This is a genomic window from Hymenobacter ruber (assembly GCF_054783255.1).
Window position 1 is genome coordinate 1,262,860 of sequence record NZ_BAAGQX010000002.1, and the last position, 54,860, is coordinate 1,317,719.

Here is a 54,860-nt window from a genome sequence, read left to right on the forward strand (position 1 = left end):
AGCCGGAAACAATGGCACCTGACGCCGGGCCGGCTGGGCCAGGTCGTGTACCATGCGGGCACCTCCCATAACAAATAATACCGTGAGCACCCAGCCCAGCAGGTTGGGAATATTGCGCAGAAAATGGCTCCACTCGCCGTGCCCGTACACCGACACCGTGCCGTACGGATTGTGCCCAAACACCCAACCTAGCTCGCCAAATGCCAGCGCGCCAATGGCGGTATATAGTGCGTAGCCCAGTACCAGCAGCGGCAAGCTGCGCCATTGCCGCTGCCACGCCAGGTATACCACCCACAGGCCAATCAGCATAAACCCTTCGGAGCGCGCAAACGGCAGAAATGAAACCACCGCCGCCGACCAACCCGGCCGGCCGGCCACGGCCAGCCACACCGCCCCCACCAGCACCAGCCCAAACAACGGCTCGGTGAGACCGGAAAACTGAATCAGGAAATAATCGGGAGCCGCGTAGGCAAATAGAATAGCCAGCTCCGGCACGGGCAGGCGCAAGGCCTGTGCAATACGGAAAGCGCACCAGGCCGAAGCGGCCACCACCACGCATTGAAACGCCTTCATTCCCATGAACCCAGCCTGCGCCGGCCCCGCCGCCAGCAGCGTAAGCAACGGTTTCGCCCACGAATCCAGAAAATTGAGCGGGTGTGCGAATGCGTAGCGGGCAAACAGGTAATGATTGATGCTGTCGCCGGAATCATGCGTGCCTTTGGTGAAAAAGGCCACGACGAGGGACAAGGCGAATAACCCGGCCAGCAACAGCCGGGCACGGCGGGCAGCAACAGCAGAAACCGGCACAGCGGCAGTGGAAAGCATAGGCAATGACAAACCGTAAAAGTACGCCTACGCCCCATGAACCCCTACTTACTTCATTACATGCCCCCCGGCCAGCAGTGTTAAATATAAATTCCGACTCCTGCGGAACTGCTTGCCACAAGCTTTCCCAGAAAAACTACTGCGCCACGTTTGCCTATTTCCCGATAAATCAGTACCTTTGTGTCCGTTTTTCCCGAAGCCCTAGCGGCTCCGTACTCTTATTCAATAGTTTAGCATACCTTTTTTTCGACTCATGGACCACCTGAGCTTCAAGACGACCCACGTCAATAAGGCCAACGCCCAGAAGAGCTGGGTTATCGTAGACGCCAGCGTCGCCCCTCTGGGCCGCGTTGCCAGCCAGATTGCCAACATTCTGCGCGGCAAGCACAAGCCTTCGTTTACGCCCAACGCTGATTGCGGCGACAACGTCATCGTTATCAACGCCGACAACCTGCGCGTAACGGGCAAGAAAATGACCGAGAAGGTCTACATCACGCACTCGGGCTACCCCGGCGGCCAGAAACGTCGCACCGTGCGCGAGCAGATGAACCGCGATTCGCGTCGTGTAATTGAGCACGCTGTGAAAGGCATGCTGCAAGGCAACAAACTCGGCTCGGCCCAGTACCGCAACCTGTACGTGTACGCCGGCAACGAGCATCCCCACGAGGCACAGCAGCCTGTGGCAATCGAACTGAAAAACCTGTAAGCCACAAAGGCTTACGCTCTTTAATTTTTCCACTAATGGCAATTACCAACACCTCTGGTAGAAGAAAAACCTCGGTGGCCCGCATCTACATGCAGGCCGGGCAAGGGAATATCACTATCAATGACCGGGACATGAAGTCGTATTTCAGCAACGAGTTGCTGGAAAACGTAGTGAACCAACCCCTGGCAATTCTTGAGCAAGTCGGCCAGTACGACATCAAGGTGAACGTGAAAGGCGGCGGCATTTCGGCTCAGGCCGAGGCTATCCGTCTGGCAATCACCAAGGCTCTGGTTAGCGATAACGAAGAAGTTCGTCCTGCTTTAAAGAAGGAAGGCTTCATGACCCGCGACCCGCGCATGGTGGAACGCAAGAAATTCGGCAAGCGCAAAGCTCGTCGCTCGTTCCAGTTCTCGAAACGCTAATACCAGGAGGATACTATCATGGCTCAGACGACTTATAAGGACCTGCTCGACGCAGGTGCCCACTTTGGTCACCTCACCCGCAAGTGGGACCCCAAAATGGCGCCGTATATCTTCATGGAGAAGAACGGCATCCACATCATCGACCTCAACAAAACGTTGGTTTCGCTTGATTACGCAGCCCAGGCTATTCGCAACATCGCGAAGAGCGGCCGCAAAATCATGTTCGTAGCCACGAAAAAGCAGGCACAGGAAATCGTTACGACGGAAGCCGAGCGTCTGAAGATGCCTTTCGTGACCGACCGGTGGTTGGGCGGCATGCTCACCAACTTCGCCACGGTTCGCAAGAGCCTGAAGAAGATGGCCACCATCGACAAGATGGTGAAAGAGAACACCGCTTACGCGGCATTGGCTAAGCGCGAGAAGCTGATGATGCAGCGCGAGCGCGAGAAGCTCGACCGCGTACTCGGCGGTATCGCCGACCTCGGCCGTCTGCCCGCTGCCCTGTTTGTAGTGGACGTGAAGCGCGAGCACATCGCCGTGAAAGAGGCGCACAAACTGGGTATCCCAGTTTTCGCTATCTGCGATACCAACTCGAACCCCGAGCTGGTGCAGTTCCCGATTCCTGCTAACGACGATGCCTCGAAGTCGATTCAGCTCATCGTGAGCGTGATTGGCAAGGCCATCGAAGACGGCCTGTCGGAGCGCAAAGTTGACAAAGAAGACGCCGACCGCAAGGAAGCCGACGAGGCTGCCATTGCTGAAAAGACGGCTGCTGACGAAGAATAGTCTCTTCTTAGCTCTTTGAAAAAAGGGAACCTTCGAGTAGTCTAGGCTCCGGAGGTTCCCTTTTTTATTTTGCTCCCTTCCTTACCAAGGAGGGGATGTTCGAACCGAAGGTTCGGACGGGGGTGGTTATGGCGTTGCGCTTGCTAGAACAGTTTCGCAGCAACGATGCGACCGCCCACAACCACCCCAGCTGACGCTTCGCGCCAGCGTCCCCTCCTTGGTAAGGAGGGGAGTTTGAAGTTCTTTCAATCTCAACCCAACAAACACAACATCTAATGGCCGCTATTACCGCCGCAGACGTAAACAAGCTCCGCACCATGACCGGTGCCGGCATGATGGATTGCAAAAAAGCCCTGACCGAAGCCGATGGCGACTTCGAAGCTGCGCGCGACATTCTGCGCAAAGCCGGTCAGAAAATCGCTGACAAGCGCGCCGAGAACACGACGTCGGAAGGCTTCGTGACCGTGGCCGTGAGCGAGGATGGCACCAACGGCAAGCTGGTGGCCCTGGCCTGCGAAACGGAGTCGGTAGCTAAAGTGGCTAACTTCCGCGAGTTGGTGCAGCGCATTCTGGATGCTGCTGTGCGCACCAACGCCGCTACCAAAGAAGACCTGCTGGCTGTGAAGGAGGACGATGGCCTGACTATTCAGGAGCACATCACCGACCTGACCGGCAAAATCGGCGAGAAGCTGGACCTGACCTACGTGACCCTGACCGGCGAGAAAGTAGCTTCGTACATCCACTCCGACAGCAAGAAAGGCGTGCTTGTAGCCCTGAAGAACGTGGGCTCGGCCGACGCTGCTGCCGTGGGCCGCGACGTGGCCATGCAAATTGTGGCCATGAAGCCCGTTGCCGTTGACAAAGACGGTGTGGACTCGGCTACGGTGGAGCGCGAAATCGAAATCGGCAAAGAGCAGGCGCGTGCCGAAGGCAAGCCCGAGGCGATGCTGGAGAAAATCGCCCAAGGCAAGCTGAACAAATTCTACAAAGAGCAGACCCTGCTGAACCAAGAGTTCGTGAAAGACGGCTCGATGACCATCGCTCAGCTGCTTGACAGCAAGTCGAAAGGTATGACCGTGACGGACTTCAAGCGCGTGGCTATCGGCGCTTAATTGCCGCTTTTAGCTAAATTGAAAGCCCCGCTGGCATTGTGTCGGCGGGGCTTTTCTTTATTCTATTCACTAAGCAAATCGAGGTTTCGTAATCCTAGCACAACATCTGGTATATCATCATCTATAACCATACCGTCAATATATATGCTAGTTTCATCGGCTCGCATCAGTTGCCACTTTTGAAGCACCTCCTCTGCTTCCTCACCTGCGCTCATATTTAAATGGGTTCGAGGGGGCGGGCAATATTGATTCCACATACTTGATAAAGCACCCAATGCTTCAAACAGGTCTTGATTGCGCCTCTTAATCTGGTGCTTTAATTCCTCATTCTCGGCTTTCAGCTTTGCCATTGTTGCTTCCGAATCCATGGTGCAAATTATTTATTCCTTCTGTTTCTGCCACGCCCGCACCCGCGCTTTGGCATTTTCGCGGATGTTCATGTAAAACAGTGCGTAGTCGGCGATGTGGCGAGAGTAGCGCAGCTTCTTCTTGCCGGAGGGCGGGAAGTGCGGAAAGCCTTTGAAGCGCGGCGCGTGCACCCAGAGCTGGCCGTGGTGTATCTGGGCGTCGGTGAAGTTGGGGTGGACGTGCTTGAAGCGGATGCTGACCGCGCCGCGGTTGAGGCTGGCCGGGGCCAGGGTGGAGTCGAGCGTCCAGGTGAGGGGGTTGACGGCGATGCTGGGTTGGAACATGGATGATTCGTGGCCGGCGTCGGAGGTGTTGTAGGCGATGAAGCAGTCGGTAGCCAGCGAATCGGTGCAGGGCTTGATGGTCAGGAATTCGTTGGGCTTCACCTGGAAGCCGATGAGGTAGGCGGCCACGAGCTGGCCGCGCAGTGGGGTGGCTTTATCGAAAAACTCGTGGAGCAGGCGCGTGGCGTGGTCGGTACCCTGGCTGTGGCCGGCGATGATGAACGGGCGGCCCTGGTTGTAGTGCGCGAGGTAGTACTGGAAGGCGGCCCGCACGTCGGAATAGGCCAGTTCCAGCGCTTGCTGGCCGTTGGGCTCTTTGTCGAGGAAGGAGAAAAGCGTGGCCTGCCGGTAGCGCGGCGCGTAGATGCGGCCCGTGGCGTTGAACACGCTGGCCTGCTGCTTGATGGTGGTGCGGTCGGTGTATTTGTTCAACCACTTTTTGCGCACGTCGCCGTTCCAGTTTCGGGGCGAGTAGTAGGTGGTGGGGTGAATGAAAAATACATCGACAGGGGCCGTGGCCTGCTCATTGCGCAACATGGAATGCCGAGGCACGGCATCGGCTGAATCTTTCTTGGTGGGCAGGGCGGCCCAGTTGCTGGCTTGGGCGTAGTCGGGCGCGGGTGGGGACGTGTATTTCTCGAAATTTCGGCCCGGCTTGAGCAGCAGCCGGATGCAGCCGTTCAACGGCAGGAGCAGCAGTAGAAGCAGGGCGGTGCGGAGACAGGATGATAAAACAGACATATTCAACAGGACGCCATGCTGAACGAAGTCGAAGCATCTCGCGTGCAGCCATAATCCAAACATCTGGATTTACTACCACACGCGAGATGCTTCGACTTCGCTCTGCATGACGTCCTTTTTTAATTCGATACAACAGGCCAATGCTTCAACTCGCGCGGGGTGCCGTCGGGTTTGTAAAGCAGTGTCAGCGGCTCAGCGGGTTTAGCTACTACATCAGCGAGAGTGATGTTCCAGCGCAGCCACATTTCGGCCAGGGTTTGGGTGTAGGCGCTGTTTTCCCAGGGGTTGAAGATGGCTCCGGTCACGTCGTCGATGAGGGCATCGAAGACTATTTGGGTGTCGCCGGGGCGCGGGTGACGCGGGTAGATATCGGGGACGACGTGCAGCAAGTGCGCGGCGTAGTACACGCGGGCCTTGAACTCGGCAATCTGCACGGGGTGCAGGGGGCGCTGGGCATCGGCGTAGACCTTGCGCATGGCCTGGCCCACGAGGCCGATATCGACCAGACAGGCGACCAGCACGGTTTTATCGAGCTTGATACTGAATACGAGCGTGTTCAAGTCGTCATCATACTCGAAAGGCGTCACGTCTTCGGACGAGTCGGCTTCGAGCACGAACACGGAGCCGGGCACGAAATCGGCATACTCGGTAGGCACGCGCAGGCCCTGCAATAGCTGAAAAAACGCTTGGAAGCGGCGCACCAAGGCGGCGTTTTCGGCCAGCGGGTACTTGGGCTTTATCAGCGGCTCGAACTCGTTCAGCAGCTCGGTGATGAAGATGCCGTAGAACATTTTGCCCATCCAGAGGAAGAGTGTGTCGTCGCCGAGGGCGCGCAGGGCGGCGGGGCCTTGCGTGGCGGCGGCCTCTACCCTACTCTCCAGTTCTTCGATGCGCTGGCGGGCGGCGGGGGCGGCGGGCAGGCGCAGGTCCTTGATGAGGACGGTGCGCTGGTCGAGCAACTGAATCGGGCGCTCGCTAAGGTTGTAACGGGCCTGCAGCCACTCGGCGAACACGGGCACGGTATCATCGGGGCCGACGGGCTGGCCGCTGAGGAAGCAGGTTTCGGGACCGAAGCGCATGCCGTCGAACGGGTCGTAGGGCAGCAGGTCGGTAGGAGATAATGGAGCCATAAAAAGCAGTAGCGCGAACTTTGTAGTTCGCGTCACCACGCGGCCAGCCGGAATTTTCCGGGCAGCGCGGTGACGCGAACTACAAAGTTCGCGCTACAATGGTTACGGCGGAGCGGCTGCCGGTTTACTTCGAGAGCGTGTTGCCAGCTTTGATGAGCTGCTTGCTCAGGTTGGCGAGGGGCGCAGCGTAGTCGCCGCCGGCTTCTTCGGCTACTTTGGCGGTTTCGGCACCCAGGCTGGCGAGAATTTCGGCGATATCGTGGGCAGGCGTTTTACTATCCGATAGCATGTCGCTGAGCTGGCTTAGTTCCTGCTTGATTTTGGCCAGGCCGGGCCGGTCGGAAGCAGCCAGCACGGCAGCCCAGCGCTCGACTTCGGTGCGGCCTTGCGGGCCGGAATTGGTGGGCGTGCTGGCCGTGAGGAACGTGAGGGTGTCGTCGAGCAGCGCAGTGTTTTGCTGGTCGCTTACAGCCATGGGCACGGCGGGCGTGGCGGGCGTTTGCGGAGTGGCGGCGGTGGAATCCATGGGAATGCGAGAATGAAAAGATGCGTGAGGGCTATACTGATGCAGGCCGATAAAAGTTAGCTGGGCGGTTTGCGCGGGCCTGGTCGGCGGTCAGGCCTTGCCGGGCACGGCCCGCGCATGGGTTACCTTTTTCCTCCCCGTTGATTAATCATCAAATCTCACTCTCTAATTCAACGACCATGAAAATCTCCGTTAAAGCCCTCTTCGTTGCCGCCGCCGTCGCTTTCACCGCCACTGCCTGCGAGCAAACCAAAACCACCGAAACCACGACCACTACGCCCGAAGGCACCACTGCTACCGTAACCACCGATACCACCGCCACGATGTCGACCGAAGAAGCTGGCGCTAAAATGGATGCTGCCGGCAACAAGATGGAAGGCAAAATGGAGGAAGCCGGCGCGAAAATGGATGCCGCTGGCGAAAAAATGGGCGCTAAGATGGACGCCGCCGGTGCCAAGATGGACGCCAAAATGGACGCCGCCGGCCGCAAGATGGACGCCATGGGCGACGCTGCCGCCAAATCGGCCCAGCAGACCAAGGAGAACATGAAAGAAGCCGCCAAGAAGTAATTCCGGCCGGTTTTAATTTCCTGAAAAGCCCCGCGCAAGCAATTGCGCGGGGCTTTTTTATGCATTTCGCTCAGGCATTGGCAATTTCCAGGAGCACGTCGTAATACGGGCGGCCCAGGGTGCGGGCGCGCAGCCAGGAGTAAAAACTGATGACTTGCAGGTCTTCGCGCTCTTCGGAAATAAACGGGGGCAGGTGCGTCACGCGGTTGCCGAAATCGTGGTCGTGCGCGGCAGCAGGGTTTTCGATGAGCTCGCGCACCAAGCTGAGGTAGGTAAGCACGGGGCGATAGGGGCCGCCGGCGGGCGCGGCCTCGGTGGCAGTGGCCGCGTCGGCGGGCACGGCGGGAAACAGGTCGCGAATGGTGCGCTCGATGGCGCGCAAACGGGTCAGGGCCTGCTCGGCGTTGTCGAGCTCAATCTGGATAAGCACTTCGCCGATGTTGCGGTTCAGCAGCCATTCCAGGCCCAGGTGCTGTTCGAGCCAATGGTCGGTGCGGGCCAGGCTGAGCAGGGCCTGGTTGGCTTTGGCAAACTTGCCTTCGGCGAAGTAGTGAAACGTGAGCTGAAAGCGGGCCGTGAGGTCGTCGGCGGTAGTAAGGGTTTTGGGACCGCGCAAAGTGGCTTCGAGCAGGCCGATGCTTTCGGCATTGCGACGCAGAAAGGCATAGTTGGCAGCCAGCAGGAAGGTGAAGCGCGGCGCAAATTCGCTGAACTGGCGGCCCGGCCCGGCGCTCATTAGGGCAGTACCTTTTTCCAGGTACGCCACCGACTCGGCAAAGCGGCGCGAGCGGTACAGGGCGTGGGCCAGCATGTAGAGCAGCTTGAGCTGGTGCCCGCGCTGGGCCGGCGCAAAGCCGTGGCGGCGCTCCATGAGATTATAGCAACGCTCGATGAACACGGCAAACGACGTGAAATCGCGCCGCACCAGCATGGCGCTGCGCGTGATGGACATGAGCCGGCTCAGCAGCGAGGGCGAGCGGGCGAAGGCTTCCTGCAAGTCGTACTCGGTGAGAATCTGCTGCAAAATGGCATCAACGGCCACGGCGGCCCGGCCGCGCACCCGCGATTCGCGCAGGCGCTGGCGCAGCAGGCTGTCGGCAATGTTGGCGCGCTCCTGCTCATCGGCGGCTTTTTTGTTGGCCCGGTAGCGGGGCAGGATTTCGTCGAGTGGTGCGGCGTGGGGCGATTCGGCGTGCTGAATCTGGAGGTTGTACACGGCGTTCAGCTGCTCGTGCTGCTCGGTTTCGCGGCCCAGCTTTTCAGCCTTACGCAGGGTGGCCCAGGCCAGGCGCGGAATACCGGCCTCGAAGAGGTATTGGGCCAGGGTGAGGTGGCCGCGCACGGTGGCAGCGGCCGTGGTATCGAGCTGGCGTTGGCGCAGCAGCAGGTAGTCGGTAAGGTGGCGCATGAGGCGCTTGCGCAGCGCGTAGTAGGCCACGGGGTTGGGCTCGTCGGGGTATAGCTGGGCAATCAGCTGCTCGGTTTTGAGCTCCCTGGCCCGCACCAGCAGCTCGTAAAGGCTCGAATCGAGACGCCCGGTGGTTTTGCGTCGCTGCCGCTGAATGAAGCGGCCGAAATCGCGCCGGTCGTCGGGGCTGAGGGTGAGGAGCGTGGTGCGCAGGTCGTCCATTGGTGATGGTAGATAGTGGTTTTCGATTATTTAGGATACAAATTAATATCCTTTTACAACAGCCCTAAATATTGATTTTCAAATAATTGCTTTGTCAAAAGCTCATTGCCTAAGGTCTAACAATGTGCAAAATACGGTTGAAACACGGGTAGTAAATGCGCCACCTTTAGCCATGTTTTCACCCTTAGCCCCTCGCGCCATGTTTGCACGCCTACTCTTCTTGTTTTCCCTGTTGGTGCTGCTGGTCGGCCCGGCCCACGCCCAGGACTTTCTCACCAAGCGCAACGGCGAAGAAGTTGCGGTGAAGGTGATTGAAATAACGCCGGCCGAAGTCAAATACCGCCGCGCCGACAACCCCGACGGCCCGCTCATCAGCATCTGGCGCACCGACGTGTTCATGATTCGCTACGCCAACGGCACGAAGGAAGTGCTCAACGCGGCCCCGGCAGCGGCTACTGGGGCCGGAGCCGGCGTGCCCGTATCGGCCGCGGCGGCGCGCACGGCTTTTCCGGCCGAAGTGCCCACGCTCAGCAATGCGTCGCCCGACGATGCCATTCTCGACGAGCCCATTCGGCTCGATGGCCCGCGCATTGGCTTTACCGTGCTTTCGGCCGGCGTGCTGGACAAAGCCCGCGAAAGCGTGCCCGACCTCAACCCTTTTCTGACGCAGTTTGGCTGGCAGTTTGAGAGCCGCCTGTTTCGGATGCCTAACGGGGTGAGCGGGCTGGCCGAATTCGTGCCGCTGGTGGGCGGGCTCGAACAGGGCAAATTCTTACCCAGCATCAGCGGGTTGCTGGGCATCCGCGGGGCCAAAGGATTCGAGTTCGGCGTGGGGCCGAACCTGACGCCATTAGGGGCCAATCTGGTGTTGGCTATGGGCACTTCGTTTCGCTCCAACGGCATCAACTTTCCCGTGAACGTGGCCGTGGTGCCGGGCAACGGCGGCGCCCGCGTCAGCTTGATGTTGGGGTTCAACGCCCGGCATCGGTAGGCCATGCATGCTTACCACCGCCACGGCTACGGGCAAGGTATAAAATTCCGGCATTCGGCCCACGGCCTCAACGCGCCCAAATTGCCTTGCGTACAAGCCCAACAATTTCACCTCTCCCCACCCTCATTTTCTTACTAAACGCTCTTTCAACCATGGACCTCAACAGCAATAACGTTAGCGACAACACCGAACTGCAAGCCCGCGGCAACTGGAACCAACTGAAAGGGGCCGCCAAGCAGAAATGGGCCAACCTGACCGACGACGACCTGACCTACAACGAAGGCAAACAGGACGAATGGCTGGGCAACCTGCAGGCCAAAACCGGCGAAACCATCGACAACATCAAGAACTGGTTCAACAACATTGGCAATGATGCCAGCGCTACTGCCACCGGCAACAGCACCGAACTGAAAGCCCGCGGCGACTGGAACCAGATTAAGGGCCATGCCAAGCAGAAGTGGGGCAACCTCACCGATGACGACCTCGACTACGAAGACGGCAAACAGGACGAGTGGTACGGCCGCCTACAAGAGAAGACCGGCCACGCCATTGATGACATCAAAGGCTGGTTTCAGCGCACGTTCTAAGGCATTCTTTCCCCAATGAAGTAACGCGGCTTCCAATCCATACCGCACTGCTTCATCACCCAAAAAGCCCCTTCTGGAACCAGAAGGGGCTTTTTATTTGAATCATGGCTACACTACGCGCTGGTCGTTTCGGCCACGTAGTCGCTCAAATACTGGTACCGTTCCGTGAGCTGGCCGCCCTTGGCGATGGTGGCGCGGGCAATGACGCCCTCGGCATCGGGGCCCAGCAGGTGGGGCAGCACTTTGTCGATGAGCTGGCGGCCGAAGTCACGGCTGGCGTTGCGGGGCAGTTCGCAGGGCAGGTTATCCACCGCCATTTCGGTGATGTTTTCGGGCTGCGAATAAGCCGGTTCCAGCTCGCCGGTGGCGGGATTGTAGTCGAAGGCCGGTTCGGCGATGGTGCTGCTGCGCTTGGTGGTGGGCACCGAGCCGTTCACGTCGCAGGTCACGTCGGCAATGGTGTTGATGCGGAAATCGGGCCGGCGCGTGTCGGCTTCGGTGAAGAGCAGCGGCGCGGCCGGGTGCCAGTAGGCGCAGGCAATGAGCAGGTCGGTCACGGGCAGGAAGTTGCCAAACGTGGACTCGTATTCCTCGGGGTGCTGGTGGAAATTCTGGGTATCCCACACACGGCCGTCGCGGCGGCGGTTGTAGTCGGAGCTGCGCAACTGCGTGTACACCGGTTCGTTGAAATCGAGGTACAGGTAATCGTACACGCTCACCCGCCGGATGCCCATGCGGTCGAGTACTTCCAGCGCGCCCTGAGCCACGCGGCCGCTGCCGGTAATGGCCATTTTGATGGGCGGCAGCTTCTTCACCTTGAAAAATTCCTCCTGCATGTCGTCCATGTCCACGCACTGCCAGGCGGGTTTCAGGTCGTATAATCCGTGTTTGCGGCCGTAGGTGAGCAGGCCATTATACGCCCCCACGATGCCGGCGTAGCGCCCGAACGCCACGATGCGCTCGCCGTGCTCGTTGGTCAGCAGCTCGTAGTCAATCAGGGTGATGTTCTTCTGGAGCACGGCTTGCAGCAGCTTGCGGTTGGCCGGCTGCTTCTTCACGGTGTGCGAGAAGAAGAGGTAGGTTTTGTTGGGAATGAGCTGGTCGACGGGCACTTCCTTCACGCCCATCAGCACATCGCAGGTGCTCACGTCGTCGCGTACCTCCAGGCCCAGGTCGCGGTATTCCTGGTCGGCGTAGCTGCGAATGGAGCTGCTTTGCACCACGATTTGCAGGCCGGGGAAGCTGGTCTGCGCTTCCATACACTTCTTGGGAGTGAGGGGCACGCGCTTATCGGGCGGGGTTTTGCCTTCGCGAATGAGGCCGATGGTGAGGGACATGGGATGGGGTGGGAATTGGGGAGTGACAGGCGGATTCGATGGCACCACGGCGCGCCATCAAACCAGATAACCGACCAAAATTACGGTTTTGCCCGCAGTTCGCCGGGACGTTTCGGGCGTACCTTTGTTAAGGAATCTGAATCCGTAACCCCACCCGCCTAACCGGCTTCCCACCAACCCATTCCCGTCTTTATGTCGTTGAAATTCTCGCCAGTCGACGTTTTTGAAGCCCGCCACAACGCGCCCGGCACCGATGCCCAGGCGGCGATGCTCCGCACCATCGGCGTGGACAGCATCGAGCAGCTCATCGCCGAAACCGTGCCGCCCGCCATCCGCCTGAAACGCGCCCTCGACCTGCCCGCCGCCCTCAGCGAACGGGCTTTTTTGGCGAAATTCAAGCAGATTGCCGGCCAGAATCAGGTCTTCAAATCCTACATTGGCCTCGGCTACCACGACACCACCCTGCCCCCGGTTATCCAGCGCAACATTCTGGAAAACCCGGGCTGGTACACCGCCTACACGCCCTACCAGGCCGAAATTGCCCAGGGCCGCCTCGAAGCCCTCATCAATTACCAGACCGTGGTAATTGACCTCACCGGCCTCGAAATCGCCAACGCCAGCCTCCTCGACGAAGGCACCGCCGCCGCCGAAGCCATGCACATGCTGCACTCGCAGACCAAGAAAAAGGGTGCCAACCAGTACTTCGTGTCGGAGCAGGTGCTGCCCCAGACCATCGACCTGCTGCGCACCCGTGCCACGCCGGTCGGCATTGAGCTGGTTATCGGCGACCACCGGCAGGTGGACCTCAGCAACGAGGGCTTCTTCGGCGCAATGGTGCAGTACCCTGCCGCCGACGGCGAAGTATTCGACTACAAAGACTTCATCGCCCAGGCGCAGAAAAACAACGTTTTTGTGGTAATGGCGGCTGATTTGCTGGCCCTCACGCTGCTCACTTCGCCCGGCGAGCTGGGTGCTGATGTCTGCGTGGGCAACTCGCAGCGCTTCGGTGTGCCGATGGGTTACGGCGGCCCGCACGCCGGCTTCTTCTCCTGCAAAGACCAGTTCAAGCGCGTGATTCCCGGCCGCCTCATCGGCCAGAGCGTGGATGCAGCCGGCAACAAAGCCTACCGCATGGCCCTGCAAACCCGCGAGCAGCACATCCGCCGCGAAAAAGCTACTTCGAACATTTGCACCGCGCAGGTGCTGCTGAGCGTGCTGGCTGGCATGTACGCCGTGTACCACGGCCCGCAGCGCCTCCAGCAGTTCGCCACCAACACCCACCTGCTGGCCCAGACCCTGGAAGCCGGTCTGAAAAAGCTGGGCGTGGAGCAAACCAACGCGCACTACTTCGATACCCTGAACCTGCGCCTGGAAAGCGCCGAACTGGCGCAAGCGCTGAAAAAAGAAGCCGAAGCCGCCCGCCTCAACTTCCGTTATTTCGAGGAGCAGCGCGTGGGCATTTCGCTGAACCAGAACACCGAGCTGCACGATGTGGCCGATATTCTGGACGTGTTTGCCAAGGTACTGGGCAAGGAAGCCGACCAGTTGGCCGAAGCTGTGGAAGCCGCTGAGTTGCACGTTCCCGCCAGCTTAGTGCGCAGCAGCGAGTACCTCACGCACCCTGTGTTCAACACGCACCACGCCGAGCACGAGATGCTGCGCTACATGAAGCAGCTCGAAAACAAGGACTTGAGCCTGGCGCATTCCATGATTGCGCTCGGCTCCTGCACCATGAAGCTGAACGCCACCGCCGAGATGATTCCGGTGACCTGGCCCGAAATCAGTGGCCTCCACCCCTTCGCGCCTGTGGAACAAGCCAAAGGCTACGAGCAGATTTTCTCGGACCTGCAAGCCTGGCTCTGTGAAATCACCGGCTTCGCGGCCGTCAGCCTGCAGCCCAACTCGGGTGCGCAGGGCGAGTACGCCGGCCTGCTGGCCATCAAAGGCTACCACGATGCCCGCGGCGACCACCACCGCACGGTGGCCCTCATTCCGGCCTCGGCCCACGGCACCAACCCTGCTTCGGCCGTGATGGCCGGCATGCAGGTGGTCGTAGTGAAAAGCACCGAAGACGGCAATATCGACGTGGCCGACCTCAAGGCCAAAGCCGAGCAGCACGCCGCCAATCTGAGCTGCCTGATGGTGACCTACCCCAGCACGCACGGCGTGTACGAGGAAACCATCATCGACATCTGCGAAACCATTCACGCTCACGGCGGCCGCGTGTACATGGACGGCGCCAACATGAACGCGCAGGTGGGCCTCACCTCCCCCGCCACCATCGGGGCCGACGTGTGCCACCTCAACCTGCACAAAACCTTCTGCATTCCGCACGGCGGCGGCGGCCCCGGCATCGGCCCCATTGGCGTCGTGGCCGACCTCATTCCCTACCTGCCCGGCCACGCCGTGGTGCCAGTGGAAGGCCGCGCCAGCGGCTCGGTTTCGGCCGCGCCGTGGGGTTCGGCCAGCATCCTGCCCATCAGCTACGCCTACATTTCGATGATGGGCGGCGACGGCTTGCAGCGCGCCACCGAAACGGCCATTCTGAACGCTAACTACATCAAGGCCCGTCTGGAACCGCACTACCCGGTGCTCTACACCGGCAGCCACGGCCGCTGCGCCCACGAGATGATTCTGGAATGCCGCCACTTCAAAAAGGCCGGCATCGAAGTAGAAGATATTGCCAAGCGCCTGATGGACTACGGTTTCCACGCGCCCACGGTATCGTTCCCCGTAGCCGGCACGCTCATGATTGAGCCCACCGAAAGCGAAAGCAAAGCCGAGCTCGACCGTTTCTGCGACGCCATGATTTCCATCCGCAAGGAAATTGCCGAGGTAGAATCGGGCAAGGCTGACGCCAAGGAGAACGTGTTGAAGCACGCCCCGCACACCGCCGCCACCGTGCTGGTGCACGAGTGGACCCGCCCATATACCCGCGAGCAGGCCGTGTACCCCATGGAGTACGTGCGTGCCAACAAGTTCTGGCCCGCCGTGGCCCGCATCGACTCGGCCTACGGCGACCGCAACCTGATTTGCAGCTGCACCCCGATGGAGGAATATGCCGACCAGCAGGAAGAGCTGGTGCAGGCCGACAAAGGCCCCTCGTACTAACGGTAATTGCGTAAATGAGTAAAGTAAAAAGCCCGCCTGACGATTCAGGCGGGCTTTTTACTTTACTCATTTACGCAATTGCTTATTTGCGATTGCCCCGCTCGTTGCCGCGCTCGCCGAAACAACGGCGGTCCATGTAGCCCACTTTGGTCTGGCCGTCTTTATCGAGCCGGACGCGCACGAAATACGCGTTGATGGTGTCGGTCACCTGCACCTCGTTGCCGGTGGTGGTTTGGGCCAGGATGGCGGACGTTTTTTTCATGCCATCGTACACCGGGCAGTCCACGATGGTATTGTGCGCTACGGGGGTACGGTCGGCGGCCGCTTTACCCATTTCGTCGCGCGTGGAGGTACAGGCGGCAAACAGACTGGAAACAGCCAAAAAGAGTAGGGCAGTTCTTTTCATCAACGAGGAAAAAGCAAGGGTGGGGATTTTGGAGGTAAGGTAGGACAAATTACGGTGATGTCAATATTTTGTCTTCTTATTTGCATCCGCTTCCCCACGGCCCAAGCCCATAAAAATGGAACGCCGCAACCCTCTTTTCCGTTAATATCACAGCCTCCAGAAACACCCCGTTTATCCTCACAAACGGCTTTTTAGGGGCATTATTCCACCCTGTCTTCCTTTCTTATTTTTATGAATCGCATCACCCGTTTTCTGGCCCACCCGGTGGCCTTGGTTGCCGCCAGCTTAGTGCTGTTGCTGGGCCCCAGCGGCTGCACCACGGCTTCCCGCGTAGGCGTAACCAATGACTTCGACCATGCTGTAAATTTCCGGGCTTTCAAAACCTGGGCCTGGTACCCGCAACAGCCCCGCGACGCCGAGGGCGGCCCGGCCAAGGGCTACGAGTCGTTTCTCGACAAGCGCATGCGCGCTTCGGTGGCTTCGGAGATGGCAGCTAAAGGCCTCACCGAAGTAACGACCGCGCCCGATATCTACGTGGCCTACAGTGCTCGCGTAGAAGACAAACAGCAGGTTTCGCCCTACTACAACGGCCTCGGCTACCCATATGGCTACGGCTATGGATACTACGGTCGCGGCTACTCACCCGTGACGCAGTATAAGGCTGGCACTGTGGTTATTGACATCATCGACGCCCGCCGCAAAGAACTGGCGTGGCGTGGTACCGGCCAAGCCCAGGTCAATCAGAATACCATCGACGAAGCCGAAACCCACCGCATCGTGAACGGCATTCTGAGCACCTACCCGCCGCAGGATAACAACGCCCGCCGCTAATAAGCGTCAGCCGTCTAATGCTAAAAAAGCCCGCTCAAATTGAGCGGGCTTTTTGTTTAGGATTTCACATCAGCTTCCGGAGGTAGCGTAGCAATTGGCACGGCTGCTGGTCGCAATAAAGGCCGCTTGGGGTCGAGGCCGAAACGGTTGGGGCCGATGGTACCCTGCACAAACTGCATTCCAGCACCCAACACGTAGCTTACCAAGGGCAGTAAAGCCACCAGAAACCACCACGCCCGCAGGTCTAAATCGTGGAGCCGCCGCAGTGCCTGCACTATTACCAGATAGAATAAACCGATGATAACTACCAATGCCGACAACTTCATCCAGATAGGGATTTCGGCGGGGTAAACCAAGCCGGGAATAGCGTAAATGCCAACTATTGCGGCATATAGGCACAGTACTCGCACAAAATAAGCCCGTCGGCGCAAGCGGCCAGCAGCAGTAAAAAAGGCCATAAATTAGATTTTTGGCCTAAGCTACACCGGTTCGCTTAAATGGTCTTACACCGGCACGTTCACGTGGCGCTCGGCGTGGTAGGAGCTGCGCACCAGCGGGCCGCTTTCCACGTACTTCAGGCCGCGGCGCAGGCCTTCTTCCTTGTAATGAGCAAATTGGTCGGGGGTGATGAACTCGGCTACTTCGAGGTGGCGCTTGGTGGGCTGCAGGTACTGGCCGAGGGTGAGGATGTCGAGGCCGTTGGCCACGAGGTCGTCCATGGCCTGGTACAGCTCATCGGGCTTCTCGCCCAAGCCCAGCATGATGCCGGATTTGGTGCGGTGGCCGGCCTGCTTGGTGCGACGGATTTGCTCCAGGCTGCGGTCGTAGCGGGCCTGGGGGCGCACGAGGCGGTAGAGGCTGCCCACGGTTTCGACGTTGTGCGAAATCACTTCCTGGCCGCCCGAAATCATCACGTCGAGCGCGTCCCAGTTGGCTTTCACGTCGGGAATCAGGGTTTCGATGGTGGTCTCGGGGCTGAGCTGCTTGGTGAGCACCACGGTTTCGCGCCACACGCTGGCGCCGCGGTCCTTCAGCTCGTCGCGGTTCACAGAGGTCAGCACGGCGTGCTTCACCTTCATGAGTTTGATGGCTTCGGCTACGCGGCGGGGCTCGTCGAGGTCGTACTCGGTGGGGCGGCCGGTTGCCACGGCGCAAAACGAGCACGAGCGGGTACAGATGTTGCCCAGAATCATGAACGTGGCCGTGCCCGCGCCCCAGCACTCGCCCATGTTGGGGCAGTTACCGCTCTCGCAGATGGTGTGCAGCTTGTGCTCGTCGACGAGGCGGCGCACGGCGGCGTATTCTTCGCCCACGGGCAGCTTCACGCGCAGCCAGTCGGGCTTGCGGGGGCGGGCAGGGGCAGCCGTTTCGGGCTGGATAACGGGCAAATCAATCATTGTTTCAATGAGGAATGAGGAATGAAGAAGGAGGAATTACCCTCGGCCCATTCGATACTAAGCACTAACAAATTTACGGCGCAATTGATGCGCCTCGCCTATCCGGCGATGTCCCGGCCTGAATTCTCCCGGCTTCTTCCTCAATCCTTCGGTGAGCGCAGCGTTACGAGCGGTGCCCGAAATACAGCGTCAGGTACACCGAGGGGAAGAACTTGCGGTTCAGCGCGTCGGTGTCGGACAGGGTGCTGGGGCTGAGGATGAGCAGGCGCTTGGTGAAGCCTTCGACCAGGAAGCCCACTTCCAGCCCCGTTACGGCGTCGCGGTAGCGGCCGTACTCGAAGCTGAGGCCGCCGCGCAGGTGGAAACCTGGCACCACCTGCGTCTGGCCAATGCCGCTGAACAAGGGGCCGTGGTCGAGAATGGCGCCCGTAATGGTGTGCTTGTACGGGTCATACTGCTCGTTCACGATTTCATCGGTCGAGAGGTTGATGACGTTCGTGCGCGTGGCCGTGCGGTCGTAGCTGATGTAATAAGGCATCAGCAAGCCGAAGGACGGGCCCACGCTAAGCAAGCCGTTTACCTGCACGCCGGCATCGGCGGCCTTGCGAAACAGGATGCGCTGGAGGCCCACCGACGGCCGCAACACAAAGGCGTAGTTGGTTTTGCGGTTGATGTAGGTGCCGCCAATGAGGGAGTTGATGCGCTCTTCCTTGGCGTTTTTCAGCATCACACCCTCCAGGCTCCAGAAGCGCAGCAGGCGGTCGTCCATCACCCGGGTGGAGCGAATGGACGCGCCGCCCAGCAGGCCGCCCTGGGTGTTGAAGTTCACCCCGAAAACAAACTCCTTCTGGTACGACTGCTCATCGGAGGGCGCATCGGAAATCATATCGGAACGCAACGGGGCCGATGAGGGGCGGGAAGAAGGAGCCGGAGCAGGCGCGGCCGATGCCGGTGTGGTGGCCGGCGCAGGACGGTCCTGGGCTTGCGCACCAGCAGCCGTGAGCAGGCCGGCAGCCAGCAGGCCCCAGCAGTAGGTAGGTGCAGGGAAAAAACGCATAATCATCAACCGAAATGGGGCCCGAACCGACGCCGAAAACGCGGCGTACCAAGTAATACGTAAATTAGCGAAAGAACAAACAACTTCGTAAAGGTAACTTCCTGATTTGATGAGCACCGCTACCGCCCGCTACGCCGGCAACCTCCGCACCGAAGCCACGCACGTTGCCTCGGGCAATGTTATTCAGACCGATGCCCCCGTGGACAACCACGGCCGGGGCGAGGCCTTCTCCCCCACCGACCTCGTGAGCACGGCCCTGGGTTCGTGCATGATGACGGTGATGGGCATTGTGGCCGAGCGCCACCAGTGGGATTTGGTGGGCAGCAGCTTCGCCGTACAGAAGCACATGAGCCCGGAAGCTCCGCGCCGCATTGCCCAAATCGACGTGACGTTTACGCTGCCCGCCACCCTGGCCCCTACTGAGCGTGCCCTGCTGGAGCGCTCGGCCCACACCTGCCCGGTGGGGCTGAGCCTGCACCCAGACGTGCGGCAAAACATTGTGTTCGAATACAAATAGCACGGGGTCAGAAGAAAGGAACGGCTGCCTGTTTCAACGCATGAAACCGGGCAGCCGTTCACTTATTTAGTACTGGTTGCTAGCCTTGTACGGCCTGCTTCACATCGGCAAGGCGGATGCCCATGTGCGAGGCATCGTAGGTGCATTCGCCAGCCTGAATGAGCAGGAGCTGCGGAGACTCGTGGCGGATGCCGAACTGCTCGGCCACCTGGGCCGACAGGGGCCGGAAGCGCAGCAAGTCAAGGTAATAGATGGGCAGGTCGAGGCCGCTGTCGGCCCATTGGCGCTCAATCTTGCTCTTGGCCGCCGCGCTGATGGAACAGGTGGTGCTGTGCTTGAAAATGAGCACCGGCTGCTCGTGCGAGGCCTGGGCCAGCTGGGTGATTTCGTCGGGTTGGGTGAGTGGAAGCCAGGGAGTGGACATTGCGATATGAGGGATTGGATGAAGGACTGGGGCCGGATGAATGGCGCCGGGCCGGCGCGCGGGTACACTACAACAACTTACGGCCAGTAGATTCCCGCCGGGTGGCTCATTCTTTTTCGTTGGCCTTTTCCTTTCGGTTACCGGATTGGGCGGGCGGGCGTTGCAGGTTGTTCTTTTTGCGGCGCAGGCCCAGAAAGCCGGGCGGCTTCACGTTGGGCGCGGTGCCAGATTTGTAGTTAAGGTCTTTACGGGTTTCGGGCACGGGCTGAGTGCTCTGGCCGCGCTTGAGTTGCCCACGGGTCACGTCGAGGTGGCTGTCTTTGTAGGGCGAGTCGGTGCTGCGGTCTTCGCGCAGGGCGCGACGGTTGGCGGCTTTTATTTTGCCGGGCTTCACGCGCTCAATCTGGGCCCGGGCGGGCATGGCATTCAGCAGCAAAACAGCCACGGCCAGCAGGCCCAGCAGCCGGCTAAGGCTTGCCAGTGGGCGCAGGGCTTGGCGCGGGTTCCGCAGCAGGCTCCGACTTGGGAGTAGGCATGGCTTCGTCGGGCAGTTCCTGTTCGGGCGTCGTGCTGGGCTGCTTGGGCGCCGGCCGGTGGTCGGGGCTGTAGTTGGGTTTTGCATGGAAGCCGTATTTGAAGAAGTTGCGGATAGACTCGATGGGGTGGAAACCCTTGCTCACTTTGTGACGCTTGCGGCGGTTCAGCTTGGGCTTTTTCATGAGCCCGTGCTTGTCGTACCGCACCGTGGAGCGCTCGGGGTACACGCTGCCTTTGGCGGCGGCGGTGCTGGCGCTGGCCGTGGCCCCGTCGTTGCTGGGCGTGGAAACATCGGTGGCGGCTTCCGGCGCATTGGCCCCTGCTTTCTTCTTAGCCGAGGCGGCCGATTTGGCCAGGTCGTTCTGCAGTTTTTCGTGCTCCTTCTTTTCTTTCTGCTGCGCAATGAACTCCGGCGACGGCTTGGGCGTGGGCAGCCGGTACGGGTGAAACACCTTATGGTAAAGCGTGCAGCCACCCAGCGCACTCAGCAGCAGCACGCCCAGCAAAGACCGGAATACGACGGAGGGTAAACAGTATTTCACCGCAAAGCAGGCAGAACCAATTAAATCAGAAACAGAAAGATACGCTGAGCCCGCGCGAAAACCGCGCCAACCCGGCGGCTAGTAGTTGCGCAGGGCTTGTACCTGCTCGCGCAGGCGCTGCTGGGGCAGGAAGGCCGCCTCCAGCGGCGGCGCAAACGGAATGGCCGTATCCAGCGAAGCCACGCGGCGCACGGGCGCATCGAGATGCTCGAAGCAGTTTTCGCCAATCCAGGCCGCGATTTCGCCACCGATGCCGCCGGTCATCGTGTCTTCGTGCAGAATAAGGACGCGGCCGTTTTTCTCCACGGTTTTGCGCACTGCCTCCTGGTCCCAGGGCAGCAGGGTGCGCAGGTCGAGGATATCGGCTGATACGCCCAGGTCCTGGCAGGTTTGCAGGGCCCAGCGCACGCCCATGCCGTAGGTAATGATGCTCATCTCGTTGCCTTCAGCCGCCAGTGCGGCCTGGCCGATGGGCGTGGTGTAATAGGCTTCCGGCACGGGACCGGACAGGCTGCGGTACAGCATCTTGTGCTCGAAATACAGCACCGGATTGGGGTCCTCAAAGGCGGCGCAGAGCAGGCCCTTGGCGTCGTGCGGGTTACTGGGGTACACCACTTTCAGGCCGGGCACGTGCGTGAACCACGCCTCGTTGCTCTGCGAGTGAAACGGGCCGGCGGCCGAGCCCGCGCCGGTGGGCATGCGCACCACCACGTCGGCATTCTGGCCCCAGCGGTAGTGGCTCTTGGCCAAGTTATTCACAATCTGGTTGAAGCCGCAAGTCACAAAATCGGCAAACTGCATCTCGACCATGCTTTTCTTGCGCTTGATGCTCAAACCCAGGCCGATGCCCACAATGGCCGACTCGCACAGCGGCGTATTGCGCACCCGCGCCTTGCCAAATTCGGCCGCGAAGCCTTCCGTGATTTTGAACACGCCGCCGTAATCGGCAATGTCCTGGCCCATGAGCACGAGTTCGGGGTAGCGCGTCATGCTCTGCTTCATGCCCTCAGAAATAGCATCGATGAAGCGGATTTCGCGGGCCGTGCCGTCTTTCGGCGCATCCGTGGCGGGCGCGTCGAAGGGCTGGTACATGTCAGCAATTTCCTCCTGAATGTCGGCCGTGGGCATCGGCTCGGCGTCGGCTTCCTGTAGGCCGGCCTCGATAGCGGCCTTGATTTTTTCGCGGATGCCGTGCTTGGCCGTTTCGGTGAGAATGCCTTCGTCGAGCAGCCATTTCTCGAAGTTTTCGACCGGGTCTTTGGCGGCCCACTCTTCCATCAGACTCTGGGGCACGTACTTAGTGCCGCTGGCTTCCTCGTGGCCGCGCATCCGGAACGTGAGGGCTTCCACCAGCACGGGACGCGGGTTCTGGCGCAGGTCTTCGGCCAGGCGCTTCACGGTGGTGTACACTTCGAGTACGTTGTTGCCGTCTACCTGCACGGCTTCCATACCGTAGGCCGGGCCTTTGTCCACGAAGGATTTAAAGCGGAACTGCTCGTTGCTGGGCGTGCTCAGGCCGTAGCCGTTGTTTTCAATCATGAAAATGACCGGGAGCTGCCACACGGCGGCTACGTTCAGGGCCTCGTGGAAGTCGCCTTCCGAAGCGCCGCCGTCGCCGCTGTAAGTCAGGGTCACTTTAGGGTTTTTATCCAGCAAATCGGCCAAAGCAATGCCGCCAGCCACGGCCAGCTGCGGACCGAGGTGCGAAATCATGCCCACGATGTGGTGCTCGTTGGTGCCGAAGTGGAAACTGCGGTCGCGGCCTTTGGTGTAGCCGGTGCGCTTGCCCTGCCACTGCGCAAACAGGCGACCCAGCGGCACCTCGCGCCCCGTGAATACGCCCAGGTTGCGGTGCAGCGGCAGAATGTACTCGTCGGCCTCCAGGGCCAGCGTGCTGCCCACCGAAATGGCCTCCTGTCCAATGCCCGAAAACCACTTGCTCACCTTGCCCTGACGCAGCAGAATCAACATTTTTTCCTCAATCAGCCGGGGGCGCAGCAGGTGCTGATAAAGGTGCAGGAGGGTTTCGTTGGTGAGGTCGTGGCGGTCAAAAGTCATGACAAGGTGGGTGGGTTTGGGTGGGCAAAGGTAGGAAAGCAGGGCGCGCACCGGGCTACTTTCCGCACCGGCATCTGCACAGTTCCTTTCCTTGCTCATCTTCTCCTCAGAACTCCGTCCGAATTTTACCCGGCAGGTCCATTACAGCTTTCCCACTCATCACCTAAAAAACCTCGGCGGGCCGGCAGCTACGGAGAATTACGCATCGGTGGTTGAAAACGGGAGAGAGCAAAAAGCATAGGAATCTTAAGAGAAAATCAGCACCTTGAGCCCCATCTGTCATTCATCCTGCTTTCAAGCCTCTACAGTTGTGCTTATTAAGCAGTATTTACACTGCTAATCAAGCACCTACAGCTCATCTACTCGCCACCAGTGGCGTATCTATTACCCTGGCAGCTCTTTCCCTGCCCGTATTTTATGGCCGACCTGCTTCCGCTTACCTGCGTCATCGTCGACGACAACGAGATGAGCCGCCTGGCCCTGGAGCATTTTGTGGCCCTTACACCCGGCCTGGAGTTGGCCGCGACGCTCCCCGACGGCCTCACCGCCCTGCAATTCCTGCAAACGCACCCGCCGATTGACTTGCTGCTGCTCGACATCGAGATGCCCCACCTCACCGGCCTGGAGCTGATTCGGATATTGTCGCTGCCGCTGCCGGCCATTGTGCTGGTCACCTCGCACCACAGCTTTGCCGCCGAGGCCTTCGAGCTCCCCGTGGCCGACTATCTGGTGAAGCCTGTGGACTACGCCCGCTTTCTACAGGCTGTGAAGCAGGTGCGCGCCCTGCGGCCCCAGCCCGTTACAGCCCCACCCCCCGCACCGGAGAATCCCAATGTATTTGCCAAAGTCAATGGCCGGCTGGTGCGCATCAATTTTGACGACGTTTATTACATCGAGGCCCTGTCCACGTACTCGGTGCTGGTCACGGCCACGCAAAAACACATTGTACACGTCACGCTCAAGAATTTAGAGGAGCGGCTACCGTTCAGCCATTTCGTGCGGGTGCATCGGTCCTACATTGTGAACACCCGCCGCATTGATGCCATCGATGACCACCAGCTCACACTCGGCCCCTACACTGTGCCCGTGGGCAAGCTCCACAAAGCCGAGCTGATGCGGCGGCTGGCCCCGCTTTAGGCGGCGGCTTCCAGCGCGGCCAACTCGGCCGGCATGGCGGCCAGCACCCGGCTCACCACGGCGGCCAATTGCTCGACGGCTTCCGTCAGTACCTCCGGCGCAGGCAGCGTGCCCGGCGTGGCCTTAGGGTGGGCCAGGCCCAGGATTTCCAGCGGCGCAGCCGCGGCCACCACGCCCAGAGCCAGCAAATTGGGCTTGATGTGGTGCGCGATTTCGGCAGCCTGGGGCCAGTGCCGGGCAGCGGCAGCGGCGCGCAGCTGCGTCAGACTCAGCGGCATATTGGCCTGGAAGGAGCGCAGTATCTGCCCCACAAACGCGGTGTGGCCCTGCGACTGCTGGCGCAGGCGCGCCAGGTCGTAGAGCGGCTCCGCGGGAGCGTCGAGCAAGGCCACCATCTTATGGTACAGCTCTTCTTCATCGAAGGGCTTGGCCAGGTAATCGTTCATGCCCGCCGCGAGATACTGCTCTACATCCGAACGAAAAGCGTTGGCGGTAAGCGCAATAACCGGCGTATTGGCCCGCCGCGCATCGGGCAGCTGGCGCAGGTGCCGGGTCACGTCCACGCCGCTCAGGCCGGGCATCTGGATGTCCATCAGCACGATATCATACGTTTTGGCTTTGAGGCAGGCCAGGCCGGCGGCGCCATCCACGGCCTCCTCCAGCACCACGCCCCACGGAGCCAGCGTCATCTGGGCCACGGCCCGGTTTATTTCGTTGTCTTCCACCATCAGCACGCGCACGCCGGCCAGCCGGCCAGTGTCGTAGGCGGCGGTGAAGGCCGGAGCCAGCGCCGGCACCGGAGCCTTGGGCAGCGTCACGGTGAACACAAACGTGGTGCCCCGGCCCACGGCGCTGGTCATGGTGAGCGTGCCGCCCAGTTGCGCCACCAGGGCCCGAGCAATGCTCAGCCCCAGGCCGGTACCGCCGAACTGACGGCTGGTATCAGCGTAGGCTTGCGTAAAGCTCTCGAAGATGCGCTCCTGCTGGGCCGGAGCAATGCCAATTCCGGTATCGGCCACGCTGAAGCGGACTGCCAAGGCATCGGGCGTTTCGCTCACCAGCTCGCTCGACACGGTGATGGTGCCCCGCTCCGTGAATTTGAGCGCGTTGCTGACCAGGTTGATAATAATCTGGTTGAGGCGATGCGCGTCGCCAATTACCCAGGGCTGGGGGCAACTTGTGCGCAGCGAAGTGTCCTCGAAAACCAAGCCTTTCTCAGTAGCCTGCAAGGCCAGCGGCTGCAACGCGGCGCTCACCGAATCGCAGAGGTTGAATGCTATCTGCTCCATTTCCAGCTTGCCGGAACTGATTTTGGCCATGTCGAGCACGTCGTTCACTACGCTCAGCAGGTGCTGCCCGGAGCGCTGCATGATGTCGATGAGCTGCTGCTGACGCGGGTCGAGCGGGGTTTTGGTCAGGTGGGCCGCCATACCCAGCACACCGTTGAGCGGCGTGCGGATTTCGTGGCTCATGTTGGCCAGGAAATTCTGGCGGGCCGTGGCGGCAGCTTCGGCAGCCAGTTGGGCAGCCTTTAGCTCCGTAATGTCGGTGCTCACGCCTAGCACGTGCACCGTGCCATCGGGGCGGTGCAGCGGGCGCTTGGTGGAGTGGTACCAGCGCACGCTGCCATCGGGCAGCGTGAAGCAGTCCTCCACCACTATTTCCCGGTTGCCGTCCATCACCTGAGCGTCAATTTCGGCGAAGCGGGCCAGCTCCTCGTCGCGGGTCTGGCGGCGGCTGGCGGCATCGCCCTCCAGCCGGGCGGCCGCCTCAAGCTCCTGAATGGCGCGGTTCTGAAAGAGAAAATTACCAGCCCGGTCGCGCACGAAAATCATGCTGGGCGTGGTGTCGAGCACCTGCCGCGTAAACGCCTGCTCGTCGGCCAGGGCCTGCCGGGCCTGCTCGCGGTCGGTCACATCCAGGCCGTAGCCGATGAACCACGCCAGCGCGCCATCCGGCCCAAACACGGGTTGCAGGCGGCGCAGGAAATGGCGCGGGCCGGTGGGTTTGGCCACTACTTCGGTCCATTCCACCACCTGGCCGGCGCAGGCGCGGTCGAAAAGAGAGCGGTGCTTGGGGGTGAATTCGGGCGGGCAGCCGGGCTGTGGGGCCAACTCAGCAAGGGTTTTACCCTGGGCCGCCTGACGAGCGGCGGGGTCGGCCATGGCGGCCGGATTGAGGTACCGAAAGCGCAATTCGGCATCCACCACCCCTATTTCGGCCGGCAGGCTATTGAGAATGGTCTCACAAAAAGCCAGCTGCTGCGCGGCTGACGAAGCTTTTTGGCGGGCCAGCGCCAGCTCCGCTTCGAGAGCCGCGATGCGGGCCGTTGCCTCAGCAAGCGTAGCGGGGGCTTCGAGGGTTGTAATAGCGGGTAATGTATCAGGCATAGAACAAGGGCATAGGCAGCTAAATAAAGGTCCGGCAGAAGGCGTACTTGGCAGGCAGTTCGTGCTCGAATGGCTGATTTAGCCGGACCAAAGGCTTTTTTTTCTGGTTAAAACTGCCGAGGCCTTTTTCCAACGCACCGGGTCCTGGTTTCGTGTGTCCGGCATCTGGTGCCCGAACGCCCCCTATGCATTGGCAGGGGTGGGGTATCGACAAGCCAGTTTCTAAAGGCCCGGCAGGTTTTTGGAGCCCCGGCAAACCCGCCGCGCTTTTCCTCGGTTAACAGCCTCGGGCGTGGCGCGTACCTTTAGCCCATTCCATTGCTTTCTCTATGATTCATTTCACCGAATTCACCCTCGATAACGGCCTGCGCTGCATTGTGCACGAAGATTTCAGCACGCCCATGGCCGTGCTCAACGTGATGTACGATGTGGGCTCGCGCGATGAGGACGCCGAGCACACCGGCTTCGCGCATTTGTTTGAGCACCTGATGTTTTCGGGTTCGGTCAATATTCCGAGCTACGATGAGCCGTTGCAGCGCGTGGGCGGCGAAAACAACGCCTTCACCTCGGCCGACGTCACCAACTACTACCTCTCGCTACCCGCCGCCAACCTCGAAACCGGCTTCTGGCTGGAATCTGACCGGATGCTGAATCTGGCCTTCTCCGAAAACGGCCTCGAAGTGCAGCGCAAAGTGGTGGTGGAGGAATTCAAGCAGAGCTACCTCAACCAGCCCTACGGCGACGTGTGGCTCCAGCTTAAGCCCCTCGCCTACCACACCCACCCCTACCAGTGGAACACCATCGGCAAGGAAATTTCGCACATCGAAAATGCCGTGATGGACGACGTGCGCGGCTTTTTCAAAAAGCACTACGCCCCGCAAAACGCCGTGCTGGTAGTGGCCGGAGCCGTGAGTGCCGCCGACGTGCGCCAGCTGGCCGACAAGTGGTTTGGCCCCATCCCCGGCGGCCCGGCCTACCAGCGCCAGCTCCCCCAGGAGCCCATTCAGACCGAAGCCCGACACCTAACGGCCCAGGCGGAAGTGCCGCTCAGCGCTCTGTATAAGGCCTACCACATGCCCGCCCGGGGCGATGCCCGCTACCACGCCGTGGACTTACTCAGTGATATGCTGGGCCACGGCAAATCGGCGCGGCTGCACCAGCGGCTGGTGAAGGAGCAGGCGCTGTTCAACAACATTTCGTCGTCGCTCACCGGCTCGCTCGACCCCGGCCTGCTCGTCATCAGCGGCAAGCTGAACGAGGGCGTGGATATTAAAGCCGCCGATGCCGCCGTGGAAGCCGTAGTGGCCGAATTCCTGACCCAGGACGTGGACGCTCACGAGCTCGAAAAAGTAAAAAACCAGGCCGAAAGCAGCCTGGTCTTCGGCGAAATTGACCTCCTGAACCGCGCCATGAACCTGGCCTACAGCAAGCTGCAAGGCGACGCCAACCTGGTGAACGACGAAAGCCGCCGCATTCAGGCCGTGACCGTGGACGATGTGCGCGCCATGGCCCAGCTGGTGCTGCGCCCCGAAAACTGCAACACGCTTTACTACGAAGCTGCCGCCGTGGCTGAACCGGCGTAGTCAGGGGTTAAAACCAACAAAAAGAAAGGTCACGCTATGTACAGCGTGACCTTTCTTTTTGCGTAGTTGCTGAACCAGCGGCGGGCTTAGCGCTTGGCTTTCACCTTGGTTTTGCCGGGTGCTACCGGCACGTTGCTGTCGCGGGTGAGGGTGCTGTTGGCGGGCTTCACGTAGCGGGGGCGCGGGGTGCGGTTGTCGTTGTAGCCGCCGTTGTTCTGGTAGCCCACCTGCTTGCGCATGGGCATGCTGGGGGCCAGGTACGACATCGTCCCGTTCTTGATGTCCTCGGGCACTCCGGCCCCGTAAGGCTTGCCGGTGTGGGGGTTGATGTTGGGGGCTTTGCGGGCGCCCCGCGTCGAGTAAGGCGCAATTTTCTTGCGGGCGGCGCGGGTTTTGGTTTGCGCATTGGCTCCGGTTACGGCAAAGGTGACCAGCAGCAGCGTGGCGAAAAAGTAACGGAACATCGATGGAATTCTGAAAAAGTGAAGTGATACAAAAGCAACTGCCGCGGCAGGCCGATAAGCAGGCCGGCTCCCCTCATACGCACCACGGCCCGCTGCGGGTGAGGTCGAACGACGGAAGCCGGCTGGCAATACGCAAAGTAGCCCGGCCGGGATTTACCCAACCGGGCCACTGTTAGGCCGAATTAGTTGCCGAGCGTGGTTTGCGTGGAGGCCGTTTTGCGGGGCGGGCGCACGCTGTAGGGCACCATGCCGTTGCTGGTACGCATGTGCACCGGCATGCCGGGGGCGGCATACACGTTGGCGTTGTCAATCTCGCCGCGCGAGGTGCTGGCGGCGGGATAAGCGCTGCCCCAGCCGCCGTCGGTGGTGGTTTCGGTGCTGGCCACGGCGGTCTGCGTGGTTTCGAGGGGAGGCCAGCCGTCGTTCATCACGGGCGTGGTGGGGGTGGTCTTGAGGGCGACGCGGCGGGCTTTTTTGGCGGCGCGGGCCGAGGCTTTCACCGATTTGGTGGTCTTCTTCTTGGCGGCGACGGGCGTGGTCTGGGCGCTGGCTTCAGCCAACAGGAACACCGACAATGCAAGGGTAAGAATGGAGCGGAACATGGCTGAAGGAAAAAGAAGTTGAGAAGAAAAAGTTGGTTCGTTTAGCTGTCAGGGTACATTTCGAAAAGCGTGCCAACTTAATCGGCTTCCTGCCCGGCCCACGCAAAACGGCCCGATTGGTGCGCAAACGCGTACCAATCGGGCCGTTTTATCGACGTAAGCCGGAGTTCTATCGGGGCGTGAGCGTGGTGCCACCTTTGGACCGCACGGGAGCTGGCCCGTTGTAGCTGCCTACCTTCTTGGGATTGTCCACGTTCACGGGCATGCCGGGGGCGGCGTATACGCTCTGGCCCTTGCCGTCGGCGCTTTCCGTGGAGCCCACTGCGCCGTTGCCGCCGGGGCCGATTTTGGTGCGGTCACCGGTTTCGGCCGGCGCGGGGCTGGCGGTGGTGTTGCGCGTCACCATCTTTTTCGGGGTGGCGGTGCGGGTGGTGGTGGTTTTGCGGGTGGCGGTTTTGGTGGCGGGGGCCGTTTGGGCCGATGCTTCGGCCGCGATGGCCAGCGCCAGTACCAGCGTAAGAACAGTGCGAATCATGTGCGTGAATTGGGGTGGTGAGGGAAAAGAGACTGAAGATGCCAGCACCGCAACGCAGCACGGCTTCGGGCATACGCGAAACCCGGCCGCCGGGTCCACGCCCGTCGGCCCTTCGGCATCACTTCGCAACCAGTCAGGCGATGACACAGGCTTTATCACACGAAGATGTAGCGCATAAAAAAGCCCGGCCGGTCCTTCTGAGGACCCAACCGGGCTTTCCATACGAATTGATACCAAGCGGCATAAGCTCCGAGGACTTTACCCGCAATGCAGCCGGCAGACTACCAGCCCAGCGGCTCGGGTGCTTTCTTCTTGGGCGCGGCGGCTTTGGCCGGAGCCTTGGCGGGCGTGCCGGCTTTGGGGGCAGCGGCGGGTGCCATTTCGGCTCCGTTGGCGGCATTGCCGGCACCGGTCGCAGCCTCGGTCGCAACCGGGGCTGCAGCGGCCGGGGCGGGCGCTGCAGGCGCGGCCGCTTCAGCCGGGCGCGGGGGCCACGGCTTGTCGCGGCGGGGCTTGCGGTTGAGGCGACGCTCACGCATAGCGGCGGCGTCATCGGCCATCACGCTACGGCCACCGCGCATGATTACGGGCGCGCCGGGCGCCACCGAAATCCCCTGGCCACTGGCATAGCCACCACCAGATGCGCCACCGCCACCAAAGCCGCCTTTGTCGGCCGCTGCCGGGGCTGGGGCTGCTGCTTCGGGGGTTGGCATAGCTCCTGCTTCGGGGGCTACTGCGGCCTCGCCGCCGCTCTGCGTGGCTTTAGCGCCGGCTGCGGTGCTGCTCTTGGTGGTTTTCTTAGCCGGAGCTTTCTTGGGAGCATCCCAGCCCCCGGTGTCCCAGCCCCCACTTTGGGCGGCGGCGGAAGTAGCTAATCCTCCGCTGATAAGTAAAAAGAATAGGGCGCGCTTCATGGCAGGAGATTTTTGTAGATGATTTATAAACGGCGTAACTGAATGTGTTTGCGAAACGTTCGGCCAGGGCCGGAGCCTTGCCGTAACTTTGCGGGCTATGATGCAGGAATCCATTGCCGCGCTGATGGCCGAAATTACAACGGCCGAACTGAATAATCCCGCCGAACTCGATGCGTTTCGCATCAGCTACCTCGGCCGTAAGGGCCGGCTGGCCGACTTGTTTGACCAGCTCAAGACCGTGCCGGCCGAAGACAAACGCGCTGTAGGCCAGCAGCTCAACGCCCTGAAGCAACAGGCCCAGGCCCGCTTCGACGAGGCCCAGACGGCCGCCGAAGCCGCCGCCGACAACGCTCCCGCCAACCCCGATTTCGACTACACCCTGCCCGTGGTGCCCAATGCCCTGGGCACCCGTCACCCCCTGAGCCTGGTGCGCGAGGAGATGCTGCGCATCTTCGGCCGCATCGGCTTCGCCGTGGCCGAAGGCCCAGAAATTGAGGACGACTGGCACAACTTCACCGCCCTCAACTTCCCCGAAAACCACCCGGCGCGGGATATGCAGGACACGTTCTTCGTGGCTCCGGTATCGCACGCGGCCGGCGCGGCCGATGCTGGCACAACCGGCGAAGCCGCCACCGGCGCGCCCGCCCTGCCCCACCTGCTGCGCACCCACACCAGCACCGTGCAGGTGCGCGTGATGGAAACCGAACCGCTGCCCATTCGCCGCGTGATGCCGGGCCGGGTGTTCCGCAACGAAGCCATTTCGGCCCGTGCGCACATGATGTTCCATCAGGTGGAAGGCATTTTCATCGACGAGGGCGTGAGCTTCGCCGACCTGAAGCAGACGGTGTATTACTTCGTGCAGGAGCTGTTTGGGGCCGATATTAACATCCGCTTCCGCCCCAGCTTCTTCCCTTTCACCGAGCCTAGCGCCGAGATTGACATCACCTGCCTGATTTGCAAAGGCGCGGGCTGCAACATCTGCAAGTACTCGGGTTGGGTCGAAATCGGTGGCTGCGGCATGGTGGACCCCGCCGTGCTCGAAAACGCCGGCATCGACCCCGAGAAATACTCCGGCTACGCCTGGGGCATGGGCATCGAGCGCATCGCCATGCTCAAGTACCAGATTAAGGACTTGCGCCTGTTCACGGAGAATGACATGCGCTTCCTGCGGCAGTTCGAAGCCCTCTAAATCAACGACAACCGAACTAATTAGCCCAGTTGGGCATTCTAGGCAACCCGTCCCGCCCCGGATGGGCACTGGCAATATTGTGATTCATGAAAGTTAGAAATCAGACCCAGAATAAAGTTAACGTCATCACCCTCGGCTGCTCGAAAAACATCGTGGACAGCGAAGTATTGATGGGCCAGCTACAGGCCAACGACTTCGACGTGACCCACGAGGCCGAGAAGTCAGATGCCAACATCGTCATTATCAACACCTGCGGCTTCATCGACAACGCCAAGCAGGAAAGCATCGACACCATTCTGCGCTACGCGGATGAGAAAGAGGCCGGCCGCCTCGAAAAGCTCTACGTGACGGGCTGCCTCTCGCAGCGCTACAAGGACGAGCTGGAGGTGGAAATCCCGCAGGTAGACGCCTATTTCGGCACCCTGGAGCTGCCGCAGATGCTGAAGGTGCTGAATGCCGACTACAAGCACGAGCTCATCGGCGAGCGCCTGATTACCACGCCCAAGCACTACGCCTACTTCAAAATCGCGGAGGGCTGCAACCGCCCCTGCTCGTTCTGCGCCATCCCGCTGATGCGCGGCAAGCACGTCGACCGCAAGATTGAGGACTTGGTGAAGGAGGCCAAGCGCCTCGCCAGCATGGGCACCAAGGAGCTGATTCTCATTGCCCAGGACCTGACCTACTACGGGCTGGAAGCCTACGGCGAGCGCAAGCTGGCCGACCTGCTCCGCAACCTGTCCGACGTGAACGGCATCGATTGGATTCGCCTGCAATACGCCTACCCCTCGCAGTTCCCGCTGGATGCGCTGGACGTGATGGCCGAGCGCGAAAACATCTGTAAATACTTGGATATGCCCTTGCAGCACGGTTCCGATGCCATGCTGAAGAGCATGCGCCGCGGCATCACCAAGCGCCGGACTATCGAACTGGTGGATACCATTCGGCAGCGCGTGCCGGGCATTGCGCTGCGCACCACGCTCATCGCCGGCCACCCCGGCGAAACGGAAAAGGACTTCCAGGAAATGTATGATTTCGTGGAGCAGACCCGCTTCGAACGCTTGGGCATTTTCACCTACTCACACGAAGAGAACACGCACTCGCACACGTTGATAGACGACGTGCCAGCCGAGCTGAAGCAGGAGCGCGCCGACGCCATTATGGAATTGCAGCAGGGCATTTCGATGGAGCTGAACGAGGCCCGCGTGGGTCAGACCTACAAGGTGCTGTTCGACCGCAAGGAAAGCGGCCATTTCGTGGGCCGCACCGAGTTCGATTCGCCCGAAGTCGACAACGAAGTGCTGGTGGCCGTGGAGAAAGACACATTCGTTCGCCTCGGCGATTTTGCGAATGTGAAGATTGACTCGGCTTCGGACTTCGACCTGTACGGCCACTTGGTATAGAGCCGCGACATACTCCCGCATGAAAGCCCGCCTCAACCAGCAGGATATCGAGTACCGCGTGGAAGGCCCCGCCGGCCCTGGCGCGGCCGAAATCCTGCTGGCGGCTGACACCGACCTCACGGCCGGGCAACCTTGGACGGCAGCGGGCTACACGGTGGCACCCTGGCTCACACCGGCCGAGAATGCCATCCTGCGCGAAGGCCTGATTGAGTTGGTTCGCACCGCCGTGCGCAACGCGGGGTTCGATATTCCGGCTGACTGGTCAGCGACGAATTACCACCGGCTGGTTGGCGACGACGATGCCCGCCACCTAGCCGTGGTGCAGCAAACCACCACCTCCCCGCTGGCAGCTCTGCCTCTGCCGGTGGCTACCCTCGAAGCGCGGGTGGCCGAGCTCTGCGGCCGGCCCATCAGCGCCCACAATCCGGCTCTCGGCCGGGCACAGTTCCATTTGCGCATCGTGCGGCCCCGGCGCTCCGATAACAACCCGCTGCACCGTGACGTGTGGCTCGACCGGCTGCGCAACGGCATCAACATCTACTTCCCGCTGGCGGGCAGCACCGCCGATTCGTCGCTGGCGCTGCTGCCCGGCTCGCACTGGTGGCCCGAAGACCAGCTCACCCGCACCCACGCCGGGGCCGTGTACAACGGCGCGCAGTACAGCGTGCCCGGTGTGGTGGCTTCGGCGCAGCCGCTGCACCTGCTGCGCCCCAACCCGGGCCCGGAGGAGGTCATGATTTTTTCGCCCTACCTGCTGCACGGTGGGGCCGTAAATCTGAACGAAGACGAAACGCGCCTTTCGCTGGAAATGCGGTTTTGGGCGGCTGAGTAAGCATCGGATTTAACTTTTCGGCCGGGGCCGGGTTTTGTGCGGACTTTTGCCATTGGCTAAGGTTCATACCGAACCCGGCCTTGCTCGTATTTCCTCCATGCCTACTCGTTGTACCACGCTGCCCTACGCCGAAACCGGTGCTTTCTCGGGCCTGCTGACCGATTACATTGCCCAAAACCCGGCCCTGGCCCCGTTTTACAACCGCTTTCCGGCGCTCGAAAACTTCGCCGCCCAAATCGAAGAAAAGAAAGCCGCTTACTCGCCCGAGGCCCGCAAGCGGCTGGTAGCGGCTCTGCGCGACCAGTACGGCTTCGCCCCCGAGCCGGAGCCGGCTATCGAAAACAGCCTGCTGCTGTTGGCCGAGCCCACCACCTTCACCGTGACGACCGGGCACCAGCTCAATCTGCTCACGGGGCCGCTGTATTTCATCTATAAAATCGTGTCGGCCATCAAGCTGAGCCGGGAATTGAAGGCGAAATACCCGCAGTACGATTTCGTGCCGGTGTACTGGATGGCCACCGAGGACCACGACTTTGCCGAAATCAACCACTTCTCGCTCTTCGGCAAAACCTACGCCTGGGATGCAGCCGGCACCGGCGGCCCGGTGGGCCGCCTCCCGCTCGACGGCCTGAGCGAGCAACTGCTGAGCCAGCTGCCACCCGAAGTACCAGCCGCTTTCCACAAGGCCTATTCCGAATCGAAAACCCTGGCCGAAGCTACCCGCAAGCTGGCTGATGCGCTGTTTGGCGAGTTCGGCCTGGTGACGCTGGACGCCGACCGCCCGGCCCTGAAACAGGCGCTGGTACCCCTGCTGGAGAAGGAAATCGGGACGCACGCCTCCAACGCCGCCGTGCAGGCCACCAATGCCCGCCTGACCGCCGCCGGCTACAAGCCGCAGGTGTATTCGCGCCCCGTGAACCTGTTTTTCATCACCGACGAAGGCAAGCGCGAGCGCCTGGAACCCGATGCCAGCGGGGCCGACTGCGTGGAAGTGACCATCCGCAACACCGCCAAATGCCACAGCCAGGCCGAATTGCTGGCGCTGGCCAAGGCGCACCCCGAGCAGTTCAGCCCCAACGTGGTGCTGCGGCCGGTGTATCAGGAAATCCTGCTGCCAAACCTGGTATACATCGGCGGCGGGGCCGAGGTGGCGTACTGGTTCCAGTTGAAGGACGTATTTGCGGCGTTTGGCGTGCCGTTTCCCATCGTGTTGCCGCGCAATTCGGCCGAGTACATCAGCCGGGCCAACGCGGGCAAGCTCAAGAAGCTGGGGCTGACTACGCACGAAATTTTCCGGCCGCTGCCGGAGCTGAAGAAGCAGGTGGGCGCGGCCCTCGGCCAGGAAGAAATCAGCCTGAAAGAGCAGCAGCAGGCCCTGGCCGCATCGTTCCAGCAGGTGCAGGACCTGGCCCAGCGCCTCGACCCCACCCTGGTAAAAACCGTGGCCGCCGAAGCCCAGAAAGCCGCCGCCGGCCTCGCCGGCCTCGAAAAGCGCCTGAGCAAAGCCGCCGAAATGAAGCACGAAACCGCCTACACGCAGCTGGCCGCGCTTAAAGACAAGCTGTTCCCCGGCGGCGGCTTGCAGGAGCGTAGCGAAAACGTGCTCAGCATTCTGATAAACAATCCCGGCTTCATTGAGCAGCTGATTGAGGCATTCGAGCCGCTGGTGCTGGAGTTTACGGTGCTGGAGGAGGAGTAATTCTACACAAACCATCGCGCAGTACATAGCATTACATAGCTTTGGGCCATTACCACCGGCCAGCTAACGCTTTATCCACTTCGCTTTGTCGAACATCGTCCAGTTTTTCCGCTCTCTTTTCTCGAAGTCGGCCACTGCCGGCTCAGACGTTTCCTTTGGCCTGATTGCCAATACTGGCGTCGAAGCCATGTTGCAGCAGCGGCAGTGGACGCTCTTTGAAGCTACCCTAGATGCCCTTTCTACTGAAGACCTCACCCGTCTGCTCGACGGCCTGTGCCTGACGCCGCGATATGCTACAGTCCTCCAACAATATCAATCCAGCGGCGACTCAGACCTGCGCCACCTCACGGCTGGCGTACACGATACCTTTTTGGCTTGGGAATCTAGGGGCAAAGCAGCGGCGAAATACGTAACGGAAGGCCAGGTCAAGGGATTTGAGCATTATCTCGCGCAAGCCAACCAGCACCTAAGCCGGGCTTTTGCTACCTCCCGCTTTCAGGCTGAAGCGTACGCTCGCCTAATCCGCGTGCTGATGGGAATGAGCGAACCTCAGGAAGCCCAGCAGGCTTTTCACGATTGTATTGAACTGGTACCGGACCACTTGCTCGGTCACATGAACTACTTCAAGCTAGCCGCTCCGCGATGGTTTGGCGATGCTGAAGTGTTGGCCGAATTCGCCGATGGTGCTCCGCAACCGGAGCTTCGCCGACTGCTACAAGCCAATTTCCTGGTGGAGCGATACAGCGATTTTGGCTATGAGGAGCAGATTGGGTCGGCTAAAGATGCCTTGCACAAGGAATACCAAGACCGCATCGACCAGTTGTTACCGGAGTTAAAGTCCATAGCCGCCGCCTCCCTGCTGGCCATTTATTTCAACAATTACGCTGCTTGTCTCTATCACGTACTTGGCCAATCGGAAGAGCGGAACCTCTTTCTGCGTGAACTGGGCAGCAAAATCACCTATTACCCGTGGGCATATTTTGGCTTTGAAACACCAGCTGCTGTGCAAAAGCTAAGCCCAGCTGTGCGGTAACGGTACGGCGAATGGACCAACAGCTCAAAGCCACTCTCCGCCGCGCCGCCCTCGCCCGCCGCCAGGCCCTGCTGGCCGCCGAAGTCGCGCAGCGCAGCCCGCAATTGTGCGAGCAACTCTTCCAGCATTTCCCGGTAGCGCAGTGGCGCTGGCTGCACCTGTTTCTGCCGCTGGCCAAACGCAATGAGCCGGATACGTGGCCGATAATCCAGCGCATCTGGGCTGAGAAGCTGGCGGTGCGACTGGCCGCGCCCGTGGTGCAGGCCGATGGCATTTCGCTGCGTCACTATGAGTTGACACCGGCCACGCTACTGCAACCCAACCGCTGGGGCATTCCAGAGCCCGTTGCTACCGCCGAAACGGAAGTGCCGGCCGCCACTTTCGATGCCGTGCTGGTGCCGCTGCTGGCCGTGGACCGCGCCGGGCAGCGCGTAGGCTACGGCGGCGGCTTTTACGACCGGTTTCTGGCCCAATGCCGGCCGGGCACACAGTTTATCGGCCTGAATGTGCTGGACGATGCGCCCGTGGCCGCCATTGCCGATGTGCTGCCCACCGATGTGCCGCTCACGGCCTGCCTCACGCCGGGCGGGGTGTGGCGGTTTTGAGGCATCCAGCAAAAACGTGGTATAAAGCTATTTATTATACGGATTGAGAATAAATTATTATTCATAATATTCTCACAATAAGGCAATAACGCACTGCGTTGTTCGGGTATCTTTCACCTTTTCAGGACAGAACCCATGGCCGAAATTCAGCAGCAATCCGCCGGTGCCGCAAAGCCTGGCAAACGACGAGCGAAGAAGATGTCGACCCGCATCGACATGACCCCGATGGTGGACCTGGCGTTTCTGCTCCTCACCTTCTTCATGCTCACCACCACCTTCGCCCGGCCCTACGCCATGGACCTGAAGATGCCGGTGAAGAGCCCGGACAAAACGCCGGTGGCGCTGTCGAAGGCCATGACCATCATTCTGGGCAAAAACCACCGGGTACACTACTTCTTCGGGTTGAATGCACCGCAGGATAAGTCGGCGGCCGTGCCCGAGTTGAAAACCACCTCCTTTGCTCCCGATGGCCTACGCCCGGTGCTCCTCGCCCGGATGCGGCAACAGCCGGACCTCGTGGTGCTCATCAAGCCCTCGGCCGACTCGAAATACCAGGACATGATTGACGTGCTCGACGAGATGAACATCACGCATCAGCAGAAATACGCCCTGGTCAAGATTACCCAGGACGACTTAACCCTTCTCAAAACCGCCACATTATGATGACCAATGCCCAGCTGGCCACGGCCAGCCTCGACGACATCGTGTTCGATGGTCGCAACCGCCACTACGGAGCCTACCAGCTTCGGGCCCTCTACCAGCGCCACATGACGCGGGCGTTGATTATCGCCACGGCCATGCTGGCGTTGCTGCTGGTGTTTCCGCTGCTGGCGCAGCTGCTGAAGGAGGATGTAGTGGTGGTGCCGCCCAAGCCGGTTGTACTGCGGCCTATTGACGTGAAGGTGAATGTGGACCAGCCAATAATTACCCCGCCGCCCGCTGCGGCCAAGCCGCCAACAACGCCCCCGCAACTGCCCACGATTAAAAATGTGGTGCCGGTGGTGGTGAAGGAAAAGGATGCGCCAAAAGTGAGCGAGGTGCCTAATCAGGACGAGCTGCTGGAAAAAACGTCCAGCACCAAAACCGAAGAAGGCGACACCAACGCCAAAATTGAGCAGCCGCTCATCGAAGCCAAGCCCGGCGACGACCCCGGATTGTTGCCCGACGCGGGCACCAGCAAGCCCTACACCTACGTGGAGCAGATGCCCCAGTTGCCGGGTGGCGGCGGCACGGCGGCCATTGTGGCCGCCATTCAGAAGGCAGTGCGCTACCCCGCCAAAGCCCTGCAAAACGGCGTGGAAGGCAAGGTTTTTGTGAGCTTCACTGTGGACCCTAAAGGCGACGTGACGGACGTGAAAGTAGTGAAAGGCCTGGGCTACGGCCTCGATGAGGAGACCATGCGGGCCATCAAAACACTGCCCAAGTTCATCCCCGGCAAGCAGAACGGCCGCGAGGTGAGCGTGGCATTTACCGTGCCCGTTACTTACCGCATTCAATAGCGGCATGGCGGTTTTGTAAAGCAAAAAGGCCCGTCGTGCTGAGCACGACGGGCCTTTTTGCTTTGCTCTTTTCTGGCTACTTCATAGCCGTATCTACGCCCGTGATGCGGGCCTGGCCCCACGGCGCGATGCTGACGCGCACCCGCAGCGGGTGCAGGCGGCCGGCTTTTTCGAGGCGCAGGCCGCTGCCTTCGGGCACGTAGTAGCGCTCCAGGTTGAAGCGCAGGGCGAATGAGCCCCGGTACACATCCGTAACCCAGCCGCGCAACACCGCCTGGCCCGCGCTGGGCGTGGGCGATTGCGGGTACACGCCCACGGCCGTGCTGAGGCTGTCGGGGCCAGTGGCCAGCAGCACGAATACGGCCTGGCGGCGGGTGGGCGCACTTTCGCCGTGCCAGGAACTCAAGGGGTTGTTGCTGATGGCGTAGTGCAGGCGCACGAAGTCGCCGTAGAGCAAATCCTTGGGGTCGATGGGCGTGGTGGCCAGTATTACCCGCTGGCCCAGCGCCGTGGTGGCGTAGCCCGCACCGGCCACGCCCAACACGTAGAGCACCTGCGCGGCCACCAACGCCCGCAGCAGCGGACGGCGGCGCACCGGGGCCGAAAACCAGGAGAGCAGGTCGGTCATTCGGAAGTGTTGAATGTTGAGTTATGATTGTTGATTTGATTCTGAAGGCTTTACTTCATCGTCAGCTACGGCTGATGCGGCAGCCGGCTGCGCTACCAGTGGGCCGGCGGCAGCCAGCACCTGGGCATTGCGGCGGCGCAGGTACCAGCTCAGGGCCAGCAGCAGGATGCCGCCCAGCAGGAAGAACAGCGACTTGTCCATGAAGCCCCAGGTGAGTTTGAAGTAGGCCACCGCCGTGGCGGCCACAAACAGCACCGCGCCGATGGTGAGCTGCTCGGGGTCGTGGTCGCGGTTGGCACGGGCCAGCACCGAGCCGGCGTGGGCATACAGCACCACCAGCGTGGCCACGGCCAACGACAGCCCGCCCGACAGGTAAAACCCCGGCAGCAGCAGCAGCCACTCGGGCAGGCTGGCGAGGCGGCCCCGCGCCCGCTTCCCGGCTACTGAAATGGCCAGCACCGCCGCCAGCGCCGCCAAGTAGGGCAGCAGCGGTGGCCGCAGGATGTTGGCGTAAGCATCGGCTTCGCCAAAAATGGCCAGCCCGAACATAAACAGGTACGCCGCGACCAGCGACGGCACTTGCAGGGCCCGCCCACCGGCGCGGTTGGGCTGCCAGTCGCCGGCCGCGTAGATGAGCATGGCGGGCACGAAAAACCAGGTGATTTTGGAGTGCTGCACGATGATGAACAGCCCCGCCTGCCACAGCAAGCCCACGGCCAGCACAGTAGCACTCACAGTATCGGGCCGGCGCCACCAGTAGTAGCCCATGCCACCCACCACCAGCCAGGCCGTGACGTAGCTAAAGATGCCCAGCGACTCGACGCAATACGTCTGCACCGCCGCCCCGATGAGCACCGTGAGCAGCACCAGCAGCCGCGAGCCGTACACGTAACTCAGGGCCGTGCCGGCTATCACCCAGGCCAGCAGGCCGCTGGCATCGTAGCCCACCAGCTGGAAGAGCTGGCTGGTGAGGATGATGCTGGCTCCGAACAAAATCAACCCCAGCCCAATGAGGCCGTGCCCTAAATCGGGGTTGCCGCGCCGCAGGAAGTAGCTGCCCGCGCTGTAGCTGCCCAGCAGGCTGCCGAGCAGCAGCGCCAACCGTAGGGCAGTGGGCAGGCCCTGCCAGTTGGCCGCCACCACGCTCAGTCCGCTCAGGCCCACCAGCACGCTGCCCAGGATGGGGAGTAGGCCCAGGGCGGGTGCTTGCTGCGGGTATCGGGCCAGCAATTGCTGCCGCTGCGCCTCGCTGATGAGGCCATCGGTGACCCAGCCGGGGCTTTCGGTATCGAGAAATTTGCGACTCATTATTCTTGCAACATACACGGAACAGGCCAGATAATGCGGCTCATGCCGCCATGCTCTACGGCAGCAGGTTATGGATGGCTTCGTCGAGCCCGTGGTACCAGTCGATGTGCGGCGACATGCGGCCGCAGCCGCCCATGGCGGCACTGGGGCAGGCCGTGTTGCGCCAGCGCCGCCCGCACTGCGGGCACACGGCAGCAGTATCGAAGGTGTTCCACTGGCAGCCGCAACTGCACATCCAGAGGATGTTGCCGTCGGGTTTCCAGTGGCAGCGGGGGCAGTAGATTTCGAGGGTGGGAGTGGCAGGCATGAAATCCGTGGAAAGGAGTGCGCAATGTTACGCCGGCTTCCGTGCCCGCGTCATCTCGCGCTTTCCGGGCGGGCCCGGCAGTTTTTCGGTGAGCCAACCAGCGGCGCGCAGGTTGCGCCGGAACTGGCCCTGCGCGCAGTAGCTCACCAGCACCGCGCCGGGCGCAGCAGCGGCAAATAGCTGGGCAAAAACGGCTTCACTCCACAGTTCGGGCTGCTTTTCGGGGGCGAAGGCATCGAAATAAATGAGGTGGTAATGACTGGCGGGCAGCGCCGCTGCTTGCAGCGACTGGTGCAGCTTATGCAACCGGAAGCCGGGCAGCACCTCCACTGGCACATTCCAGGGCGCGGCGTGTAGCTCAGCAAATAACTCTTTGAGGGGAGTGCCGCGCTCGTCCCATTCGGGCTGCAGGGCGGCCACCACGGCGGGCGGCAGTGGGAAGGTTTCGAGGCCGTCGTACTCAATGGCGGCGCCGGCGGCCTGGGCCGCGTCCAGCGTCAGCAAGGCATTCAGACCGGTGCCGAGGCCGATTTCGAGGATGCGCAGCGGCTGGCCCGTTTCGGCGGTGGCAGGAAGCAGCGGCAGCAGCCCGTGCCGGATGAATACGTGCGCCGATTCCTGCCGCGCGCCGTGCTGCGAGTGGTAATGCTCGTTCAGGGCCGGCACGAACAGCGTGGCCGAGCCGTCGGCCGTGCGGCGCACTTCTACCTTTGGCTCCTCAGCCAAAGACGGATTACTGGTGCCGGGTTGCTCGTTTTCCAATTCACTCATTCGCTCAGTTACTCATTCACTCCTTATAAAGATGCCCCGCGTAAAAGTAGCCTTGCCCACCGCCTTCTCCTTCGCCACCGAAATCCCAGTGCGCATCACCGACCTCAACTACGGCGGGCACCTCGGCAACGATGCCCTGCTGGGCCTGCTGCACGAGGCGCGGGTGCAGTTCCTGCGCTCCATCGGCCTCGAAAACGACTATGACGCCGTCACCAAGCTCGGCCTCATCATGGTGGACGTGGCCGTGGAGTATAAGGGCGAGGCCTTCCACGGCGACGTGCTGCGCTTCGAGATGGCCGGCAATGACCTCAACAAGTACGGCTTCGACGTGGTGTACCACGTGCACAACCAGGCCGGCAAGGAAATAGCCCGCGCCAAAACCGGCATGCTCTGCTTCGATTACAACACGCGCAAGCTGCGCCCGCTGCCGCCGGAGCTGGCGGCGCGGTTGGGATAAGCTATTGCCAGTACTTCTCTGAAGTAGCCCTTCAATGATGCGTTGCCACTGTATAAACAGTAGGGCGTAATTTCCAGCCCGTTTCCAACATCAACCTATGCGTCTCCTGTTCACCAAAGCTTGCTTATCCCTCATTGTGTTACTAAATGCAGGCGGGTTATCCTCCGCCCATGCCCAAATAACACCGCTAAATGGTGGCGCTGGTACAGTATCCTTTAAAGTGCCCCAACTGGCAGAAGGGGGTGGACAGGCTGGCTTGGTACGGGCCATTCAGAAACGGGTGGTGTATCCGCGGAGCGCCCTGCGCGACATCTTGCAGGGGCAGTGCCAGGTTTCCTTCGCAGTAAGCCCCACAGGCCAAGTGGGCCAGATAAGAATTACGCGGAGCTTGGAACCCGAAATGGATGCGGCCGTGATTGCGGCCGTGCGGCAACTGCCGCAGTTGGAGCCCGCCACGCAGTTTGGCAAGCCCGTTGCCTGCCTGATGACGGCCCCCATTACGTTTTTGATTGACTACCCGCTGAAGGTGAAAAAGCCGTTACCCGCTGCCGATTCCCTACAGCTATTTTCGGCGGTCAGGCAAATGCCCTTGTATCGCGGCAAGCTCGGCTTCGTCCAGATGGCAGATGATTTAGTGGCCGAATATCTGCGCTTGCAGGCCAACACAGGCTGCTTCGTGCCTCGCACCAACTTGGGCATCTTGGTTACGGTAGGCCCGGGCGGCACCCTGTACGACTTGCAGGTCAGCAAACCCAACCAGCAGGCGCAGGATGACTTGCGGGCCGAATACGGTGACGCGGTAGTGCAACAGGAAGAAGAAGAACTACCGGCAGCCTGCACTGCCTTGCTGGCCCAGGCTGCCCAGCACCTGCCGCGGCTGGCTCCTGCTTACGCCAATGGCCAGCGCGTAGCGACGCGTCTGCAGCTTACGCTTCTGGCTTCGCCAACAAACTAGCTGGCGAGGAATAAGCAGCAGGCGCAACGGAGCCCCCAAGCGATAAATCCTTATCGGCCGGAACCCAACGCCTTGCCTGCTTGTATCTTTGCACTATGCTGCTAGAATTGCCCCTCGCCCCCGTTGTCAAAAAGCGTGATATCCGCAAAACCTCGCCCGACGAGCTCAAGGCCTTTATGGTGGAGCACGGCGAGAAGCCCTTCCGCGCCAAGCAGGTAACGGAGTGGCTGTGGAAGAATACAGCCGCCACGTTTGAGGAGATGAACAACATATCGGTGGCCACCCGCGAGTTGCTCGACCATCACTTCGTCATCAACGGCGTGACGGTGCAGAACAAGCAGCTGAGCAACGACGGCACCATCAAATCGGCCTTCAAGCTCTATGACGGCAACATTGTGGAGGGCGTGCTCATTCCGCATGATACGCGCATGACGGCCTGCATCAGCTCGCAGGTGGGCTGCTCGCTCACGTGTAAATTCTGCGCCACGGGCTACATGGACCGTAAGCGCAACCTCGACGCGGCCGAGATTTACGACCAGGTGGTGCGCATCCGCGAGCAGTGCGAGGCCCAGTACGGCACGCCGCTCACCAACATCGTGTACATGGGCATGGGCGAGCCGCTGCTCAACTACGCCAACGTGGTAGAAAGCGTGCGCCGCATCACCGCGCCCGACGGCCTGAACATGGCCCCGCGCCGCATCACCATCAGCACGGCCGGCATTGCCAAGATGATTAAAAAGCTGGCCGATGACGACGTGAAAGCCAACCTGGCCCTCTCGCTGCATGCCCCCACCGACGTGAAGCGCAACGAAATCATGCCCATCAACGAGGCCAACTCGCTGGCCGCGCTCAAAGAAGCCCTGCAGTATTACCACGAGAAAACCGGCCGCAAAGTCACGTATGAATACATCGTGTTCGACGGCTTCAACGATGGGCTGGACGATGCCGCCGAGCTGCTGAAAATCAGCAAGTGGCTGCCCTGCAAAATCAACCTGATTGAGTATAACCCCATCGACAACGCCAGCTACCAGAACGCGGAGGCCGATAAAATCACGGCCTTCCACAAGTTCCTGGCTGACCGCGGCGTGCAAACTAACATCCGCCGCTCGCGCGGCAAGGACATCGACGCGGCCTGCGGGCAGTTGGCGGTGAAGGAAGAGAAGACGACGGCGTAGCTTCTCCTGATTCAGCCATAAGAAAGCCCGCCTGGAAGTGCTCCTGGCGGGCTTTTTTTATGGCGGGCGTGTGCCGGGCTACTTAAGCTTGCCGAAGCGCACGGTGAGTTCGGCGTAGGGGTAACCGCCGCCGTCAGCGGACCGGCCGCTGTGGTAAGGGTCCTCGTAGGAGAGATGGGCGTAGAGCATACCCAGTGCGCCACTGATGCGCGGCGCGGCAAAGCGCATCCCGATGATGCCCGCCACCAGCGTGGCCCGGTCGTAGGAGTTGCCGTCGCGCAGGATATAGGTTTCATCGACCAGCGACACGCGCCGGGCAATGCGGGTGGCCCCGCCCAGCATGATAACCGGGGTGTTGGAAAAGCCGATGCCGCTGGCAAAGCCGTAGCCCAGGCCACCGGTCAGGTTGTGGTCGGCACCGCCGTAGGTGGCGTTGGCGTAGGTGATGCCGCCGGTGCTGCCGTTGGAAAACAGCAGCAAAGCCCCACCGCCAGCTTTCACCTTATCCGACAGGCCGAAGCTGGCCTTGGGCGTGATGCCGAACACATTGTCGCTGCCCGCGCCGGGCACGACGGTGGCAATGGCCCCCATCGAGAAATTATCGGTGATGCCGTAGTTAGCACTCAGCAGGAAAACTTCCATGTTTTGCACGTAGCCCTCGCCGCGGCGCAGGTTGCGGGCAGTGGGCGCGAAAAACAGGCGGTTGCCGTTGCCCACGTCGTCGTAGCCGTGGCGGGCTTGGGCCGTAGTCAGCAGCACGAACTCGCGCAGGTTGCTGCGCTGGATGTGGAGGCTGCCCAGGTCTTTGGTTTCGAACTCCAGCTCCTGGGCCGTGGCCGCGCGCAGAATGCCCGTGAAGCGGTTGCCCGAAAGCAATTCGACGCTATAGCTGCGGCCGATGAGCTCGGGCGTGGTACCGCCCGCGTCCTTGGCTGCCGGGCTCGCAACGCGGCCGTTGCCGGGCGGCACCTCGGTGGTAGCGTAGGGCGGCGGGGCGGGCAGGCCACCCAGCGGGCCCACTTCCTGAAGGCGGCGGGCAATGCCCGCGCTCACGGCGGCAAACTCGGCTGGGGTGAAGGGGCGGGCCAGGTGGCGGCCGTCGCGAAAGGTGGTGCGCAGGGTGATGGCGCTGTCCGGGGCCAGGGCGCGCATGAAGCGGGCTTCCTGAAAATCATTGGCGCTATAGTAGGGAAACAGGCCGAAATGGGCCTTCTCGACGCCATCGATGACTTCGCCCACAGCGGGGCTGACCACAAGAATTTTTTCGGCGGGGGCCTGGGCCAAAGCGACGTGGCCCGGTAGGGCCAGCAGCGCCAGGCAGCCCAGCAAGGGTATGGGTTTATTCATTGAGGAAAGGTTAATTCCTCAAAGATGGGAAGCGGGCGGCAAACAATGCCGTATAACCCACAGCTTACCGGCCGGCGCCTACGCCTTCCACTTGCCCGTGGAGCGCGGCCGGCCGGTGGCCCGTTCCTCGTCCGATTCGCCGGGGGCGATTTCTTCCAGGCGCACGCGCACGGCGTGGGATTTGGGCTGCACTTTCTGACCAAAGGCGTCGGCAAACTCCTGGGTAAACTCGGCCCCGAAGAAGATGATGAGCGACGAATAGTTGACCCACAGCAGCAGCACAATGGCCGAGCCCGCCGCCCCAAAGGCCGAGCCGGGGTCAGACTTGGCGATGTAAAAGGCGATGAGAAACTTGCCAATCACGAAGAGCAGCGCCGTGATGAAGGCCCCGATGCCCACGTCGCGCCAGCGAATGATGGCATCGGGCAGAAACCGGTAGATGAGCGCAAACAGCAGCGTGGTGACGCCCAGCGACAGCGCAAAATCGACGACTTTAATAGCGATAATGCCGGCCTCCGGAATCTGGCGCGACAGCCAGCCGGTGAAGGCGCTGAGCACAGCGCTTATCACGAAGGAGATGAGCAGCAGCAGGGCCACGCTCAAAATCAGCCCGAACGAGAGAAAGCGCTGCTTGAGAAACGCCCCAATGCCGATGCCGTTGGTTTTCACTTTCAGGTTCCAGATGTCGTTGATGCTTTCCTGGAGGGTGACGAAGAAGGTGGTGGCCGCGAAAATGAGCGTGGCCACCCCAATAGTAGTTGCCACCGGCCCGCGCTGCTGCAGGGTAAACTTGGCAATGCTGTCCTGCAGAAACTTGGCCGAATCCGGTCCTACCAGACCCTTGAGCTGCCCATACACCTGGCCCGTGATGGCCTCGCCGCCATACACGGCACTGGCCACCGTGATGACGATGAGCAGCAGCGGCGGCAACGAGAAAATGGTGTAGTACGACAGCGCCGCCGCGTGCCGGAAGGAGTTGTTGTTGCTAAACTCGCCCGCCGAGGACTTGATGACGGCGAGAACGTCGGAAAACTTGTATTGCGTGGCCATGCAGAGCTGGAAAGGGGTATCGAAAAGCGGGGTTGCGCTTGCTAGTACGGCCGGACCGGGCCGGCGTTGGCAGAACGCGAACTAAACGCCCTGCGCCAGCGTCCAGCGCAGCGTTTCGATGGGAGCGGCGCGCAGGGCGGCGGCCAGCTCGGCATCGTCTTTATATTGAAGTTGGGTGAGCACGCTGGCCTCCACGCTCACCTCAATTTCCGGGGCTTGAAACGGCCACGGGCTGATGACGACCGGGCCGTCGGCCCCGGGCTGGGCCAGGGTGTGCACGGTGCCATCGGGCCCGCGATGAATTTCGACGGCACGGCCCATTTCCGGGATTTCGTGGCGGCAGAGAATGAGCGAGAGGCGGTCGCACCAGTGCAGCAGGGCGTAGGCCCGGGCAGCGTCTTTTTTGGAGATTTTCAGCTCCTTCTGCCACTGCTGCTGGCGCGCTTTCAAGTCGTCCAGAAAGCCGTCGATTTCCTTTTTCTGACCGCGCAGGCCCTCATACAGGCAGCTCAGGTGCAGGCTGGTGAGGAGGCTGCGCCAGCGCCCCTGGAAGCGGGCGGCGGCCAGCACACCAGCGGCCTGCTCCATCGAGAATTCCTGTTGGGTGAAGTTGGCCGGGGCGCCGGCGGCGGTGAGGCCGTGGTGGCCGCCGTGGCCGTGCCAGGCAGCCTGCTCGTCGTCGTGCTGCGCGATGGCAGCCAGCAGGCCCACCCACTTGTCGGGCGGTAGCAGGGTGGGTGGCCAGTGCCAGGCAAGCTGCGTGGCCAGCAGGGCGTGGGCCTGCTGGTAGATGATTTGCCAGCCGGCGGGGGTGGAGTTGACTATCATGAGGGGGCTTAAAATTTAGCAGAACTGCAGCAGGTCTTCTTACGGCGTCGGCTTTGGGCAGATGCGACTCCTATCTTTGACTAGTATAAACTCTACCTGATATGCTGCTTTTTACCCTCCGCCTGCAGACGCTGTTGATTTCATTGCTGCTGTTGGCCGGGCCAGCCGGTGCGCAGCAGCCCAACTGGCAGTGGGCCGCCGGGGCCAGCAACGTGTCCCCCTTCACCGATGGCTCGGGGGTGAATGCCACGGCGGTGGATGCCACCGGCAGTGTGGTAGTAACCGGTTATTTCATCGGCACTCTCACCTTGGGCAGCTTCGTGCTGACCAGTGCGGGCGGCCGGGACCTGTTTGTGGCCCGGCTCAGCCGGGCCGGCGCGTGGACGCAGGCCGTGCGGGCCGGCGGCAGCGACGACGACGAGGCCTTCGGCCTGGCCCTTGACGCGAGCGGCACTGCCGTGCTAGCGGGTAGTTTCAAGAGTCCCACCATCGGCTTTGGAACGACAACCCTGACCAATGCAGGCACGGATGGCGACATCTTCGTGGCGCGGCTGAGCGCGGCCGGGGCCTGGGGGCAGGCGGTCCGGGCCGGGTCGCCAGCCGGGGATGGTGCCGCCGCCGTGGCCGTCGATGCCGGCGGCAACGTGGTAGTGGCCGGCAGCTTCGGTGGAACGAGCGCGACATTTGGCACCATCACCGTGCTGGGCCTGGGCGCGCGCGATGTGTACGTGGCCCGGCTGAGCGCGGCCGGCACCTGGACGCAGGTGGTGCAGGCCGGTGGCACCGCCAACGATTACGTATCGGACATGGTGCTGGACAATGCGGGCACGGCCACCATCTGCGGGAGCTTTGCGGCCGGGGCTGGCTTTGGGGCCTACACCCTGCTGAGCGCGGGCGATGTAGACGTGTTTGTGGCCCGACTCAGCAGCGCCGGCATCTGGAACCAGGCCGTGCGGGCCGGCGGCTCCAGCTACGACTATGCCAATGGCCTGGCCGTGGACGCGGCCGGCACTGCCACCGTGGTGGGGGGAACGGCCAGCAGCACGGCCGATTTCGGCCCGATTTCGCTGCCAGGCGCTCCCCGCCGGAGCCTGTTTGCTGCCCGCCTTAGCGGGGCCGGTACTTGGACGCAGGCCGTCCGGGCCAGCACCATCACCGAGACGGAGGCTACCGCTGTCCGCCTGGTCGGAGGCACGGGGGCGGCCATTGTCACCGGCTCTTTCAGCGGTACCCTCACCTTGGGGCAGACACTCACAAGTGCGGGCCTCTCCGATGCCTTCATCGCCCGCCTGGATGCAGCTGGTACCTGGGGACAGTCTGTGCGGGCCGGCGGGCCGGAATCTGATTTTGCGGATGCAGTGGCCGTCGATGGGGCAGGCAGCGTGGTAGTAGCCGGCCAGTTTCTGCGCGCGGCTACGTTTGGCACCACCACCCTCACGGCCCCCAACAGCACCCGCGAAACAGTGTTCGTGGCCCGGCTCACGGGCCTGGCCACCGCCACCCGCGCCGCCACGCCCGCCGAGGTCTTTACCCTCTCCCCCAACCCGGCCAGCCCCGCCACCGCCCCAGTGCGCCTGAGCTGGCCCGAAGCCACCGCCGCCCCGCGCCCCCTGCTGGTGCTGGACAACCTGGCCCGCACCGTGCGCCGCCAAGAGCTGCCCGCCCGCGCCACCACCGCCACGCTCGACGTGCAGGGCCTCCCGCCCGGCCTCTACCTAGTGCGCTGCGGCACGGCCATTGCCCGACTGGTAGTCGAGTAAACCGCCCGCCGCGCCGGCCGTACTTTCGGCCATGCCTGAGTCCATCGCCGCCGGCCCCACCCCGCTCACCGTCCCGCTGCCCGACGGCCGCGTGCTGGGCCTCACCCGCTACGGCAGCCCCGCGCACCGGGCGGTGGTGTTTCACCACGGCTTCGGCTCCTCGGGGCTGGAATTGCCCGATGATGACGCCCTGCTGGACCGGTTGCAGCTCCAGATTCTGGCGCCCGACCGGCCCGGTGTGGGCCAGTCCAGCGTGTACCGGCCGCTCACGTTTCCTTCCTTTGCCGATGACGTGGTGGCCATGCTGCAGGCGCTGGAAATAGCCGGACCGGTGGGCGTGATGGGATGGTCGGTGGGCGGGGTGCACGCGCTGGCGCTGGCCGCGCGGCACCCGGCACGGGTGGCGGCCGGGCAGCTGCTCAGCACCTGCCTGCCGCTGGGCGAGCGCGCCGCCTACCGCCACCTCTCGCCGCTGTGGAAGCTGCTGCGCTGGGGCCAAATCGGCTTTCCCTGGCTGAATCGAACCACTTTTCTCTGGCTCAGCCGCCAATGGCGGCGCCACCCCGACCGCACCATCGACTGGTTTATCCGCCTCATGTTCGCGGAAGAAGCGCGCGTCACGGCCAGCCACCGGGCGCTGCTGCGCGATGCGGCCGTGGCCGGCTTCGCCCACCACGGCCGGGGCGTGTACGATGATGCGCAAGCCTGGTGCCGCCCGCCCGGCTTCTGCATCGAGGACGTGCAATGCCCCGTGCGCCTTTGGCACGGCCAGGCCGATGGCGTGTGGGCTCCTAGCAATATTCCCTACCTGGCCGGACGGCTGGGCGGCGCACCGGTGCACCTGCTGCCGAGCCAGGGCCACATGCTGTACCTGGAAAACTGGGCGGCGATACTGGAGGAAATGGCGGGGCTGCTGTAGCACAGGCTTTGTAGGCCGCGTTGCCGCGCCGGCCGAACTAATTGCCCGCGTAACGTTCTTTTGCAAAGTAGACCTCCCCGGATGGTGTGGGAATGCGGATTGCAAAGTCTGCACTACTGTGCGCTACGGCCATCCCGCTACTCTAGCTTTACCCTGTGAATCAATACATCGAGCAAATTCTGCACAACCCGCTCGCCTCACTGGCCATCGTGGGCAATCTGGTCATCATCGAAAGCCTGCTCTCGGTGGATAATGCCGCCGTGCTGGCCACGATGGTGGGCGACCTGCCCCGCGAGCAGCGCCACAAGGCCCTGCGCTACGGCATTTTCGGGGCGTATATTTTCCGGGGGCTGTGCATTCTGTTTGCGTCGTTTCTCATCAAATTCTGGTTTTTGAAGCCGCTGGGCGGGCTCTACCTGCTGTACCTAGTGTACGACCATTTCAAGGCCAAGCCGGCGCACGACGACGAAACCATCGACAAGCAGAAAAGCTGGATTTACCGTAACACGCTGGGAATATTCGGGAAGTTCTGGGCCACCGTGGCGCTCATCGAGCTCATGGATTTGGCCTTCAGCATCGACAACGTGTTTGCCGTAGTGGCCTTCACCGATAACCTGATTCTGATTTGTGTGGGCGTTTTCATCGGCATTCTGGCCATGCGGCTGGTGGCGCAGGGCTTCGTGCTGCTCATGGGCAAATATCCGTTTCTGGAAACGGCCGCCTTCGGGGTGATTGGCCTGCTGGGTCTGAAATTGGTGCTTTCGCTGGTGGCCCACTTCCTGCCCGGCCACCCCATGAGCGAGGCCCTGGAAAGCGAAGCCGCCGACGTGGCCATTACCATCCTCACGGTGGCAGCCTTTGCGGTGCCGTGGGCTACGTCGCTGCTCTTCAACGTGCCCCGGCACGCCGGTGGCAGCCCCCCCGCCGAAACCCAGGCGGCCGAAGCGACGCAGCAACAGGAGGCATAGGGCGTGGCCGAAGTCTTCCGCTCCCTCCAGCACCGCAATTTTCGGCTGTACTACGCCGGGCAGTCCGTTTCCCTCATCGGCACCTGGATGCAGCGGCTGGCCGTGAGCTGGCTGGTGTATAATGCCACGCATTCGGCCTTTCTACTCGGGTTGGTGTCGTTTTGCGGCCAGATTCCCACGCTGCTGCTCTCGCCTTACGGCGGCACCGTGGCCGACCGCTACAGCCGCTACCGCGTGCTGCTCATCACCCAGGTGGCCTCGCTGGTGCAGGCCACCGTGCTGGCCTGGCTGGTGCTCAGCGGCCACTACCACACCTGGGCCGTGGCGGGCCTGAGCCTGCTGCTGGGCACCATCAACGCGTTCGACATTCCGGCCCGGCAGTCGCTCATCGTGGAGTTGGTGGACGACCGCGCCCACCTCCCCAACGCCATTGCCCTGAATTCGACCATGGTGAACCTGGCCCGGCTGGTGGGCCCGGCGGTGGCCGGCCTGCTGCTGGCCCGCTTCGGCGAAGGCCCCTGCTTTGTGGTGAATGCGGTGAGCTTCGTGGCCGTGGTGGCCTCGCTGCTGCTCATGCGCATGGCCCCGCGGCCCGTGCGCCCGCACCGCCCGGGTGCCTGGGAGGGCTTGCGCGAGGGCTGGGCCTACCTGCGCCAGGCCCCCGCCCTGCGCCGCCAGATTCTGCTCATGGCGGGCATCAGCTTCTGCGTCATGCCGTTTGGCACGCTGCTGCCGGTGTTTGCCAAGGACGTTTTTCACGGTGCGGCCGGCACTTTTGGCTGGCTCAATAGCCTCTCGGGGCTCGGCTCGCTGGTGGGGGCCTTCTACCTCGCTTCGCGACCCGCCGAAAACCGCCGGCCGCAGCTCATTACCTACGCGGCGCTGGTGTTTTGCGCCAGCATCGTGGCGTTTGCGCTCAGCCCGGTGCTGGGGCTGGCGCTGGTGTTCATTACGCTCAGCGGCACAGGCATGATGATGTTTATCGCGGGCACCAACACGGCCATCCAGACCAATGTGGACGACCACATGCGCGGCCGAGTGCTGAGCTACTACGTGATGGCGTTCCAGGGCATTCAGCCGCTGGGGGCGCTGCTGGTGGGCTGGCTGGCGCGGCACATTGGGGCACCGCACACGGTGTTGCTGCAAGGCGCGGCGGGGCTGGTAGTGGCGCTGGCCTTCTGGCAGCAGGGCCGCCGGAGTGCCGCCGCCGAAAAAAAACCGGCAATGGCAAGCAACTAAAGCGGCCGGGAGCGGGTCAGGAATAAGGACCGATACCGCATTTTGCAGTATCCTTGCCAATACTTTTCCACCTTCCTTTCCGCCGTCACATGCATACGCCTACCCGATGCCTGCGGGCCCTGTCCTGCCTGGGCCTGCTGGCCGCCCCCACCCTCGCGCACGCTCAGGCCCAGGCGTGGCAGTGGGCTACTGCCCCCACCGCCATCATCGACCAGTCGACTGACTTTGGCGGTTCTTCTATCAGCGCCATGGCGCGGGACGCGGCCGGCAATACCGTGGTGGCGGGTCGGTTTTATGGCACCTTCACATTGGGTACCACTACACTGACCAGCGCGGGCTACAGCGACATTTTTGTGGCCAAAATCAGCCCCAACGGCGAATGGCTGCAAGCTGTGCGGGCTGGCGGCACCGGCGAAGACGTTATTAGCGCCCTCAAGCTGGATGCGGCCGGCAATGCCGTGGTGTCCGGCAATTTTGGCCACCTGATTACCGGAGGCACCGCAACGTTCGGGGCCAACACCCTCACGGCGGCGGGCAACACGGGCTCTTCCGATGCTTTTGTGGCCACATTGAGCCCAGGCGGCCAGTGGCTGCAAGCCGTGCGCGTCGGCGGCACTGGGTCCGACTACATATCGGCCCTGGCCCTGGATGGCGCGGGAAACGCCGTGGTGTACGGCACCATCACAGGCCCCGGCACGCTGGGCACCACCGCCTTTAATGCACCGGCTGGCACCGTACAGCTATTCGTGGCGAAGCTCAACCTGAGCACGGGCGCCTGGACTTTGCTGAACCAAGCCCCCGCTAATAGCGGAGCTATGGCCTTGGATGCAGCCGGCAACGTGGTGATATCGGGGAGCTACGGCCCTACCATTACCCTTGGCAGCACCACACTGACTGCCACCCGCAACGGGGTAGGCTATTTTGTGGCCCGGCTAAGCGCCAGCGGGCAATGGACTCAGGCCGTGCAGCTGATGCAGTCCCGCAGCAACAACGCCCCGTCCTGCGTCATCAACTCGCTGGCGGTGGATGCGGCCGGCACCGTCACCACGCTGGGCACACTGATAGAAACCGCCACCTTCGGCACCACCACGCTCACCAGTGCGGGCAGCTACGATATTTTTGTGGCCCGGCTCGATGCTGCCGGCCAGTGGACCCAGGCCGTGCAGGCCGGTGGGGCCGCCAATGACATCCCGGGTTACCTCGTCCTAGACGCGGCCGGCAACGCCATTGTAACGGGGCTTTTTGGGACTTACGGCGGGTTTACCCCTTCACCTAATGCCACTTTTGGTTCTCTCACGCTCATTACTGCAGGCGCTTATGATGCCTTTGTGGCCAAGCTCAGTCCCAGCGGCCAGTGGCTGCAAGCCGTTCGCGGCGGTGGCACGGGCAGCGACGTGGCCGGGCCGGCACTGGTAGATGCCGCCGGAAACATCACCGTAGCCGGCACTTGCGCGGACGCGGCGGCCTTTGGAACTACCACGCTCGCATGCCCAAGCATCTACGGCATGGCCTTCGTAGCCTACCTCTCCCCGGTCACCAATGTCACGGCCAGCCATACCGCCACGCCCGCCGAAATTTTCACCCTGAGCCCCAACCCGACCGCCGCCGCCGTGCGCCTCACCTGGCCCGAAACCAGCGCCAGCGCCCGCCCCGTGCAGGTGCTCGACGCGCTGGGCCGCGAAGTGCGCCGGCAGGAGCTGCCGGCCCGCGCCAATACCGTCACGCTCGACGTGGCCGGCCTCACGCCGGGCCTGTATATGGTGCGCTGCGGTGTTGCCACCAGCCGCCTGCAAGTGGAGTAGAACAGAAATACTGAAAGTAAAAAAGGCCCGTCTGACGATTCAGACGGGCCTTTTTTACTGCTAATTCTACATCTAAGCCGGCTGCATTTCCTTCAAATGCAGCAGCATATCAGCCGTCATCTTGTCGAGGTCGAAATCGGGCTGCCAGCCCCAGTCCTGCCGGGCTTTGGAGTCGTCGATGCTGGCGGGCCAGGAATTGGCGATTTGCTGGCGACCGTCGGGCTTGTAGGTGACTTCAAAATCGGGGACGTGCTTCTGGATGCTGGCCGTGATTTCGGCCGGCGAGAAGCTCATCGCGCCTAGGTTATATGAGGTGCGCACTTTAATTTGCTCGGCCGGGGCGTGCATCAGGTCCAGCGTGGCCTTCAGCGCGTCGGGCATGTACATCATCGGCAAATACGTGTCTTCTTCGAGGAAGCACTCGTAGTTTTCGCCGGCCACGGCCTTGTGGTAGATGTCCACGGCATAGTCGGTGGTGCCGCCGCCGGGCAGGCTCTTGTAGCCGATGAGGCCGGGGTAGCGCAGGCTGC

At 61.8% G+C, this 54,860-nt stretch carries 56 protein-coding genes (2 of these 56 only partly in view); 28 read left to right on the forward strand and 28 right to left on the reverse strand.

Features of this window, described 5'->3' with window-relative positions; all coding sequences use genetic code 11:
• A protein-coding gene (locus tag ACYVM5_RS05990) for a hypothetical protein (RefSeq protein WP_460617219.1) crosses the window boundary here: on the reverse strand, window positions 1-825 show its 5' portion. 639 nt of this gene lie to the left of the window's left edge; only the first 825 of its 1,464 coding nucleotides appear in the window; its start codon is at window positions 823-825; the stop codon falls past the left edge of the window.
• A gap of 253 nt (window positions 826-1,078) precedes the next feature.
• Between ACYVM5_RS05990 and rplM the strand changes: the two genes are divergently transcribed.
• From rplM to tsf, 4 genes are all read left to right on the forward strand, one after another.
• On the forward strand, window positions 1,079-1,531 hold the full coding sequence (gene rplM, locus ACYVM5_RS05995) for a large ribosomal subunit protein uL13 (protein ID WP_460609743.1): 453 nt from the start codon (window positions 1,079-1,081) through the stop codon (window positions 1,529-1,531).
• 35 nt (window positions 1,532-1,566) lie between these two features.
• Entirely contained in the window at window positions 1,567-1,953 is a 387-nt protein-coding gene (gene rpsI / locus ACYVM5_RS06000) for a 30S ribosomal protein S9 (protein ID WP_460556276.1), read from the forward strand.
• Window positions 1,954-1,971: 18 nt separating this feature from the next.
• Entirely contained in the window at window positions 1,972-2,739 is a 768-nt protein-coding gene (rpsB, locus tag ACYVM5_RS06005) for a 30S ribosomal protein S2 (RefSeq protein ID WP_201977389.1), read from the forward strand.
• Between the two features lie 275 nt (window positions 2,740-3,014).
• A complete protein-coding gene (tsf, locus tag ACYVM5_RS06010) occupies window positions 3,015-3,851 on the forward strand; it encodes a translation elongation factor Ts (protein ID WP_460617220.1) in 837 nt (278 codons plus the stop codon).
• Window positions 3,852-3,913: 62 nt separating this feature from the next.
• Here the strand turns inward: tsf and ACYVM5_RS06015 are convergent, their stop codons facing one another.
• From ACYVM5_RS06015 to ACYVM5_RS06030, 4 genes are all read right to left on the reverse strand, one after another.
• On the reverse strand, window positions 3,914-4,219 hold the full coding sequence (locus tag ACYVM5_RS06015; protein ID WP_460617221.1) for a hypothetical protein: 306 nt from the start codon (window positions 4,217-4,219) through the stop codon (window positions 3,914-3,916).
• Window positions 4,220-4,231: 12 nt separating this feature from the next.
• Window positions 4,232-5,284 (reverse strand): DUF3089 domain-containing protein, encoded by a 1,053-nt coding sequence (locus ACYVM5_RS06020; RefSeq protein ID WP_460617222.1) that lies wholly within the window; start codon window positions 5,282-5,284, stop codon window positions 4,232-4,234.
• Window positions 5,285-5,403: 119 nt separating this feature from the next.
• Window positions 5,404-6,414 carry a hypothetical protein gene (locus ACYVM5_RS06025; RefSeq protein WP_460617223.1) on the reverse strand — a complete coding sequence of 337 codons (1,011 nt, stop codon included), beginning with the start codon at window positions 6,412-6,414 and terminating at the stop codon, window positions 5,404-5,406.
• 124 nt (window positions 6,415-6,538) lie between these two features.
• On the reverse strand, window positions 6,539-6,940 hold the full coding sequence (locus ACYVM5_RS06030; RefSeq protein WP_460617224.1) for a hypothetical protein: 402 nt from the start codon (window positions 6,938-6,940) through the stop codon (window positions 6,539-6,541).
• A 179-nt stretch (window positions 6,941-7,119) separates the two neighbouring features.
• On the opposite strand from ACYVM5_RS06030, the gene ACYVM5_RS06035 reads away from it, so the two are divergent.
• A complete protein-coding gene (locus ACYVM5_RS06035) occupies window positions 7,120-7,509 on the forward strand; it encodes a hypothetical protein (RefSeq protein ID WP_460617225.1) in 390 nt (129 codons plus the stop codon).
• 70 nt (window positions 7,510-7,579) lie between these two features.
• On the opposite strand, the gene ACYVM5_RS06040 is transcribed toward ACYVM5_RS06035, so the two are convergent.
• Window positions 7,580-9,139, reverse strand: coding sequence for a hypothetical protein (locus ACYVM5_RS06040; RefSeq protein ID WP_460617226.1), 1,560 nt, complete (start codon window positions 9,137-9,139; stop codon window positions 7,580-7,582).
• 199 nt (window positions 9,140-9,338) lie between these two features.
• On the opposite strand from ACYVM5_RS06040, the gene ACYVM5_RS06045 reads away from it, so the two are divergent.
• Both ACYVM5_RS06045 and ACYVM5_RS06050 read left to right on the forward strand, forming a co-directional pair.
• Window positions 9,339-10,130 (forward strand): hypothetical protein, encoded by a 792-nt coding sequence (locus ACYVM5_RS06045; RefSeq protein ID WP_460617227.1) that lies wholly within the window; start codon window positions 9,339-9,341, stop codon window positions 10,128-10,130.
• Window positions 10,131-10,282: 152 nt separating this feature from the next.
• Entirely contained in the window at window positions 10,283-10,717 is a 435-nt protein-coding gene (locus ACYVM5_RS06050; protein WP_460617228.1) for a CsbD family protein, read from the forward strand.
• Between the two features lie 113 nt (window positions 10,718-10,830).
• Here ACYVM5_RS06050 and ACYVM5_RS06055 read toward each other — a convergent pair whose 3' ends face one another.
• Window positions 10,831-12,054, reverse strand: a complete 1,224-nt coding sequence (locus ACYVM5_RS06055; RefSeq protein ID WP_460617229.1) for an NAD(P)-dependent oxidoreductase — start codon at window positions 12,052-12,054, stop codon at window positions 10,831-10,833.
• 192 nt (window positions 12,055-12,246) lie between these two features.
• On the opposite strand from ACYVM5_RS06055, the gene gcvP reads away from it, so the two are divergent.
• Entirely contained in the window at window positions 12,247-15,165 is a 2,919-nt protein-coding gene (gcvP, locus tag ACYVM5_RS06060; RefSeq protein WP_460617230.1) for an aminomethyl-transferring glycine dehydrogenase, read from the forward strand.
• Window positions 15,166-15,247: 82 nt separating this feature from the next.
• On the opposite strand, the gene ACYVM5_RS06065 is transcribed toward gcvP, so the two are convergent.
• Window positions 15,248-15,571, reverse strand: coding sequence for a hypothetical protein (locus tag ACYVM5_RS06065; RefSeq protein ID WP_198069861.1), 324 nt, complete (start codon window positions 15,569-15,571; stop codon window positions 15,248-15,250).
• 231 nt (window positions 15,572-15,802) lie between these two features.
• Here ACYVM5_RS06065 and ACYVM5_RS06070 point away from each other — a divergent pair, with 231 nt between their 5' ends.
• The gene (locus ACYVM5_RS06070; RefSeq protein ID WP_198069860.1) at window positions 15,803-16,402 is read left to right on the forward strand and encodes a DUF4136 domain-containing protein; all 600 of its coding nucleotides are present in this window, start codon (window positions 15,803-15,805) and stop codon (window positions 16,400-16,402) included.
• A 56-nt stretch (window positions 16,403-16,458) separates the two neighbouring features.
• On the opposite strand, the gene ACYVM5_RS06075 is transcribed toward ACYVM5_RS06070, so the two are convergent.
• The 3 genes from ACYVM5_RS06075 to ACYVM5_RS06085 form a co-directional block, all read right to left on the reverse strand.
• Window positions 16,459-16,860 (reverse strand): DUF805 domain-containing protein, encoded by a 402-nt coding sequence (locus ACYVM5_RS06075; protein ID WP_460617231.1) that lies wholly within the window; start codon window positions 16,858-16,860, stop codon window positions 16,459-16,461.
• Window positions 16,861-16,905: 45 nt separating this feature from the next.
• A complete protein-coding gene (gene lipA / locus ACYVM5_RS06080; RefSeq protein ID WP_342295184.1) occupies window positions 16,906-17,799 on the reverse strand; it encodes a lipoyl synthase in 894 nt (297 codons plus the stop codon).
• A 163-nt stretch (window positions 17,800-17,962) separates the two neighbouring features.
• The gene (locus tag ACYVM5_RS06085; protein ID WP_460617232.1) at window positions 17,963-18,856 is read right to left on the reverse strand and encodes a hypothetical protein; all 894 of its coding nucleotides are present in this window, start codon (window positions 18,854-18,856) and stop codon (window positions 17,963-17,965) included.
• A gap of 109 nt (window positions 18,857-18,965) precedes the next feature.
• On the opposite strand from ACYVM5_RS06085, the gene ACYVM5_RS06090 reads away from it, so the two are divergent.
• On the forward strand, window positions 18,966-19,373 hold the full coding sequence (locus ACYVM5_RS06090; protein WP_460617233.1) for an OsmC family protein: 408 nt from the start codon (window positions 18,966-18,968) through the stop codon (window positions 19,371-19,373).
• Window positions 19,374-19,452: 79 nt separating this feature from the next.
• Here the strand turns inward: ACYVM5_RS06090 and ytxJ are convergent, their stop codons facing one another.
• From ytxJ to ACYVM5_RS06110, 4 genes are all read right to left on the reverse strand, one after another.
• Window positions 19,453-19,797, reverse strand: a complete 345-nt coding sequence (gene ytxJ / locus ACYVM5_RS06095) for a thioredoxin family protein (RefSeq protein ID WP_460617234.1) — start codon at window positions 19,795-19,797, stop codon at window positions 19,453-19,455.
• 106 nt (window positions 19,798-19,903) lie between these two features.
• Window positions 19,904-20,242 carry a hypothetical protein gene (locus ACYVM5_RS06100; protein ID WP_460617235.1) on the reverse strand — a complete coding sequence of 113 codons (339 nt, stop codon included), beginning with the start codon at window positions 20,240-20,242 and terminating at the stop codon, window positions 19,904-19,906.
• A gap of 22 nt (window positions 20,243-20,264) precedes the next feature.
• Window positions 20,265-20,876, reverse strand: coding sequence for a hypothetical protein (locus tag ACYVM5_RS06105; RefSeq protein ID WP_460617236.1), 612 nt, complete (start codon window positions 20,874-20,876; stop codon window positions 20,265-20,267).
• A 78-nt stretch (window positions 20,877-20,954) separates the two neighbouring features.
• On the reverse strand, window positions 20,955-22,934 hold the full coding sequence (locus tag ACYVM5_RS06110; RefSeq protein WP_460617237.1) for an alpha-ketoacid dehydrogenase subunit alpha/beta: 1,980 nt from the start codon (window positions 22,932-22,934) through the stop codon (window positions 20,955-20,957).
• Window positions 22,935-23,351: 417 nt separating this feature from the next.
• Between ACYVM5_RS06110 and ACYVM5_RS06115 the strand changes: the two genes are divergently transcribed.
• Entirely contained in the window at window positions 23,352-24,071 is a 720-nt protein-coding gene (locus tag ACYVM5_RS06115) for a LytR/AlgR family response regulator transcription factor (RefSeq protein ID WP_460617238.1), read from the forward strand.
• On the opposite strand, the gene ACYVM5_RS06120 is transcribed toward ACYVM5_RS06115, so the two are convergent.
• The gene (locus ACYVM5_RS06120) at window positions 24,068-26,461 is read right to left on the reverse strand and encodes a PAS domain-containing sensor histidine kinase (RefSeq protein ID WP_460617239.1); all 2,394 of its coding nucleotides are present in this window, start codon (window positions 26,459-26,461) and stop codon (window positions 24,068-24,070) included. The two genes, ACYVM5_RS06115 and ACYVM5_RS06120, sit on opposite strands and share 4 nt — an antisense overlap.
• Before the next feature lie 329 nt (window positions 26,462-26,790).
• Between ACYVM5_RS06120 and ACYVM5_RS06125 the strand changes: the two genes are divergently transcribed.
• The gene (locus ACYVM5_RS06125; protein WP_460617240.1) at window positions 26,791-28,044 is read left to right on the forward strand and encodes a M16 family metallopeptidase; all 1,254 of its coding nucleotides are present in this window, start codon (window positions 26,791-26,793) and stop codon (window positions 28,042-28,044) included.
• An 86-nt stretch (window positions 28,045-28,130) separates the two neighbouring features.
• On the opposite strand, the gene ACYVM5_RS06130 is transcribed toward ACYVM5_RS06125, so the two are convergent.
• From ACYVM5_RS06130 to ACYVM5_RS06145, 4 genes are all read right to left on the reverse strand, one after another.
• Window positions 28,131-28,508, reverse strand: a complete 378-nt coding sequence (locus ACYVM5_RS06130; protein ID WP_460617241.1) for a hypothetical protein — start codon at window positions 28,506-28,508, stop codon at window positions 28,131-28,133.
• 182 nt (window positions 28,509-28,690) lie between these two features.
• Window positions 28,691-29,110 (reverse strand): hypothetical protein, encoded by a 420-nt coding sequence (locus ACYVM5_RS06135; protein ID WP_460617242.1) that lies wholly within the window; start codon window positions 29,108-29,110, stop codon window positions 28,691-28,693.
• Between the two features lie 169 nt (window positions 29,111-29,279).
• A complete protein-coding gene (locus ACYVM5_RS06140; RefSeq protein WP_460617243.1) occupies window positions 29,280-29,645 on the reverse strand; it encodes a hypothetical protein in 366 nt (121 codons plus the stop codon).
• Between the two features lie 281 nt (window positions 29,646-29,926).
• Window positions 29,927-30,559 carry a hypothetical protein gene (locus tag ACYVM5_RS06145; RefSeq protein WP_460617244.1) on the reverse strand — a complete coding sequence of 211 codons (633 nt, stop codon included), beginning with the start codon at window positions 30,557-30,559 and terminating at the stop codon, window positions 29,927-29,929.
• 100 nt (window positions 30,560-30,659) lie between these two features.
• Between ACYVM5_RS06145 and pheS the strand changes: the two genes are divergently transcribed.
• The 8 genes from pheS (at window position 30,660) to ACYVM5_RS06185 (ending at window position 38,816) form a co-directional block, all read left to right on the forward strand.
• Complete coding sequence (gene pheS, locus ACYVM5_RS06150; protein WP_460617444.1) at window positions 30,660-31,748, forward strand: phenylalanine--tRNA ligase subunit alpha; 1,089 nt, start codon at window positions 30,660-30,662, stop codon at window positions 31,746-31,748.
• Between the two features lie 86 nt (window positions 31,749-31,834).
• On the forward strand, window positions 31,835-33,148 hold the full coding sequence (gene rimO / locus ACYVM5_RS06155; RefSeq protein ID WP_460617245.1) for a MiaB/RimO family radical SAM methylthiotransferase: 1,314 nt from the start codon (window positions 31,835-31,837) through the stop codon (window positions 33,146-33,148).
• 19 nt (window positions 33,149-33,167) lie between these two features.
• Window positions 33,168-33,980, forward strand: coding sequence for a phytanoyl-CoA dioxygenase family protein (locus ACYVM5_RS06160; protein WP_460617246.1), 813 nt, complete (start codon window positions 33,168-33,170; stop codon window positions 33,978-33,980).
• A 97-nt stretch (window positions 33,981-34,077) separates the two neighbouring features.
• Window positions 34,078-35,679 carry a bacillithiol biosynthesis cysteine-adding enzyme BshC gene (gene bshC, locus ACYVM5_RS06165; protein ID WP_460617247.1) on the forward strand — a complete coding sequence of 534 codons (1,602 nt, stop codon included), beginning with the start codon at window positions 34,078-34,080 and terminating at the stop codon, window positions 35,677-35,679.
• Between the two features lie 85 nt (window positions 35,680-35,764).
• Window positions 35,765-36,712, forward strand: coding sequence for a tetratricopeptide repeat protein (locus tag ACYVM5_RS06170; RefSeq protein WP_460617248.1), 948 nt, complete (start codon window positions 35,765-35,767; stop codon window positions 36,710-36,712).
• 11 nt (window positions 36,713-36,723) lie between these two features.
• Window positions 36,724-37,317: a 5-formyltetrahydrofolate cyclo-ligase gene (locus ACYVM5_RS06175; RefSeq protein WP_460617249.1), complete on the forward strand. Its 594-nt coding sequence runs from the start codon at window positions 36,724-36,726 to the stop codon at window positions 37,315-37,317.
• A 198-nt stretch (window positions 37,318-37,515) separates the two neighbouring features.
• Window positions 37,516-37,980: an ExbD/TolR family protein gene (locus ACYVM5_RS06180; RefSeq protein ID WP_460617250.1), complete on the forward strand. Its 465-nt coding sequence runs from the start codon at window positions 37,516-37,518 to the stop codon at window positions 37,978-37,980.
• A complete protein-coding gene (locus ACYVM5_RS06185; RefSeq protein ID WP_460617251.1) occupies window positions 37,977-38,816 on the forward strand; it encodes an energy transducer TonB in 840 nt (279 codons plus the stop codon). Before ACYVM5_RS06180 ends, ACYVM5_RS06185 begins: the two co-directional genes overlap by 4 nt.
• Before the next feature lie 76 nt (window positions 38,817-38,892).
• Here the strand turns inward: ACYVM5_RS06185 and ACYVM5_RS06190 are convergent, their stop codons facing one another.
• Genes ACYVM5_RS06190 through mnmC2 form a run of 4 tightly spaced genes read right to left on the reverse strand, consistent with a single transcriptional unit; the run spans window position 38,893 to window position 41,830 of the window.
• Window positions 38,893-39,444, reverse strand: a complete 552-nt coding sequence (locus ACYVM5_RS06190; protein ID WP_460617252.1) for a GDYXXLXY domain-containing protein — start codon at window positions 39,442-39,444, stop codon at window positions 38,893-38,895.
• Between the two features lie 21 nt (window positions 39,445-39,465).
• The gene (locus ACYVM5_RS06195; RefSeq protein WP_460617253.1) at window positions 39,466-40,752 is read right to left on the reverse strand and encodes a DUF2157 domain-containing protein; all 1,287 of its coding nucleotides are present in this window, start codon (window positions 40,750-40,752) and stop codon (window positions 39,466-39,468) included.
• 55 nt (window positions 40,753-40,807) lie between these two features.
• Complete coding sequence (locus ACYVM5_RS06200; RefSeq protein WP_460617254.1) at window positions 40,808-41,059, reverse strand: hypothetical protein; 252 nt, start codon at window positions 41,057-41,059, stop codon at window positions 40,808-40,810.
• A 27-nt stretch (window positions 41,060-41,086) separates the two neighbouring features.
• Window positions 41,087-41,830, reverse strand: a complete 744-nt coding sequence (mnmC2, locus tag ACYVM5_RS06205; RefSeq protein WP_460617255.1) for a tRNA (5-methylaminomethyl-2-thiouridine)(34)-methyltransferase MnmD — start codon at window positions 41,828-41,830, stop codon at window positions 41,087-41,089.
• Window positions 41,831-41,861: 31 nt separating this feature from the next.
• Here mnmC2 and ACYVM5_RS06210 point away from each other — a divergent pair, with 31 nt between their 5' ends.
• The 3 genes from ACYVM5_RS06210 to rlmN all read left to right on the forward strand — a co-directional run bounded on the left by ACYVM5_RS06210 (window position 41,862) and on the right by rlmN (window position 44,417).
• Window positions 41,862-42,287 (forward strand): thioesterase family protein, encoded by a 426-nt coding sequence (locus ACYVM5_RS06210; protein ID WP_460617256.1) that lies wholly within the window; start codon window positions 41,862-41,864, stop codon window positions 42,285-42,287.
• Window positions 42,288-42,384: 97 nt separating this feature from the next.
• On the forward strand, window positions 42,385-43,242 hold the full coding sequence (locus tag ACYVM5_RS06215) for an energy transducer TonB (RefSeq protein WP_460617257.1): 858 nt from the start codon (window positions 42,385-42,387) through the stop codon (window positions 43,240-43,242).
• 95 nt (window positions 43,243-43,337) lie between these two features.
• Window positions 43,338-44,417, forward strand: a complete 1,080-nt coding sequence (rlmN, locus tag ACYVM5_RS06220; protein WP_460617258.1) for a 23S rRNA (adenine(2503)-C(2))-methyltransferase RlmN — start codon at window positions 43,338-43,340, stop codon at window positions 44,415-44,417.
• A gap of 78 nt (window positions 44,418-44,495) precedes the next feature.
• On the opposite strand, the gene ACYVM5_RS06225 is transcribed toward rlmN, so the two are convergent.
• The 3 genes from ACYVM5_RS06225 to ACYVM5_RS06235 form a co-directional block, all read right to left on the reverse strand.
• Window positions 44,496-45,764: a hypothetical protein gene (locus ACYVM5_RS06225; RefSeq protein WP_460617259.1), complete on the reverse strand. Its 1,269-nt coding sequence runs from the start codon at window positions 45,762-45,764 to the stop codon at window positions 44,496-44,498.
• A gap of 78 nt (window positions 45,765-45,842) precedes the next feature.
• Window positions 45,843-46,814 carry a YihY/virulence factor BrkB family protein gene (locus ACYVM5_RS06230; protein WP_460617260.1) on the reverse strand — a complete coding sequence of 324 codons (972 nt, stop codon included), beginning with the start codon at window positions 46,812-46,814 and terminating at the stop codon, window positions 45,843-45,845.
• Window positions 46,815-46,895: 81 nt separating this feature from the next.
• On the reverse strand, window positions 46,896-47,642 hold the full coding sequence (locus ACYVM5_RS06235) for a DUF3891 family protein (RefSeq protein ID WP_460617261.1): 747 nt from the start codon (window positions 47,640-47,642) through the stop codon (window positions 46,896-46,898).
• 101 nt (window positions 47,643-47,743) lie between these two features.
• Here ACYVM5_RS06235 and ACYVM5_RS06240 point away from each other — a divergent pair, with 101 nt between their 5' ends.
• From ACYVM5_RS06240 to ACYVM5_RS06260, 5 genes are all read left to right on the forward strand, one after another.
• Complete coding sequence (locus ACYVM5_RS06240; RefSeq protein ID WP_460617262.1) at window positions 47,744-49,402, forward strand: hypothetical protein; 1,659 nt, start codon at window positions 47,744-47,746, stop codon at window positions 49,400-49,402.
• A gap of 31 nt (window positions 49,403-49,433) precedes the next feature.
• The gene (locus ACYVM5_RS06245; protein WP_460617263.1) at window positions 49,434-50,321 is read left to right on the forward strand and encodes an alpha/beta fold hydrolase; all 888 of its coding nucleotides are present in this window, start codon (window positions 49,434-49,436) and stop codon (window positions 50,319-50,321) included.
• Window positions 50,322-50,476: 155 nt separating this feature from the next.
• Complete coding sequence (locus tag ACYVM5_RS06250) at window positions 50,477-51,289, forward strand: TerC family protein (protein WP_460617264.1); 813 nt, start codon at window positions 50,477-50,479, stop codon at window positions 51,287-51,289.
• Between the two features lie 3 nt (window positions 51,290-51,292).
• Window positions 51,293-52,528, forward strand: coding sequence for an MFS transporter (locus tag ACYVM5_RS06255; protein ID WP_460617265.1), 1,236 nt, complete (start codon window positions 51,293-51,295; stop codon window positions 52,526-52,528).
• A gap of 89 nt (window positions 52,529-52,617) precedes the next feature.
• Window positions 52,618-54,330, forward strand: coding sequence for a T9SS type A sorting domain-containing protein (locus ACYVM5_RS06260; RefSeq protein ID WP_460617266.1), 1,713 nt, complete (start codon window positions 52,618-52,620; stop codon window positions 54,328-54,330).
• Window positions 54,331-54,402: 72 nt separating this feature from the next.
• Here the strand turns inward: ACYVM5_RS06260 and ACYVM5_RS06265 are convergent, their stop codons facing one another.
• On the reverse strand, window positions 54,403-54,860 hold the final stretch of the coding sequence (locus tag ACYVM5_RS06265; protein WP_460617267.1) for a Rossmann-fold NAD(P)-binding domain-containing protein. It continues 535 nt past the right edge of the window; 458 of the gene's 993 nt are visible here — the last part of the coding sequence; the start codon falls outside the window, past its right edge; the stop codon is at window positions 54,403-54,405.

Excerpts from the sequence above, each read along its gene's own strand:
- lipA (WP_342295184.1), bottom strand. The coding sequence starts at position 17,799 with ATGATTGATTTGCCCGTTATCCAGCCCGAAACGGCTGCCCCTGCCCGC.
- gcvP (WP_460617230.1), top strand. The coding sequence starts at position 12,247 with ATGTCGTTGAAATTCTCGCCAGTCGACGTTTTTGAAGCCCGCCACAAC.
- tsf (WP_460617220.1), top strand. The coding sequence starts at position 3,015 with ATGGCCGCTATTACCGCCGCAGACGTAAACAAGCTCCGCACCATGACC.
- ACYVM5_RS06240 (WP_460617262.1), top strand. The coding sequence starts at position 47,744 with ATGCTGCTTTTTACCCTCCGCCTGCAGACGCTGTTGATTTCATTGCTG.
- ACYVM5_RS06215 (WP_460617257.1), top strand. The coding sequence starts at position 42,385 with ATGCGTCTCCTGTTCACCAAAGCTTGCTTATCCCTCATTGTGTTACTA.
- ACYVM5_RS06260 (WP_460617266.1), top strand. The coding sequence starts at position 52,618 with ATGCATACGCCTACCCGATGCCTGCGGGCCCTGTCCTGCCTGGGCCTG.
- ACYVM5_RS06175 (WP_460617249.1), top strand. The coding sequence starts at position 36,724 with ATGGACCAACAGCTCAAAGCCACTCTCCGCCGCGCCGCCCTCGCCCGC.
- rplM (WP_460609743.1), top strand. The coding sequence starts at position 1,079 with ATGGACCACCTGAGCTTCAAGACGACCCACGTCAATAAGGCCAACGCC.
- ACYVM5_RS06115 (WP_460617238.1), top strand. The coding sequence starts at position 23,352 with ATGGCCGACCTGCTTCCGCTTACCTGCGTCATCGTCGACGACAACGAG.
- ACYVM5_RS06020 (WP_460617222.1), bottom strand. The coding sequence starts at position 5,284 with ATGTCTGTTTTATCATCCTGTCTCCGCACCGCCCTGCTTCTACTGCTG.
- ACYVM5_RS06160 (WP_460617246.1), top strand. The coding sequence starts at position 33,168 with ATGAAAGCCCGCCTCAACCAGCAGGATATCGAGTACCGCGTGGAAGGC.
- mnmC2 (WP_460617255.1), bottom strand. The coding sequence starts at position 41,830 with ATGAGTGAATTGGAAAACGAGCAACCCGGCACCAGTAATCCGTCTTTG.
- ACYVM5_RS06195 (WP_460617253.1), bottom strand. The coding sequence starts at position 40,752 with ATGAGTCGCAAATTTCTCGATACCGAAAGCCCCGGCTGGGTCACCGAT.
- ACYVM5_RS06130 (WP_460617241.1), bottom strand. The coding sequence starts at position 28,508 with ATGTTCCGTTACTTTTTCGCCACGCTGCTGCTGGTCACCTTTGCCGTA.
- rpsI (WP_460556276.1), top strand. The coding sequence starts at position 1,567 with ATGGCAATTACCAACACCTCTGGTAGAAGAAAAACCTCGGTGGCCCGC.
- ACYVM5_RS06210 (WP_460617256.1), top strand. The coding sequence starts at position 41,862 with ATGCCCCGCGTAAAAGTAGCCTTGCCCACCGCCTTCTCCTTCGCCACC.
- ACYVM5_RS06140 (WP_460617243.1), bottom strand. The coding sequence starts at position 29,645 with ATGATTCGCACTGTTCTTACGCTGGTACTGGCGCTGGCCATCGCGGCC.
- ACYVM5_RS06225 (WP_460617259.1), bottom strand. The coding sequence starts at position 45,764 with ATGAATAAACCCATACCCTTGCTGGGCTGCCTGGCGCTGCTGGCCCTA.
- ACYVM5_RS06245 (WP_460617263.1), top strand. The coding sequence starts at position 49,434 with ATGCCTGAGTCCATCGCCGCCGGCCCCACCCCGCTCACCGTCCCGCTG.
- ACYVM5_RS06120 (WP_460617239.1), bottom strand. The coding sequence starts at position 26,461 with ATGCCTGATACATTACCCGCTATTACAACCCTCGAAGCCCCCGCTACG.
- ACYVM5_RS06190 (WP_460617252.1), bottom strand. The coding sequence starts at position 39,444 with ATGACCGACCTGCTCTCCTGGTTTTCGGCCCCGGTGCGCCGCCGTCCG.
- pheS (WP_460617444.1), top strand. The coding sequence starts at position 30,660 with ATGCAGGAATCCATTGCCGCGCTGATGGCCGAAATTACAACGGCCGAA.
- bshC (WP_460617247.1), top strand. The coding sequence starts at position 34,078 with ATGCCTACTCGTTGTACCACGCTGCCCTACGCCGAAACCGGTGCTTTC.
- ACYVM5_RS06185 (WP_460617251.1), top strand. The coding sequence starts at position 37,977 with ATGATGACCAATGCCCAGCTGGCCACGGCCAGCCTCGACGACATCGTG.
- ACYVM5_RS06145 (WP_460617244.1), bottom strand. The coding sequence starts at position 30,559 with ATGAAGCGCGCCCTATTCTTTTTACTTATCAGCGGAGGATTAGCTACT.
- rimO (WP_460617245.1), top strand. The coding sequence starts at position 31,835 with ATGAAAGTTAGAAATCAGACCCAGAATAAAGTTAACGTCATCACCCTC.
- ACYVM5_RS06075 (WP_460617231.1), bottom strand. The coding sequence starts at position 16,860 with ATGGCCTTTTTTACTGCTGCTGGCCGCTTGCGCCGACGGGCTTATTTT.
- ACYVM5_RS06070 (WP_198069860.1), top strand. The coding sequence starts at position 15,803 with ATGAATCGCATCACCCGTTTTCTGGCCCACCCGGTGGCCTTGGTTGCC.
- ACYVM5_RS06055 (WP_460617229.1), bottom strand. The coding sequence starts at position 12,054 with ATGTCCCTCACCATCGGCCTCATTCGCGAAGGCAAAACCCCGCCCGAT.
- rlmN (WP_460617258.1), top strand. The coding sequence starts at position 43,338 with ATGCTGCTAGAATTGCCCCTCGCCCCCGTTGTCAAAAAGCGTGATATC.
- ACYVM5_RS06025 (WP_460617223.1), bottom strand. The coding sequence starts at position 6,414 with ATGGCTCCATTATCTCCTACCGACCTGCTGCCCTACGACCCGTTCGAC.
- ACYVM5_RS06015 (WP_460617221.1), bottom strand. The coding sequence starts at position 4,219 with ATGGATTCGGAAGCAACAATGGCAAAGCTGAAAGCCGAGAATGAGGAA.
- ytxJ (WP_460617234.1), bottom strand. The coding sequence starts at position 19,797 with ATGTCCACTCCCTGGCTTCCACTCACCCAACCCGACGAAATCACCCAG.
- rpsB (WP_201977389.1), top strand. The coding sequence starts at position 1,972 with ATGGCTCAGACGACTTATAAGGACCTGCTCGACGCAGGTGCCCACTTT.
- ACYVM5_RS06200 (WP_460617254.1), bottom strand. The coding sequence starts at position 41,059 with ATGCCTGCCACTCCCACCCTCGAAATCTACTGCCCCCGCTGCCACTGG.
- ACYVM5_RS06110 (WP_460617237.1), bottom strand. The coding sequence starts at position 22,934 with ATGACTTTTGACCGCCACGACCTCACCAACGAAACCCTCCTGCACCTT.
- ACYVM5_RS06030 (WP_460617224.1), bottom strand. The coding sequence starts at position 6,940 with ATGGATTCCACCGCCGCCACTCCGCAAACGCCCGCCACGCCCGCCGTG.
- ACYVM5_RS06090 (WP_460617233.1), top strand. The coding sequence starts at position 18,966 with ATGAGCACCGCTACCGCCCGCTACGCCGGCAACCTCCGCACCGAAGCC.
- ACYVM5_RS06235 (WP_460617261.1), bottom strand. The coding sequence starts at position 47,642 with ATGATAGTCAACTCCACCCCCGCCGGCTGGCAAATCATCTACCAGCAG.
- ACYVM5_RS06065 (WP_198069861.1), bottom strand. The coding sequence starts at position 15,571 with ATGAAAAGAACTGCCCTACTCTTTTTGGCTGTTTCCAGTCTGTTTGCC.
- ACYVM5_RS06085 (WP_460617232.1), bottom strand. The coding sequence starts at position 18,856 with ATGCGTTTTTTCCCTGCACCTACCTACTGCTGGGGCCTGCTGGCTGCC.
- ACYVM5_RS06125 (WP_460617240.1), top strand. The coding sequence starts at position 26,791 with ATGATTCATTTCACCGAATTCACCCTCGATAACGGCCTGCGCTGCATT.
- ACYVM5_RS06180 (WP_460617250.1), top strand. The coding sequence starts at position 37,516 with ATGTCGACCCGCATCGACATGACCCCGATGGTGGACCTGGCGTTTCTG.
- ACYVM5_RS06045 (WP_460617227.1), top strand. The coding sequence starts at position 9,339 with ATGTTTGCACGCCTACTCTTCTTGTTTTCCCTGTTGGTGCTGCTGGTC.
- ACYVM5_RS06035 (WP_460617225.1), top strand. The coding sequence starts at position 7,120 with ATGAAAATCTCCGTTAAAGCCCTCTTCGTTGCCGCCGCCGTCGCTTTC.
- ACYVM5_RS06135 (WP_460617242.1), bottom strand. The coding sequence starts at position 29,110 with ATGTTCCGCTCCATTCTTACCCTTGCATTGTCGGTGTTCCTGTTGGCT.
- ACYVM5_RS06050 (WP_460617228.1), top strand. The coding sequence starts at position 10,283 with ATGGACCTCAACAGCAATAACGTTAGCGACAACACCGAACTGCAAGCC.
- ACYVM5_RS06230 (WP_460617260.1), bottom strand. The coding sequence starts at position 46,814 with ATGGCCACGCAATACAAGTTTTCCGACGTTCTCGCCGTCATCAAGTCC.
- ACYVM5_RS06040 (WP_460617226.1), bottom strand. The coding sequence starts at position 9,139 with ATGGACGACCTGCGCACCACGCTCCTCACCCTCAGCCCCGACGACCGG.